At 71.3% G+C, this 54,046-nt stretch carries 45 protein-coding genes and 1 pseudogene (1 of these 46 running past the window's edge); 24 read left to right on the forward strand and 22 right to left on the reverse strand.

Annotation, left to right across the window (positions count from 1 at the left end; translation table 11 throughout):
* On the forward strand, positions 1–251 hold the 3' portion of the coding sequence (purU, locus tag ACZ7LS_RS34570; RefSeq protein ID WP_382529373.1) for a formyltetrahydrofolate deformylase. The gene continues 643 nt to the left of window position 1, outside the view; only the last 251 of its 894 coding nucleotides appear in the window; its start codon lies off the left edge, out of view; it ends in the stop codon at positions 249–251.
* A gap of 123 nt (positions 252–374) precedes the next feature.
* Here the strand turns inward: purU and ACZ7LS_RS34575 are convergent, their stop codons facing one another.
* Positions 375–1,751 (reverse strand): maleylpyruvate isomerase N-terminal domain-containing protein, encoded by a 1,377-nt coding sequence (locus ACZ7LS_RS34575; protein ID WP_385136642.1) that lies wholly within the window; start codon positions 1,749–1,751, stop codon positions 375–377.
* Positions 1,748–2,329, reverse strand: a complete 582-nt coding sequence (locus tag ACZ7LS_RS34580) for an RNA polymerase sigma factor (RefSeq protein ID WP_382529376.1) — start codon at positions 2,327–2,329, stop codon at positions 1,748–1,750. The genes ACZ7LS_RS34575 and ACZ7LS_RS34580 overlap by 4 nt, the downstream gene beginning before the upstream one ends.
* 353 nt (positions 2,330–2,682) lie before the next feature.
* Here ACZ7LS_RS34580 and ACZ7LS_RS34585 point away from each other — a divergent pair, with 353 nt between their 5' ends.
* From ACZ7LS_RS34585 to ACZ7LS_RS34595, 3 genes are all read left to right on the forward strand, one after another.
* Positions 2,683–3,057, forward strand: a complete 375-nt coding sequence (locus tag ACZ7LS_RS34585; protein ID WP_382529378.1) for an STAS domain-containing protein — start codon at positions 2,683–2,685, stop codon at positions 3,055–3,057.
* A gap of 55 nt (positions 3,058–3,112) precedes the next feature.
* Positions 3,113–3,625: an EF-hand domain-containing protein gene (locus ACZ7LS_RS34590; RefSeq protein ID WP_382529381.1), complete on the forward strand. Its 513-nt coding sequence runs from the start codon at positions 3,113–3,115 to the stop codon at positions 3,623–3,625.
* A gap of 625 nt (positions 3,626–4,250) precedes the next feature.
* On the forward strand, positions 4,251–4,724 hold the full coding sequence (locus tag ACZ7LS_RS34595) for an ATP-binding protein (RefSeq protein ID WP_240045589.1): 474 nt from the start codon (positions 4,251–4,253) through the stop codon (positions 4,722–4,724).
* Between the two features lie 265 nt (positions 4,725–4,989).
* Here the strand turns inward: ACZ7LS_RS34595 and ACZ7LS_RS34600 are convergent, their stop codons facing one another.
* Complete coding sequence (locus ACZ7LS_RS34600) at positions 4,990–6,045, reverse strand: GlxA family transcriptional regulator (RefSeq protein WP_385136639.1); 1,056 nt, start codon at positions 6,043–6,045, stop codon at positions 4,990–4,992.
* Positions 6,046–6,134: 89 nt separating this feature from the next.
* On the opposite strand from ACZ7LS_RS34600, the gene ACZ7LS_RS34605 reads away from it, so the two are divergent.
* The 3 genes from ACZ7LS_RS34605 to ACZ7LS_RS34615 all read left to right on the forward strand — a co-directional run bounded on the left by ACZ7LS_RS34605 (position 6,135) and on the right by ACZ7LS_RS34615 (position 9,575).
* Positions 6,135–7,424, forward strand: coding sequence for an MFS transporter (locus tag ACZ7LS_RS34605; RefSeq protein ID WP_385136637.1), 1,290 nt, complete (start codon positions 6,135–6,137; stop codon positions 7,422–7,424).
* Between the two features lie 171 nt (positions 7,425–7,595).
* Complete coding sequence (locus ACZ7LS_RS34610) at positions 7,596–8,942, forward strand: MFS transporter (protein ID WP_382529390.1); 1,347 nt, start codon at positions 7,596–7,598, stop codon at positions 8,940–8,942.
* Positions 8,943–9,101: 159 nt separating this feature from the next.
* Entirely contained in the window at positions 9,102–9,575 is a 474-nt protein-coding gene (locus tag ACZ7LS_RS34615) for a DUF5707 domain-containing protein (RefSeq protein WP_385136634.1), read from the forward strand.
* 49 nt (positions 9,576–9,624) lie between these two features.
* Here the strand turns inward: ACZ7LS_RS34615 and ACZ7LS_RS34620 are convergent, their stop codons facing one another.
* The 3 genes from ACZ7LS_RS34620 to ACZ7LS_RS34630 form a co-directional block, all read right to left on the reverse strand.
* Positions 9,625–10,794, reverse strand: coding sequence for a flavin-containing monooxygenase (locus ACZ7LS_RS34620; RefSeq protein ID WP_385136632.1), 1,170 nt, complete (start codon positions 10,792–10,794; stop codon positions 9,625–9,627).
* 167 nt (positions 10,795–10,961) lie between these two features.
* Positions 10,962–11,633, reverse strand: coding sequence for a pyridoxine/pyridoxamine 5'-phosphate oxidase (locus ACZ7LS_RS34625; protein ID WP_382529399.1), 672 nt, complete (start codon positions 11,631–11,633; stop codon positions 10,962–10,964).
* A 383-nt stretch (positions 11,634–12,016) separates the two neighbouring features.
* Entirely contained in the window at positions 12,017–12,664 is a 648-nt protein-coding gene (locus ACZ7LS_RS34630; protein WP_382529402.1) for a TetR family transcriptional regulator, read from the reverse strand.
* A 294-nt stretch (positions 12,665–12,958) separates the two neighbouring features.
* Between ACZ7LS_RS34630 and kbpA the strand changes: the two genes are divergently transcribed.
* The gene (kbpA, locus tag ACZ7LS_RS34635; protein ID WP_382529404.1) at positions 12,959–13,876 is read left to right on the forward strand and encodes an AfsK-binding protein KbpA; all 918 of its coding nucleotides are present in this window, start codon (positions 12,959–12,961) and stop codon (positions 13,874–13,876) included.
* A gap of 123 nt (positions 13,877–13,999) precedes the next feature.
* Positions 14,000–16,480 (forward strand): protein serine/threonine kinase AfsK, encoded by a 2,481-nt coding sequence (afsK, locus tag ACZ7LS_RS34640; protein WP_385136630.1) that lies wholly within the window; start codon positions 14,000–14,002, stop codon positions 16,478–16,480.
* A gap of 21 nt (positions 16,481–16,501) precedes the next feature.
* Here the strand turns inward: afsK and ACZ7LS_RS34645 are convergent, their stop codons facing one another.
* Entirely contained in the window at positions 16,502–17,359 is an 858-nt protein-coding gene (locus ACZ7LS_RS34645; protein ID WP_385136628.1) for a hypothetical protein, read from the reverse strand.
* A gap of 248 nt (positions 17,360–17,607) precedes the next feature.
* Between ACZ7LS_RS34645 and ACZ7LS_RS34650 the strand changes: the two genes are divergently transcribed.
* A complete protein-coding gene (locus ACZ7LS_RS34650) occupies positions 17,608–18,153 on the forward strand; it encodes a hypothetical protein (protein ID WP_382880274.1) in 546 nt (181 codons plus the stop codon).
* A 165-nt stretch (positions 18,154–18,318) separates the two neighbouring features.
* Here the strand turns inward: ACZ7LS_RS34650 and ACZ7LS_RS34655 are convergent, their stop codons facing one another.
* Positions 18,319–19,188, reverse strand: a complete 870-nt coding sequence (locus ACZ7LS_RS34655) for a ketopantoate reductase family protein (RefSeq protein ID WP_385136626.1) — start codon at positions 19,186–19,188, stop codon at positions 18,319–18,321.
* Positions 19,189–19,257: 69 nt separating this feature from the next.
* Between ACZ7LS_RS34655 and ACZ7LS_RS34660 the strand changes: the two genes are divergently transcribed.
* Positions 19,258–19,887 carry a TetR/AcrR family transcriptional regulator gene (locus ACZ7LS_RS34660; protein WP_382529416.1) on the forward strand — a complete coding sequence of 210 codons (630 nt, stop codon included), beginning with the start codon at positions 19,258–19,260 and terminating at the stop codon, positions 19,885–19,887.
* Positions 19,888–19,979: 92 nt separating this feature from the next.
* Here the strand turns inward: ACZ7LS_RS34660 and ACZ7LS_RS34665 are convergent, their stop codons facing one another.
* From ACZ7LS_RS34665 to afsR, 3 genes are all read right to left on the reverse strand, one after another.
* Positions 19,980–20,144: a hypothetical protein gene (locus ACZ7LS_RS34665; RefSeq protein ID WP_382529419.1), complete on the reverse strand. Its 165-nt coding sequence runs from the start codon at positions 20,142–20,144 to the stop codon at positions 19,980–19,982.
* Between the two features lie 139 nt (positions 20,145–20,283).
* Positions 20,284–20,436 (reverse strand): hypothetical protein, encoded by a 153-nt coding sequence (locus ACZ7LS_RS34670; RefSeq protein ID WP_382529422.1) that lies wholly within the window; start codon positions 20,434–20,436, stop codon positions 20,284–20,286.
* Positions 20,437–20,797: 361 nt separating this feature from the next.
* Positions 20,798–23,749: an SARP-family global regulator AfsR gene (afsR, locus tag ACZ7LS_RS34675; protein ID WP_382529425.1), complete on the reverse strand. Its 2,952-nt coding sequence runs from the start codon at positions 23,747–23,749 to the stop codon at positions 20,798–20,800.
* 212 nt (positions 23,750–23,961) lie between these two features.
* On the opposite strand from afsR, the gene ACZ7LS_RS34680 reads away from it, so the two are divergent.
* From ACZ7LS_RS34680 to ACZ7LS_RS34700, 5 genes are all read left to right on the forward strand, one after another.
* Entirely contained in the window at positions 23,962–25,332 is a 1,371-nt protein-coding gene (locus ACZ7LS_RS34680) for an FAD-dependent oxidoreductase (protein WP_385136623.1), read from the forward strand.
* Between the two features lie 36 nt (positions 25,333–25,368).
* Positions 25,369–25,719, forward strand: a complete 351-nt coding sequence (locus tag ACZ7LS_RS34685) for an aromatic-ring hydroxylase C-terminal domain-containing protein (RefSeq protein WP_385136622.1) — start codon at positions 25,369–25,371, stop codon at positions 25,717–25,719.
* Positions 25,720–26,033: 314 nt separating this feature from the next.
* A complete protein-coding gene (locus tag ACZ7LS_RS34690; protein WP_385136620.1) occupies positions 26,034–26,681 on the forward strand; it encodes a helix-turn-helix domain-containing protein in 648 nt (215 codons plus the stop codon).
* A 15-nt stretch (positions 26,682–26,696) separates the two neighbouring features.
* Positions 26,697–27,536 carry a helix-turn-helix domain-containing protein gene (locus tag ACZ7LS_RS34695; RefSeq protein ID WP_385136618.1) on the forward strand — a complete coding sequence of 280 codons (840 nt, stop codon included), beginning with the start codon at positions 26,697–26,699 and terminating at the stop codon, positions 27,534–27,536.
* Complete coding sequence (locus ACZ7LS_RS34700; RefSeq protein WP_382675188.1) at positions 27,520–27,735, forward strand: DUF397 domain-containing protein; 216 nt, start codon at positions 27,520–27,522, stop codon at positions 27,733–27,735. Before ACZ7LS_RS34695 ends, ACZ7LS_RS34700 begins: the two co-directional genes overlap by 17 nt.
* Positions 27,736–27,781: 46 nt before the next feature.
* Here the strand turns inward: ACZ7LS_RS34700 and ACZ7LS_RS34705 are convergent, their stop codons facing one another.
* The gene (locus ACZ7LS_RS34705) at positions 27,782–28,492 is read right to left on the reverse strand and encodes an AAA family ATPase (RefSeq protein WP_382529440.1); all 711 of its coding nucleotides are present in this window, start codon (positions 28,490–28,492) and stop codon (positions 27,782–27,784) included.
* 115 nt (positions 28,493–28,607) lie between these two features.
* Here ACZ7LS_RS34705 and ACZ7LS_RS34710 point away from each other — a divergent pair, with 115 nt between their 5' ends.
* Entirely contained in the window at positions 28,608–29,150 is a 543-nt protein-coding gene (locus ACZ7LS_RS34710; protein WP_382529442.1) for a GNAT family N-acetyltransferase, read from the forward strand.
* Positions 29,151–29,209: 59 nt separating this feature from the next.
* On the opposite strand, the gene ACZ7LS_RS34715 is transcribed toward ACZ7LS_RS34710, so the two are convergent.
* The gene (locus ACZ7LS_RS34715) at positions 29,210–29,701 is read right to left on the reverse strand and encodes a hypothetical protein (RefSeq protein ID WP_382529445.1); all 492 of its coding nucleotides are present in this window, start codon (positions 29,699–29,701) and stop codon (positions 29,210–29,212) included.
* A gap of 154 nt (positions 29,702–29,855) precedes the next feature.
* Here ACZ7LS_RS34715 and ACZ7LS_RS34720 point away from each other — a divergent pair, with 154 nt between their 5' ends.
* Positions 29,856–30,329 (forward strand): hypothetical protein, encoded by a 474-nt coding sequence (locus ACZ7LS_RS34720; protein WP_385136615.1) that lies wholly within the window; start codon positions 29,856–29,858, stop codon positions 30,327–30,329.
* A gap of 74 nt (positions 30,330–30,403) precedes the next feature.
* Here the strand turns inward: ACZ7LS_RS34720 and ACZ7LS_RS34725 are convergent, their stop codons facing one another.
* The gene (locus tag ACZ7LS_RS34725) at positions 30,404–31,996 is read right to left on the reverse strand and encodes a CehA/McbA family metallohydrolase (protein WP_385136613.1); all 1,593 of its coding nucleotides are present in this window, start codon (positions 31,994–31,996) and stop codon (positions 30,404–30,406) included.
* A gap of 391 nt (positions 31,997–32,387) precedes the next feature.
* On the opposite strand from ACZ7LS_RS34725, the pseudogene ACZ7LS_RS34730 reads away from it, so the two are divergent.
* The 4 genes and pseudogenes from ACZ7LS_RS34730 to ACZ7LS_RS34745 all read left to right on the forward strand — a co-directional run.
* A pseudogene (locus ACZ7LS_RS34730) lies at positions 32,388–34,946 on the forward strand (bifunctional FO biosynthesis protein CofGH); the annotation flags it as partial.
* 137 nt (positions 34,947–35,083) lie between these two features.
* Positions 35,084–38,449, forward strand: a complete 3,366-nt coding sequence (locus ACZ7LS_RS34735) for a tetratricopeptide repeat protein (protein WP_471066284.1) — start codon at positions 35,084–35,086, stop codon at positions 38,447–38,449.
* A 114-nt stretch (positions 38,450–38,563) separates the two neighbouring features.
* A complete protein-coding gene (locus ACZ7LS_RS34740; protein ID WP_385136609.1) occupies positions 38,564–39,808 on the forward strand; it encodes a DUF418 domain-containing protein in 1,245 nt (414 codons plus the stop codon).
* Between the two features lie 246 nt (positions 39,809–40,054).
* Entirely contained in the window at positions 40,055–41,170 is a 1,116-nt protein-coding gene (locus tag ACZ7LS_RS34745) for an ADP-ribosylglycohydrolase family protein (RefSeq protein ID WP_382529457.1), read from the forward strand.
* A gap of 37 nt (positions 41,171–41,207) precedes the next feature.
* Here ACZ7LS_RS34745 and ACZ7LS_RS34750 read toward each other — a convergent pair whose 3' ends face one another.
* From ACZ7LS_RS34750 to ACZ7LS_RS34765, 4 genes are all read right to left on the reverse strand, one after another.
* Entirely contained in the window at positions 41,208–42,830 is a 1,623-nt protein-coding gene (locus ACZ7LS_RS34750) for a sodium:solute symporter family protein (protein ID WP_382529459.1), read from the reverse strand.
* A gap of 432 nt (positions 42,831–43,262) precedes the next feature.
* Complete coding sequence (locus tag ACZ7LS_RS34755; protein WP_382529462.1) at positions 43,263–43,472, reverse strand: DUF397 domain-containing protein; 210 nt, start codon at positions 43,470–43,472, stop codon at positions 43,263–43,265.
* Between the two features lie 295 nt (positions 43,473–43,767).
* Positions 43,768–44,625: a helix-turn-helix domain-containing protein gene (locus ACZ7LS_RS34760; protein WP_129768574.1), complete on the reverse strand. Its 858-nt coding sequence runs from the start codon at positions 44,623–44,625 to the stop codon at positions 43,768–43,770.
* Positions 44,626–45,100: 475 nt separating this feature from the next.
* Positions 45,101–45,844, reverse strand: a complete 744-nt coding sequence (locus tag ACZ7LS_RS34765) for a GOLPH3/VPS74 family protein (protein WP_129768575.1) — start codon at positions 45,842–45,844, stop codon at positions 45,101–45,103.
* Between the two features lie 192 nt (positions 45,845–46,036).
* On the opposite strand from ACZ7LS_RS34765, the gene ACZ7LS_RS34770 reads away from it, so the two are divergent.
* Positions 46,037–48,322 carry a D-alanyl-D-alanine carboxypeptidase family protein gene (locus ACZ7LS_RS34770; RefSeq protein ID WP_385137379.1) on the forward strand — a complete coding sequence of 762 codons (2,286 nt, stop codon included), beginning with the start codon at positions 46,037–46,039 and terminating at the stop codon, positions 48,320–48,322.
* Between the two features lie 240 nt (positions 48,323–48,562).
* The gene (locus tag ACZ7LS_RS34775) at positions 48,563–50,416 is read left to right on the forward strand and encodes an MFS transporter (protein WP_382971372.1); all 1,854 of its coding nucleotides are present in this window, start codon (positions 48,563–48,565) and stop codon (positions 50,414–50,416) included.
* A 91-nt stretch (positions 50,417–50,507) separates the two neighbouring features.
* On the opposite strand, the gene ACZ7LS_RS34780 is transcribed toward ACZ7LS_RS34775, so the two are convergent.
* The 4 genes from ACZ7LS_RS34780 to ACZ7LS_RS34795 form a co-directional block, all read right to left on the reverse strand.
* Positions 50,508–51,590, reverse strand: coding sequence for a C40 family peptidase (locus ACZ7LS_RS34780; RefSeq protein ID WP_382529472.1), 1,083 nt, complete (start codon positions 51,588–51,590; stop codon positions 50,508–50,510).
* Between the two features lie 28 nt (positions 51,591–51,618).
* A complete protein-coding gene (locus ACZ7LS_RS34785) occupies positions 51,619–52,101 on the reverse strand; it encodes a poly-gamma-glutamate biosynthesis protein PgsC/CapC (RefSeq protein ID WP_129768578.1) in 483 nt (160 codons plus the stop codon).
* A complete protein-coding gene (gene pgsB / locus ACZ7LS_RS34790) occupies positions 52,098–53,819 on the reverse strand; it encodes a poly-gamma-glutamate synthase PgsB (protein ID WP_385137382.1) in 1,722 nt (573 codons plus the stop codon). Before pgsB ends, ACZ7LS_RS34785 begins: the two co-directional genes overlap by 4 nt.
* A gap of 6 nt (positions 53,820–53,825) precedes the next feature.
* Positions 53,826–54,046 (reverse strand): HAMP domain-containing protein (locus tag ACZ7LS_RS34795; protein ID WP_385137383.1); only part of this gene is annotated, 221 nt, incomplete at its 5' end.

A 54,046-nucleotide genomic window follows, 5' to 3' on the forward strand; every position in this document is an offset into this window, starting at 1 on the left:
CCAAGCCGTACCACCAGGCGCACGCGCGCGGTGTGAAACTGATCGGCGCGACGGCGCACTATGTGACCGCCGAGCTTGACGAGGGTCCGATCATCGAGCAGGAGGTCGAGCGGGTCGGCCACCAGGTCACGCCCGCGCAGCTGGTCGCGATCGGCCGGGACGTGGAGTGCCAGGCGCTGGCGCGCGCGGTGAAGTGGCACGCGGAGCACCGGATCCTGCTCAACGGGCACCGCACCGTCGTCTTCGGCTGACCGGCCCCGGCCGACGGGACCTGCTCTTCCACGGGACCTGGTCTTCCACGGGACCTGGCTGACGGGACCTGGTCTAGCGGCCCTGTTCGGCCGGCCCCGGTCGACAGCCCGTGTGGGGCGCTTTCAGAGACGGCTCATCGTGGCCGCCGCGAACAGCACATCCCTGATCGCCTCACGGTCACCCTCCTGACCCGCCGCCGCGTCCTCCGGCGAGACCCGTCCGGCCACCAGCTGGCAGAACTCGACGCCGTCCAGCGCGACCTGCGCCACGGCACGCTCGCGGGAGCCGACCGCCGCCGGCGAGTCCAGCGCGATGTACCAGTCACCGCCGCCCGCGCCCTCGATCTCCAGATGCAGCGACCGGCCGGGGGCGCCCGCCGTCACCAGCTCCTGGGCCGGCGCCGCGAGACCGCTCCGGCGGCGGATGGCGAGCGCGGCGGGGAGCAGCCGGGTCGCCAGATCGATCATCTCGTGCAGATGGCCGCCGCTGGGCGGCTTGTACGGGTAGTCCACCGCCTCCGCGATGTCCGCGCCGTGCACCCAGCACTCGAAGGCACGGTCGAGCAGCGCGTCGCGCAGGGGCAGGGCGAAGAAGCCGTACGACACGGAGAGTTCGGCGACGCCGCGCCCGGCGAAGGACACCGTTCTGATGAGCGTGTGGCTCTGCTCGCGCCAGGGCTCGTGGATGGTGCGGGTCGGCGGGGGCTTCGCCGCCCGCCAGAAGCTCTCCGTACGCGCGGTCGGGTGGACGGGGGCGTCGGAGCCGCCGAGCGGGTCGTCGAGCCCGAGGGAGGTGGCGATCAGGCCGTCGACGGTCATCAGATGGCCGATCACTCCCGCGACGGTCGTCCGGCGGGTGACGGTCCCCTCGTCCTCGTACCACTTGAGCCGTACGGGCGCGTGCCACTCGGCGTCACCGATGTCCCGCAGGAGCGCGTCGAGGCGAGCGGTCTCGGCATCGTACGGAGCGGCCCAGCCGGGCACCGGGACACGGGCGGGGCGGCGGCCGAGAGCGTTCTCCAGCACGCGGGAGCGCAGCAGTGGGTCGAGATCCAGGTTCCCGTCGGCGTGCAGCAGCCCCACGGCGTCGCGCAGCCGGAGCGCCTCGTCCGCGCAGGGGGCGCACTCGGTGAGGTGCGCTTCGACGAGCGCGGTCTCCTCGGCGGAGCAGGCGCTCAGCGCCCAGGCGCCGAGCAGCGACATGAGCACCTTGTGCGACAGCGGCTCGGCGGCGGGCGGCGCCTCACGCCCCTCGGGCGCCGCACGCTCCTGGAGCCCCTCATGCCCCTGGGGCACGTCGCGCGCCTCGGGTACGTCACGTGCCTCCGGTGCCGCACGCGCCTCGGGTACGTCACGTGCCTCCGGTGCCTCGCGCGCCCGCGGTCGCGCCTCCTCCGTCACATCGTCCGGCGCCGTCCTCGGACCCGGAATACGGAGGAAACCCGCCGACTCGTCGGGATCGCGGCCGTCATGGAAGCCGCCGTCCAGCGGGCCGGTCACAAGGAACGTCCGGTTCCCGGCGGCGAAGAGCCGCTTTGTGCCTGGGTGCTGGCCGTGGAGAGCAGTTGCAGCCCGAGCCGCAGCCGGCGCCGCGCCTCGTCCTCCGTGACACCCAGGTCCGCCGCGGTCTGGCGGTAGTCCCTGCGCTGGAAGTACGCCAGTTCCAGCGCGTCCCACAGGGGCGTCGGCATCGACCTGACTATGTAGTCCGCCCGCGCGGCCACCGAGACCCGGCTTATCTTCTGCTCCAGTTCCTCCGCCGAACCGTCACCGCGCGCCTCGTACGCCTCCGCTTCCGTACGCCGGAGCCGCTGCACGGCCAGCCGCTGTGTGACTTTCGCCACCCAGGAGCGTATGGAGCCCTGTTTGGGGTCGTATGTGTCCGGGTTCTCCCAGACATGGCCGAAGACTTCACGGGTGACCCGGTCGGCCGCGGCGTCGTCGTCGAGCACCCGGTGGGCCAGGCCGTGCACCAGCGACGCGTACCGGTCGTACAGCTCCCCGAGAGCCGCCGCCTCGCCCCGTGTCAGCCGCTGGTGCATCCTGCGGTCCCACCGGGGCGGTGTGTCCTTCGCCATGCGACCCCCAGCCCTGTTCCTCTGTGCGCCTGCCTGTGCCTCTGTCCGTTCCCGTGCCCCTGTCCACCATCATGTCGAAGCCCGCCGACGGCCACCATTGGCCACCGTTCCTTCGAATGTAGTGGGCGTCGCCGATAACGCACTCCCCTTTGCCCAAGTGCGCCCCCGAGGCGCTCCTGTGGGGCCGGCGCGCGGCGTCGGCGGGTGGCGCAGTGAGGTTGCACAACGTTTCACGGGGACGCGGCGGGGCAGTGGCGGGATGAGGAAGGACGACTTCCGGATCAGCCTCCGCCGGCTCTTCCGGACCGGTCCCATCCGGATCAGCCCAGGTACCCGAGGAAAGGTCCAGGCGCGTGACGCTCACGATGGAGGACTCCGAACAGGGCCCGTGGACCGTGCTGCACATCACCGGTGAACTGGACATCGTGACCTCGCCGGAGGTCCGCCAGCGGGTCCATGACGCGGTCGCAGCCGGGCGCCACGCGCTGGTGCTCGACCTCTCCCAGGTGTTCTTCTGCGACTCCAGCGGGGTCGGCGTACTGATCGCCTCGCGCAGACTGCTCCACTCCTGCCGCGGCAGACTCCATGTCATCCTGCCGGCCCGTGGCGCCGAGGCGGGTTCGCACGTCAACCGGGTTCTGGCGGCCCTCGGCGTACGCCGTCTCTTCGAGGTCTATCCAGACGTGCCCGCGGCCGTCGACGACGCGGTCCAGCCGCTTTCCGCGTAGCGGTTCCGCGCGTAACGGGACACATCGCGGCCCCCGGCCGTCGTACGCTCCGGGGATGGACAGCGCAGAGTACGAGGCCAAGATCGCCTCCCGGTTCGCAGCCTTCGACCAGGACGGCAGCGGGTACATCGACCGTGAAGACTTCAGCGGAGCGGCGGCGGCGCTGCTCGCCGAGTTCGGTACGACGGCACGCTCCGACAAGGGACAGGCGCTCTACAGCGGGGCCGAGGCGTTCTGGCAGGGCATGGCCGGGATCGCGGACGTGGACGGCGACCAGCGGGTCAGCAGGCAGGAGTTCGTCACCGGCGCGGTGAAGCGGCTGCGCGACAACCCGGAGCGGTTCGCGGAGATCGCCCGTCCGTTCCTGCGCGCCGCGATCGCCGTGGCCGACGAGGACGGCGGCGGGGTGACCCCGGCGTCGGCCGAGCGCGCGCTGAGGGTGCTCGGTGTCGAGCCGGAGGCGGCGACGCGGGTGGCGGCGGAGCTGGACGTGGACCACGACGGCAGGATCCACGAGGGAGAGATCCTGTCCGGTTTCGCGGCGTACTACGTGACGCCCGAGCCCTGATGAGCGTTCCGGGGCCGGTGCGCCGGCCCCGGTGACCCGCGGAGGTGCCCGGCGGAGGTGACTCGTCGTGGTGACGCGCGGTGGTGACGCGCGGTGATGACGAGTCGAGGTGACGTGCCACGGCGCTCGCCGCGGCGGTTCGCCGCGTTAACTCCCTTCCCGCGGACGGGAAAAGCTCTGGCCTCAGCGCTCTGATGCGTCACCGTCCGTGGCCGGAACGCGGCGTCCGGGGCCGATACCGGGTTGTGTCCTGGCGACGGGCCGTCACAGGCCGGAGTCGTGTCCGGCCTCCGGTACGCTCCGTGGGGTGCGAGAGGTTGCGAGGCGCGACGGTCGCGGTGCTGCCGGTACGGCGGCTCCGGGATCGCGAATGTGCGCCGCTCGCGCGGTACATAGGCGCTGTGCGCGCCCGTGTTCGACTCCCCGCGACGCGCGTCGCACAGTATGCACTACGCGTACTCCTTCGCGCTGGAATATGCCCGAAGCGCTTGTTGCGGTGACTGTACGTCAACCATGCTGTCTCGCAAGGAAATCACGTTCCGTGACTCTTGTGACTCTTGTGACTCTGTTGAGGACCTTGTCGAGGCGCGAGGCGATGTGTCCGCCGGTTCGGATGGTGTGAGCGGTGCAGGTGCTTCAGGTTCAGTTGGAGGTCGGGCCGGATCCCGCGGAGGTGGGGCGGGCCCGCAGATGGGCCCGGTCCAGGCTGGCCGGTTCCGGCATAGAGGACGATGAGCCGGTCGCCGAGACGCTGATCCTGCTCATCTCGGAGCTGGTCACCAACGCCGTGGTGCACACCGGCTGTCCGGCCGTGCTGCGGATGCTCTTCGGCTCCGGGGCGGCCGAGGCCGGGACCGTACGGGTGGAGGTCGCCGACGCCAGCGCCTGCCCGCCGCGTCCGCGCCACGCGGACGGCGAGGACACCAACGGCCGCGGTCTGGAACTGGTCGACGGTCTGGCCGACCGGTGGGGCTGGCAGCCGGAGGGCGCGGGCAAGCGCATCTGGTGCGAGGTCGACAGAAGCGCGCCGGGGGTAGCGCCGGAAGCATATGCCCCGGCCGTCTATGAGCCCTCGTGCGCTGTGCCGCGGCCGGCGTGACGCGCCGATCCCCCGAATCGCCGTTGACGGGGAACTCCGGCGTGATCACGCTGGGGTGAGCGATCCGCCGCGAGGGGACGCAGAGGGCGCGGGTCGCGTCCTCGGCGAGTGCGGTTCGCGGCCCGGCGCCGGTTCTCGGAGCCCGTACGCCGGGGTGAGCCGGATGGCGGACGGCGACGCGGCGCGTGCGCGCCCGCCATCCGGCTCCTGAACGGCCCCGCCTGAACGGCCCCGCCTGAACGGCCCTGCCCGAACGGCCCCGTTCTCACCGGTTCGTGCTCACCTGTCCGCTCCGGGGCCGGGCTCCCGTCCCCGTCCCCGTCCCCGTTCCCGTTCCCGCTTTCGCTCCCGCCCGGAACGTACGGCGGTAGACCGTCGGCGGAACGCCCAGCGCCGACTGGAGATGCTGGCGCATCGACTGCGCCGTGCCGAACCCCGCGTCCCGCGCCACCTGATCGACCGACAGATCCGTCGACTCCAGCAGATGCCTGGCCCGTTCGACCCGTTGCAGCACCAGCCACTGCCCCGGGCTGATCCCGGCCTCCTCGCGGAAGCGGCGCGTGAACGTCCGTACGGACATCGACTCCCGCTCCGCCATGTCGCGCAGCTGTATCGGTTCGTGGAGACGCGTGAGGGCCCAGTCGCGCGCGGTCCCGGTGGTCGCCAGCTGCGGTTCCGGGACCGGGCGTTCGATGTACTGCGCCTGGCCGCCGTCCCGGTACGGCGGGACGACCGTACGCCGCGCGACCTCGTTGGCCACCGCCGTGCCGTGATCGCGCCGGACGATATGCAGGCACAGATCGATCCCGGCGGCGACCCCGGCGGAGGTCAGTACGTCGCCGTCGTCGATGAACAGGACGTCCGCGTCCACCTTGACCTGCGGGAACAGCCGCTGGAAGTGGGCGGCGGAGGACCAGTGGGTGGTGGCGGGGCGGTCGTCCAGATATCCGGCGGCGGCCAGTACGTAGCTGCCGGTGCAGATCGAGACCATGCGCGTGCCGGGCCGCAGCCGGGCGAACGCGGCGTGGAGTTCGTCGGTGAGCCTGCCCGTGTCGAAGACCGGACCCAGTTCGTAGGACGCGGGAATGACGACCGTGTCGGCGGTGGCGAGCGTCTCGGGGCCGTTCTCGACGAGGATCGAGAAGTCGGCGTCGGTCCGTACCGGCCCCGGTTCCCGGACCGAGCAGGTCACGATCTCGTACAGCGGCTCGCGGGAGGAGTCGCGCGCACGGCCGAAGATCCGCTGTGGGATGCCCAGTTCGAAGGGGATCGCTCCGTCGAGCGCGAGGACGACGACCCGGTGCGGGCGGCGGTCCGGCATGGTGTGGCTCTCCTCTCCTCCGGTCTTCGTGGTCCGTTCCTCGGATGGACTCTGGTGGTCCAGACCATTCCTTGATATCAGTCGCGTCTGTGACAGAAAAGCGCACGGTGGCTCCGGGCATTCCCGAACCGGCCGCCCATCCGTACGAAGCCCCGGCCGGGACGGCGCCGGAAGGGGTCGTCCGTACCCTCTGGAACCGTAACTTCCGGCTCTTCTTCCTCGCCCGTACCATCGCGCGCTTCGGGGACGGCATGGTGCCCGTCGCCCTCGCCGCCGGGCTGCTCGACGCCGGATACGGCGCGTCGTCCGTCAGCTTCGCGCTCGGCGCCTGGATGGCGTGTTTCGCCGGGTTCGTGATCGTCGGGGGAGTGCTGGCCGACCGGTTCACCCCGCGCCGGATGATGGTGCTGGCGGACGGCGTACGGCTGGTGGGCACGGCGGTGCTGGCCGTCGCCTTCGCCGCGGGCGCGCCCGCGCTCTGGCTCGTCTACGCGCTCAGCGCGCTCAACGGCCTGGGCGCCGCGATCTTCCAGCCGGGGGTGGCCAGCATGCTCCCGCGGCTCGCGCCCGATGTGCAGCGGGGCAACGCGGTGCTGCGGGTCGCGGAGTCGCTGACCGCGATGGCGGGCCCCGCGATCGCGGGCGCGCTGGCCGGCTTCGGCGGGCCCGGCCTGATCTTCGGGGTCAACGCGGCCACCTTCGGGATCAGCGGGATCTGTCTCTTCCTGATCCGGATGGCGTCGGTCGCGCCCGTGGTGACCGGTGAGTCGATGCTCGCCGAACTCCTCGGCGGCTGGCGCGAGTTCCGGGCCAGGTCCTGGCTGTGGGGGGTCATCGCCGTCTGGTCGGTGTACGGCATCACGGTGCTCGGCCCGCTCACACCGCTGGAGGCGGTCGTCGTCACCGAGCGGCACAGCTCCGCGATGTTCGGTCTGATGATGACCGTCCATGGCGCGGGGAACGTGGCGGGCGGGCTGCTGGCGATGCGGCTGCGCCCGGTCAGACCCCTGTTCGCGGGCGCGCTCTCGCTGTTCGGGGTGATCGCGAACGTGCTGGTCCTGGCGTACGACGTGCCGGTGCCGCTGCTGGCCGCGGGCTTCTTCGTCGGGGGTGTGTCGCTGGCGTTCTGGCTGGTCATGTGGTCGACGACGGTCCAGACGCAGATCCCCGACGAGGCGCTCAACCGGCTGCACGCGTACGACGTGGCGGGTTCGCTGATCATGCTGGCGGTGGGGCGGGCGCTGGCCGGACCCGTCGCGGAGGCGGTGGGGGTACGGGAAGTGCTGGTGGCCGGCGCGGTGATCAATGTGGGGGTGTGTGCGGTGCTGCTGGCCGTACCGGCGATCCGGGGCCTGAAGCGGGTGGAGCGAGTGGAGTGAGCGGAGTGAGTTGGGTGAGCGGAGTGAGCAGGGTGAAGTGAGATGTCGTGGGTTGGTGCGGGGGTGGTGCGCGGGCGGCGGCAGGGCGGTGCGAGGCGGTGGCCCGATCCCAGCGAATGCTGACCGTCGGGCCACTCGTCGGCGGCCCGACGCCCCCCGATGCTGTCTGACGTGACCCAGACAACCGACCTCTCCTCGAACGGCGCCGAGGCGCCCGACCCGTCCGTGCCGCTTGAGCCCCCCGCGCCGCTCCCGCCCCGCGCCCCGGGGCGCGTCCACCGGGCGTGGTTCGTCGCCGCCGTCACGTTCGTGACGATCATCGGCGCGGCGGCGTTCACCTCGCTTCCCGGTCTGCTGATCGAGCCGCTGCACACGGAGTTCGACTGGTCGCGCGGCACGATCGGCTTCGCCGTCTCGGTCAACCTCGCGCTGTACGGACTGACCGCGCCGTTCGCCGCGGCGCTGATGGACCGCTTCGGTATCCGCCGGGTCGTCGCCGTCGCGCTCACCGTCATCTCGATCGGTTCCGTACTGACGGTATGGATGACCGCGGCCTGGCAACTGGTGCTGTACTGGGGCGTTCTGGTCGGTCTCGGCAGCGGTTCGATGGCGCTCGCCTTCGCCGCGACGGTGACCAACCGCTGGTTCGTGGCGCGGCGCGGTCTGGTCACCGGCATCCTCACCGCGGCGGGCGCCTCGGGCCAGCTGGTGTTCCTGCCGCTGCTCTCCTGGCTGGTGGAGCACCACGGCTGGCGCCCGGCCGCCGTCACCGTCTCGCTGGCCGCTCTCGCGGTGGTCCCGTTCGTCTGGCTGCTGCTGCGGGACCACCCGGCGGATGTCGGCCTGCCCGCGTACGGCGCCGAGGCGTTCATACCCAAGCCCGCGCCGGTGACGGGCGCCGCGCGGCGCGCGGTCTCGGTGCTGGTCTCGGCGGCGCGTACCGGACCGTTCTGGCTGCTCGCCGGGACCTTCGCGATCTGTGGCGCCTCGACGAACGGTCTCGTCAAGACCCACTTCGTACCGGCCGCGCATGACCACGGCATGCCGATCACGGCCGCCGCCTCGCTGCTCGCGGTGATCGGCGTCTTCGATGTGGTCGGCACGATCGCCTCCGGCTGGTTCACCGACCGCTTCGAGGCCCGCAGGCTGCTGGCGGTCTACTACGCGCTGCGCGGTGTCTCGCTGCTCTTCCTGCCCATGCTGCTGGCGCCTTCCGTCCATCCGCCGATGCTCTTCTTCATCGTCTTCTACGGCCTGGACTGGGTCGCGACCGTTCCGCCGACGATCGCCCTGTGCCGTGAGCACTACGGCGACGACAGCGCGATCGTCTTCGGCTGGGTCCTCGCCTCGCACCAGGTCGGCGCGGCGGTGATCGCCTTCGCGGGCGGTCTGGCGCGGGACGTCTTCGGCTCGTACGACGTGGTCTGGTACGCCTCGGGGGCGCTGTGCGCGGCGGCGGCGCTGATGGCGCTGGTGATCAGGCGCAGGACGGTCGTGGCCGGCTCTGTCTCCGGTTAGAGGAGCTGATCATCCCGGAGGCCGAGGATCGCGCGGATCCGCGCTCATAGGCTCGGTCACATCACGGAACGCGGTCGACCACCGGGTCTTCCCGTTCCGTGCGGTGGTCGGGCACATCGGCCGCCTATCCACGTGATGTCCGTTCCGGGGAGGATCTCCATGTCCAAGCGCATCGTCGTTCCGTCACTTGCCGGTGCCGTCGCACTCGGCGGTATCGCCATCGGTGGCATCGCATGGGCCGGTCCGTCCGGCGCCGCGTCCACCGCAGCGCCCGTCAAGCCGGCGGTGGAGAACGGCGCGGCCCGCTACGTCGCCCCGGCCGGCGGCGCCGCGGGCTCGCTCACCTTCACCGCGAAGGTGACCGACGACTCGGGAGTCCGGAGCCTCAAGGTCCTTGCCTGGCCGAAGAGTTCGGACCTCAAGCCGACGGCCGCGGAAGTGGCGACCGCCGAGAGCGCCACGTGCGAGAAGTCCTCGGCGCGGACGTCCGCGTGCACCTACACCCTGAAGGTCACCCCCAAGGAGGCCGCCGAGCTGCCCGAGGGCGTCTGGAACGTCTCCGTACTGGCGACGGCCGAGGACGGGGACACGACGTTCGTGCCCGAGGCCGCGGCCTTCAGCGTCCCGCGCTGACCCCGCCGCCGTGCCCTCCCGCGCGTGCGAGAGGGCACGGCGACAGGCTTCAACGAGAAGACGCGGTCCGGGAGGAGGCCAGGGCCTTCGCTATCTTGCGCGCGTCCCTCGCCATCTCGCGGAGGTTCCCGCTGATCGGGTTGGTGAAGCCCGTGAAGTAGAGGCCAGGCGCCCGCTCCGGTGTCCGGCCGCCGTGGGCCACCGGCCGCCCCCGCTCGTCCAGTACGTCCAGATGCCCCAGCAGGTCCTCCAGGGCCCGGCGGTAGCCGGTCGCCGCGATGACCGCGTCGGGGGCGATGCGGGAGCCGTCCGCCAGCACGACCTTGCCGGGCTCGAAGGACGCGACCGCCGCCACCGGTTCGACCCGGCCCTTGCGCACCGCCTTGATCAGACCCACGTCCTGCACCGGGATCGCGCCCTCACGCACCCGCGAGTACAGGCCCGTATCCGGGCGCGGCAGACCCTTCGCCGACAGGTCGGGCACCGCGATCCGGGCCAGCACCCGCGCCGCGCGGTCGACCAGCCGGACCGGCAGCCGGCGGACCAGCACGGCGGTCGCCTGCGCCGGCCAGCCCAGCGTGGAGCGGCGCACGATGTGCGGGACGGTACGGACCGCGAGGCGCACCCGCGCCGCGCCGCCCTCGACGAGGTCCACGGCGATCTCCGCACCCGTGTTGCCCACCCCGACGACCAGGACGTCCTTGCCCTCGTACGGCCGGGGGTTGCGGTACTCGCCCGCGTGCAGCAGCTCGCCGCCGTACGACGCACGGCCGGGCCAGGACGGCAGCCTGGGCGTGTGGTTGTAGCCGGTGGCCACGACGATGGCGCGGCCGGTCAGCTCCCGGCCGCCGGTCGCCCGCAGCAGCCAGCCGGTCCCGTCGGGGGAGCGCTCGACCCGGGTGACCTCCACCCGGGTGACGATGTCCAGGCCGTGGAACTCCGCGTACTTCTCCAGATAGCGCACCAGCCGCGCGCGGGGCACCCAGCGCCCGAAGGAACGCGGGATCCGCAGACCGGGCAGGGCCGACATCCGGCGCGTGGTGTGCAGCCGCAGCCGGTCGTAGTGGCCGCGCCAGGAGGCCGCGACGGCATCGGACTTCTCCAGTACGACGGCCTGTACGCCCTGCTCGCGCAGCGCGGCCGCGACGGCGAGCCCACCGGGGCCCGCGCCGATGACGTATACGGGAAGGCTGTTGGCGCGGTCGGAATCGTCGGGCATGAGAGCTGAGCGTAACCGGAACCTCACTTGTTGGGACTCGGTCAAGGCAAGGAAAGGGTTGCGAATCGATCACATCCCTTGTCCCGTCGGACCCGAAGCGTGGGGCGGCGCAAGGCAGTTCAACGGGGGCCGGCGGTTCGCGGGGGCTCGTTACGGCTCACTGAGGCTCACGGCCAGAGCAACTCCCGTACCCACAGCCCCCCTTCGCGCCGGTAGCGCAGCCGTACATGCTGTCTGCGCGCGTCGCCCTGGAAGAACTCCGCCTCGTCCGGCACGAGCGCGTACGCGGTCCAGGACGGCGCCTCGGCGTCAGGATCCCGCCGCGCCCGGTCCCACGCCGCCGCGCTCGCCTCCGCCAACTCCGACGCCGAACGGAGGACTTCGCTCTGCCGCCCGACCAGCGCCGACGCCAGCGCTCCCGTCGAGCGGACCCGCAGATCCGCGTAGCTCTCCTCGGTGCCCGCCGTGCGGACCCTGCCCCGCAGGCGTACGGCACGCCCCTGCGCCGCCCAGTAGAAGCCGAGCGCGGCCTCGGGGCGCGCGGCCAGCTGGCGGCCCTTGCGACTGGTCGCGTGCGAGGCGAAGTGCCAGCCGTGCGCGTCCGCGTCGTGCAGCATCAGCGTCCGGACGTCGGGTCTGCCCCGTTCGTCGACGGTCGCGAGCGTCATCGTGTGCGGCTCCGGCTGGCCGGCGGCCACCGCTTCGGTGAACCAGCGGTGGAACAGCGGCAGCGGCTCGTCGGGCACGTCCCCCGGATCGAACACGGGCAGTTCGGTGTCCCAGACGGGCTGGGCGCGCAGCAGGGCGCGGAAGGTCTCTTGCCGCCGGTCGTCGTCCATGCGGACCATTCAACTGGCTGGTGGTGGAACAGCTGACGCTTTTCGGGGGGTGTTCCCGGCGGAGGATGCCGGTGCGCCGATCGGGGCGCTGATGGAACGGCTGCTGCCGCCGGCGTGACAGAACGGGGAGGGGGCACGTCGTACGTATGTACCGTGGCCGCCGGCCCCTGCGCCGGCCCGCTTCGGCGGGTCAGGTCGGTCGCGTTGCCGCTGTTGTCGCTTGTCGCCAGTCGCGGCTGATGCCGCTGTTCGAGCTGTTCGTGCTGTTCGTGCTGTTCGTGCTGTTCGTGCTGTTCGAGCTGTTCGAGCTGCTCGTGCTGCTCGTTCGTGCTGTGCCGCGCTGTTCGGCCGTGCGTTTCGCGCCGGTGCCGCTGGGCGGGGCGCTACTTCGCGGGCTTCTTGCCGGTGATGCCCAGGTGGACCAACTGGGCGAGCGTCGGCCGCAGTTCGGCCTGTTTCACGCCCCAGCTCTGGAAGCCCTTCTGGTGCGAGGCGACCGAGGCGAGCAGCACGACCAGTGAGCCTGCCAGCGCCGCCGGGCTGATGTCCTTGTCGACCCTGCCCTTGGACTGAAGCTCCTTCACGGACTCCGTGAGGGAACCGGTCACGGAGTTCAGGATCTTCATACGGATCTTGTTGAACCGCTTGTCGCCCTCCGCCGCGCCCAGATCGACCACCCGGAGGATGGCGTCGTGTTTGCGCCAGAAGTCGAGGAAGCCGTCGACGAGTTCCTCGGACGTCTGCCAGCCGGCCTTGCCGGCCCAGGAGCGGCCGGAGACCAGCTCGGTCAACCCGGTGCCCTCCTTGGCCATTTCCTCGGCGATCTCAAGGACAGCGCCCTCGACGTCCGGGAAATACTGGTAGAAGGTCGCGGGTGACGTGCCCGCCTTGCGGGCGACGTCGATGACTTTGACGTCCCGGTACGGCGAGGAGCTGAGCATCTCGCCGAGGCAGTCGAGCAGCTTCTGCCGCGTCGCCTGCCCGCGTCGACCAGCCACGCGGCCGTCGACGGTGCGCACTTGTCCTGTCATGCAGTCAGCTTACCGAGGGGTGATCCGAGCGCGATTTGGCCGAAGCAAATGGGGAACCGGCCATCGCGTGCGGGGCGCGGCGCAGGGCTCGGCGCACGCGTCGGCGCACGCGTCGGCGGGGGCGTCGGCGGGGGCTCGGGCGTGGATCCGGGAGGCGGGCGGCGCGGGCGCGGGCTTGAATAGTGTTATCAACAGCCTGTGGACAACTTCGGTGGATAACTCGGGGTGGTGGCGGGTTCACGCTGCGATAATGAATCAATTGTTCTATTTATCCATACGGAAGGAGTCCGGGACATGGACGCATTCGCGGAAGGCACACCGTGCTGGGTGGATGTGTCGCTCCCCGATCTGGAAGCGGGCAAGCGCTTCTACGGGGAGTTGTTCGGCTGGACCTTCGGCCGGGCCAGGGGCATGGAGGACGGGCACTACACCGTGGCCTTCAGCGGCGGGAAGCGCGTCGCGGGCCTCATCGCCAAGCGGGACGGCCGGATGCCGACCGTATGGACCGTCTATTTCGCCACTCCGGACGCCGACGCGCTCAGTGAACGGATCAGGGAGACGGGCGGCCAGATGGTGCGGGAGCCGCTGGCCGTCGGACGGTTCGGTGTGATGGCGCTGGCCGCGGACCCGGCGGGCGCCGTCTTCGGGCTCTGGCAGGTGAGCGAGGACCTCGGCTTCGAGAAGACGGGCCTGCCGGGATCCTTCTGCTGGGCAGAGGTCTACACGAGGGACAAGGAAAGCGTCGATCCCTTCTATGAGAAGGTCTTCGGCTTCCGGGGGACGGACCTCCCGGGGGACGGCGTCGACTTCCGGCTGTGGTCCCCAGCCGGTTCCGCGCCGGGCTCGGACAGTGCGATCGGCGGGCGCAGCGTGATAACGGACGCGTTCCCGGCGGAGCTGCCCGGCCATTTCCTCAGCTATTTCTCGGTCGACGACTGCGACGAGACGGCGGCGGCGGTCGTCCGGCTCGGCGGCCGGATCACCGCACCTCCGTTCGACATCGACTACGGACGGATGGCGGGGCTGCTGGACAACCAAGGCGCGTACTTCGCCGTCCTGGCCGAGCCGAAGCGTGGGCCGGAGCGCCCGCGGGAGCCGGAAGCGGAGGCGGTGGCAGGGGCGGGACCAGCGGCGGGCGAGCGGGCGGCGGAGGGGGCCGAGCCGGGCGCGGGACCCGGGCCGGAGCGGGCAGCGGAGCCGGAAAGCACATGAAGTGTCCGGATCGGGGTGAGACACCCCGATCCGCCCCCGGGTTCGCAACCGCCGCCTCCGACAGGAAGAATCAGGGGGCACGGGGCCGTACCGTTGTGGCCCGTACGGGGAGGTGGCACGCAAGTGGAGCAGCTGACGCAGCACGACCCGAGGCGCATCGGCCCTTTCGAGGTGCTCGGGCGGCTCGGAGCCGGCGGCATGGGGCTGGTCTATCTCGCGCGCTCGGCGTCCGGCCGCCGGGTGGCGATCAAGACAGTGCGCACCGAGCTTGCCGAGGACCAGTTGTTCCGGGTCCGCTTCACGAGAGAGGTGGAGGCCGCACGCGCCGTCAGCGGGTTCTACACCGCGGCCGTCGTGGACGCCGATCCGCGGGCCGCCGTGCCCTGGCTGGCGACGGCGTATGTGCCCGCCCCCTCGCTGGAAGAAATAGTGAATGAGTGCGGTCCGATGCCCGCCCAGGCGGTGCGCTGGCTCGCGGCGGGGATCGCGGAGGCGCTCCAGTCCATCCATGGCGCCAACCTCGTGCACCGCGACATGAAGCCGTCGAATGTCCTGGTGGTGGAGGACGGGCCCCGGGTCATCGACTTCGGTATCGCCTCCGGGGTCTCCAACACCCGGCTGACCATGACCAATGTCGCCGTGGGCACGCCCGCGTACATGTCGCCCGAGCAGGCCCGCGACTCGCGCAGTGTGACGGGCGCCAGCGATGTCTTCTCGCTCGGCTCGACGCTCGTCTTCGCCGCCACGGGACACGCCCCCTTCCATGGCGCCAACCCTGTCGAGACGGTCTTCATGCTGCTGCGCGAGGGCCCGGACCTGGCGGGACTGCCGGAGGAGCTGCGCCCGCTCATCGAGGCGTGCATGAAGATGGACGCCTCGCAGCGGCCCTCGCCCGCCGATCTCCAGTCCCAGCTGGCCCCGCATCTCTTCGCCTCGGGCAGCGACGACAGCGGTACGGCGTCGGCGTGGCTGCCGGATCTCGCCACCGCGATGATCGAGCGGCGCCGGGCCGGCGGCCGGGGCCCCGCGCCCGCCGTACGGACCGCGGGTCCCGTCGCCCCCGTACCGCCCAGACCCGCGCACGAGCCGCCGGTGCCCGCGCAGGCGGCCCCCGACTGGGACGCCGCGTGGCGGCCCGGCGGTGCGCGGCGGGGCGGCGGCGGGAACGACAACCAGCACGCGGGCCGGTCGGAGCCGTCGCCCGCGGTGTCGCCGCCCGCCCTGCCGCACGCGCCCCGCTCCGCGCCCCAGGACGGCCCGGTCAGACTGCCCGGCTCGCCGGTGCCGATCGGCCCCGGCCCCCGGGTCGCGGACACGCGCGTCGGCGTCGGCGGCGCCGACGCGGGCCCCGCCACCGGCTGGATCCGCCCGCCCGCCGGGCTGAACGGCGCGGACGCGCCCACCGGCCACCCGCCCGCTCCGGCCGCCCCGCCGGTGCCCTCGCCGGCCCAGCCCCCCGACGGCGCTCCCGCCCACTGGCGGCCCTGGCGGTTCCGGATGTCCAACGACGTCTGGGGGACACCGGTCGTCGACGGCGATCTGCTGTACGTCACGTCCTTCGAGGTGCACGCGCTCGACGTGGCCAGCGGACGCCGCCAGTTCAAGACCCGGGACGTGGCGTGGGCGATGGCCGTCGCCGGAGGCCGGATCCACGCCTCGGACGGGCCGACGCTGTACGCGCTCGACGGCGCGGACGGCACCGAGCGCTGGCGGCTCCAGACGGACGCCTGGGTGTACTCCCTGAAGGTCGACCGGGGCACGGTCGTCACCGGCACGCGAGGCGGCGGTGTCCAGGCGTGGGAGGCGTCGAACGGCGACAAGCTGTGGGAGACCGCCGGGGCCCAGACGGACTTCGAGACGCCGGAGGCCGGGCCCGTGATCCACGGCGGCACGGTCTACGTGTGGAAGGACGCCCGGCTGCTCGCGCTGGACGCGCGCACGGGCACCGAGCTGTGGTCGTATCCGGTCGGGGACGCCGCCTCCTGCGGGGGCGTGCCCGTGCGGGTACGGCCCGCCGCCGACGGCCAGTTGTATGTCTCGGCCGGTACGCGCGTGCTCTCCATCGACCTGGTCGGCGGCCATGTGCGCTGGCACTTCGAGGCGCCCGCGGTCTTCCTCTCCCCGCCGGCCTTCGCGCCGGGACCGGCCGTGACCGGCGGCGGTGTCTATCTCGCCGACTACCTGGGCACGGTCTACGCACTGGACGCCACCACCGGCAAGGACCGCTGGCGCATCGCGACGGAGTCCCGGCAGTCGATCGAACCGGTGCTGGTCGCGGACGGCAACATCCATGTCGGCAGCGGCAGCGCGCTGTACACGCTGGACGCGGTGACGGGCACGCCCAAGTGGCGCTTCGCGGCGGGCGGCGAGGTCATCGGCGCGCCGGTCGTCGCCGACGGCCGGCTGCACTTCGGCTCGGCCGACCATGTCCTCTACACGCTCGACGCGAGCGGCGGCCAGCTGCGCTGGAAGCTGGCGACGGGCGGCGAGATCACGGGCTCGCCCGTGGCACGGCGGGGTGTGGTGTACGCGTGCAGCAAGGACCGCTGTGTGTACGCGCTGGACGCGGTGAAGGGGACGGCGACGGGGCGCGCGTCGAGATAACGGGCCGGATGGCGGGGCCGGTCAGCGGGGCCGGGGGGCGTCGGGCGGTTCTTCTGGCGGCGGACCCTCCGGCGGTGTGGAGCTGGGACTCCACGGCTCGTCGGCGATCCGGGGGAGCGACTGTGTGTCGCCGTCGTGCCGGGACCACTCCTCCGGGGGCGAGGACCGCGGCGGCTCGGGCTCGTACGCGGGCGCCTCGTATCCGTACTGCTCGCTTCCGTACTGCTCGCTTCCGTACCGCTCGCTTCCGTATCGCTCGTAACGCTGCGAGGGCTCGTACGGAGGCTGATACTGCGGCTGCGGCTGTTCGTACCGCGGCTGTTCGTACTGAGGCTGGTACCGCTCGTCGTACGGGGGCTGATACGGCGGCTGGTACTGCGGGGGCTGATACGGCTGAGGCTGGTACTGCTGCTGGTACGGGGGCTCGTAGTCGTACTGGGGCTCGCGGTTCGTCCGCCGGACGTGGCGCCGGCGGCCGCTCATCACCAGCGAGGCCAGCAACAGGACGACCCCGCCGCCGGCGGCGTACGCGACGCCGGTGCCCAGGCCCGAACCGTTGGCGCTGACGCCGAGACCGTCCGCCGACTGGCCCTGGCGCACCATCCACAGGACGGTGAGGCCGAGCACGACAAGACCCGCCAGCCCCACGAGCGTCCGCGCGCGCAGCACCACGGCGAACAGCGTGACCAGGGCGACGAAGAGGAGAGGCGGCGCCAGCGAGACGAAGACGTTGGATCCGTTGCCGGAGATGCCGTTGAACAGATCGGTGACGGGGTAGTCGCTGCCCTCCCGGCCGTCGTACCAGGGACGGAAGGGGCTGAGGACGACGGCGGCCGCTCCGATGAGGGCGAGCAGCGAGCCGAGGATGTTGCGGACCATCGCCGGCCCTCCTTCGCGGTGCGTGATCGTGCTCCGCTCGCGACGCTACGCCGCGTGTCCGGCCCCCGCCACGCGACCGCCGGGTACCCGCCACGGGGCCGAGGCACCCATGCCCCAACTGCTAGGGTGTCGCGCGCTATTGACAGGTCCACGGGCAGTGCGGCCCCTGGGCCATCGGTGAGTGAACAGCTGACTGAACAGCTGACTGAGTACCTGAACGAGTACAACGGGGGAGTGGTTCGATCGTGATGCGTCGACGTCTGAAAATCGCGGCTGTACTGGTCGTGGTGGTGCTGGCCCTGACGGGGTTCTCGTCCTCCTCGGGCGGCAAGAGCGGCAAGAGCCGCGGATCGAGCGGCGGCAGCGGCAGTGGCGGTGGGGGCGGCTGCTCCAACTCGAAGAAGAGCAACGGTTCGTACGCGGGGTCGAACGCGAACGACGACTCGGACTACGGCTCCGATGACGACTACGGCTCGTCCGGCAGCTCGTACGGCGACCCGACGCCCACGGCCACGGCGACAGACGGCTGGGAGGCGCGGGTCGTGAGCTGTGTCCGCAAGGCGAAGGGCAAGCGGAAGGCAGTCACCTACGCGAGCGTGCGGGTGACGGTGGACCCCGGTCCGACGGACTCCTACGAGGTCGACGTGAGGTTCGAGGACGCGTCCGGCTCGGTCGTCGACTTCGGCGACACGGAGGTCGAGCTTGAGGGCGGGGAGACGGCGACGGTCAAGGTCCCGATGGACAGCCCGAAGCAGGTCTCGCGCGTACGGAAGTGCGTGGCGACCGTCAGCTAGGTCCTGTCCGTGGAGCCCGGCGGAGCCGGGTTCGAGGACTGTGATGCGAGGACTGTGGGACTGGCGGTGGTGTGTGCGTGGTGAGGTTCTCGCCGTCCTGGATCGCTCAGACCCTGTCCGGTCCCAGGGCGTGTCCCAGCGGGCTCCCGCAGGGGACGGAGCTGTCTAGCGGGCTCCCGCGGGGGCACGGAGCTGTTCGGCCAGCCGCTCAAGTTCGGCCGCCGTGGCGGGCGAGCGGTCGTTGAGTCCGCTGTGCACGGCCGTCGGGCTCTTCAGGAAGCGCCGGAGCACTGCCACGAGGAGCCCTTGCGGCAGAGCCCGCAACGCGGTGAACGCGCGAGGTACCGGCGGCGTCTCCATCGCGGTGAGGTTCTGCCGCATGAGGTGGAGCATGCCGCGGACCGCGTCCGGGGCGTCGGCCAGCGCCACCGGGCCGCCCGCCGCGTGTACCGCCTGACCGAGCGGGACCTCGAACGCGGCGTGCGTCCTGAGCCAGGCGGCCATCCGCGGCTCGGCCCTGGCGTTGATCCCGGCGGTACGGAACGTCTCCACGATCCGTGCCAGCCGCGGGGTGGTACGGCCGTCGGGCTCGCCTATCGGCATCGCGACCCGGCGGGTGAGGAGATTGAGCTTGCGGTAGCGGACCACGTCGCCGTCCATCGTGCCGCCGGTCGAGGGGAAGCCGAGCAGCACCCGCTCGTGGCCGATCACCGCACCCAGTGTCTCCGGGCCGGCTGCCCAGTTGAGCAGGAACAGCACGTCACCCCGGACACCGGCGAGTGATTCGAGCACCGCGTCCACCTGGTGGGTGCGGACGAAGACGGTGATCAGGTCGTACGCGCCGTCCGGGTGCCCGACCACCGGTACCGGCACCCGTTTGACAGGACCGTTCTCCTCGGCGAGCCGCACTCCCTGCCGGCGCAGGGCGGTCAGGCGCTCGCCCCGGGCGAGGAGCGAGACGTCGTGGCCGGCCTCGTGCATGCGGGCGGCGAACAGGCTGCCGCAAACCCCGGCGCCGTACACGAGCAGCTTCATGGCAGCCCTCTTTCACACGTTTGTTTGACTCATACGTTCGTTTCATTCAAACATATGTAGAGTCCTCGTGTGGCGACCCCAGACACCCGCACCCAGATCCTCGACGCGGCCGAGCACCTCTTCGCCGAGCATGGATACCGCGGCACCTCGGTCCGCGCGATCACCAAACTCGCCGGAGCGAACCTGGCCGCCGTCGGCTACCACTTCGGCTCGAAGGCGGAGCTGATGGCCGCGGTCGCCCGCCGCGTGAGCGAGCCCGTCAACGCTGCCCAGTGCGCCGGGCTCGACACATTGCTCGCCAGGACCCCCGACCCCTCGGTCGGCGAACTGGTGGAGGCGTTCGCGGGGCCGCTGTTCGACGAGATGCCGGCCGGCGACGAGGGCGGCGCCCGGACGTCCCGGCTGATCGTGACGATCCTCAGCGACCCGGCCGAGGAGGCACGCAGCTGGACCGGCCCGGCCGAGGACTCGGTCCGTGAGCGCTACCTCGCGGCCTTCGCGCGCGTACTGCCCGGCCTCTCCCCGGAGGAGCTGTGGTTCCGGATACGGGGGATCCTCGCCGTGACGGTCGTCGACCGCCTTGAGGTCCACCAGCCGCCCTCCCCTGGCTGCGCGTCCCCGGTGGCGGGCGAGGCGGCCCGGCGATGGGCGATCACGTTCCTGACGGCGGCGATGAGTGCGCCGCCGACCCGGACCTGACGACCCGGGACAGACGCTGACGGCGCGTGTCGGATCGTGAGAGAGGCGGGCCGGGCGCATCGCCCGGCCCGCCTCTTCGTGTGTGGTCCGCCTCAGGTGGCGTGCGAGTCCTGAGGGGTGACGACGACGGGAGTGTCGCCATGGTCCTCAGGGGCGGCCATGGAGTGGCTGCCGGCCGCGAGAGCCGGCGCCGCCGAACCCGCGGCCGCCGCGGCTGCCAGAGCCGCCGTGACCAATATGCGCTTGACGAGTGTCATCTCAAATCCTTTGTGGCGGGGACTCTTGAAGCGTATGCGCGCCGGCCGCGCACGCCAGTGGTGATATCCGGACATGCCACGACCGCGACGGCCCCCCCTCCGCGCCGCCGCGGTCGTCACCCCCGTCGAAGAGGTCTGGTCAGGCAGGTTCACCAGTGGCGTGGACGTCGCCCTGCGTGGTGGCCTCGCCGCCTGTGGCGTGGACGTCCTTGACGGTGTTCTCGCCGCCGGTGGACGTCGCGTGGACGTCCTTCGGCTTCAGTACCGTCTCGTCCGTCTTCTTGTCACCCATGATCGATATCTCCCCTGTTGTGCACCATGTGCGTGATGGGCTGGGAGATGCCCGGCCGACAGCTCCCCCGGAAACCGTCGGCCGGGCATCTCAGGGACCGTTCACCGTAGTGCGCCGGTCCGTGTCGTTCCGTCTGCCCCCCGATACGACGGCTCGACGTGCACCAGAGTGGCGCGTGGCGATAAACGAACGATGAACGCCCCACTGGGGCGGGAGATCACGCCAGCAGGCACGCCGGAGCCTATGGCCCGGGTCATGCCGGAGCCCACGCCCCGGGTCATGCCGGAGCCCGCGCCCCGGGTCATGGCAGGGGTCCTGCCCCGGGTCGCGCCGGGGTCACGCCGCGGCGTGACCCCGGCGGTCATGCCGCGGCGGCCGGTGACAACAGCGCGCGCACCTCCGCCGCTTCGGCCGAACCGAGGTCCTCGTACAGGGACAGCGCCTCGCGCCAGCAGACCTGCGCCCTGCCCGTCTGCCCGATGCCGTGCAGCGCGCGGCCCAGGACCGTCAGCACGTTCCCACGCCGCCACTCCCCGCCGATGCCCCGCAGGACCGTCAGCGCCATCTCGGCGTTGGACGCGGCCCGCGCCGGTCTGTGCCCCTCCAGATCGGCCTCGGCCAGCCGGCAGAGCGTCATGCCCTCCCACAGCCGCTGCCGGCTGTCCCGGAAGACGCTCAGCGCCTCGTGGAGCCGCTGGGTGGCGTCGTCGAGCTGCCCGGCCTGGGTGAGCGCGAGCCCCAGCGCGTAGCGGCCGTTCGCGCCGCGCAGGGAGTGCCCCAGACCGTCGTATATGTCTATGCCCTGCTGGGCCAGGGCGACGGCGCTGGACGTACGTCCTGTCGCCAGCCGGATACGGGAGAGATTGCACAGGGCGCTCGCCTCACCGGCGCGGTCCCGCACGGCCCGGAACCGCTCAAGGGAGCGCGTCAGATTGGTCTCGCCCTCGGCGTGCTGGCCCTGGAAGAGCGCGATGATCCCCCGGATGTTCGGCGCCCAGCAGCTGGGCAGCGGGTCCTGTGCCGCCTCCGCGAGCCGGTGCGCCTGTCCGGCCTCCTCGTCCGCCTCCTCGAAGCGGCCCACCATCTGGTGGACGTTGGCCAGAATCACCAGCGCGCGCGCCTCGGCCCGCTGATCGCCCGCCGCGTGGGCGGCCTTCCGCAGGACGGCGGCGGCTTCCTCGTACTGCTTGGAGTTGGCGCCGGACTCGGCCAGGTCGACGCTGGCCCAGAGGAGATCGACCGCGCGGCGCAGCGTCAGCGCGCCCGAGCACTGGCGTACGGCCGCCAGCAGGCAGTTGGCCTCCGCGTACAGCCAGTCCTGCGCGTCGTGCCGGTCGGTGAAGGACAGGCCCGCGTACGACGTCGGCTCCAGGTGGTCCACCAGGCGGTCCCCGGGGCGCTCCAGGGCGTACACGCTCGCGGCCGTCGCCAGATAGAAGTCCAGCAGCCGCGACAGCGCCGCCTCCCGCTCCGAGGGCGGCTGTTCGTCGCGTTCGGCGCAGGCGCGCGCGTAGAGACGTACCAGGTCGTGGTAGCGGTAGCGGCCCGGCGCCGCGGATTCCAGCAGCGAGGTGTCGACCAGCGACTCCAGCAGGTCCTCGGCGTCGTGCAGCGGCAGGTCCAGTACGGCCGCCGCCGCGGCAAGCGACAGGTCGGGGCCGTCGGCCAGGCCGAGCAGGCGGAAGGCGCGGGCCTGGGCCGGGTCCAGGGCGCCGTAGCCCAGTTCGAAGGTCGCCTTCACCGCGAGGTCGCCCGCCTGGAGTTCGTCCAGCCTGCGCCGCTCGTCGGCGAGCTTCGCCGCCAGGACCGAGACCGTCCAGGTGCGGCGGGCCGCCAGGCGGGACGCCGCGATCCGGATGGCCAGCGGAAGGAAACCGCACGCCGCGACGACATCCAGCGCCGCCTTGCGCTCGGTGGTGACCCGCTCCTCGCCGACGATCCGGGTGAAGAGCTGAAGCGCCTCCTCCGGTGACATCACATCGAGATCGACCAGATGCGCGCCCGCCAGATCGACCATCCTGACCCGGCTGGTGACCAGCGCCGCGCAGCCCTCCGTACCCGGCAGCAGCGGGCGGACCTGCGCGGCGTCCCGGGCGTTGTCCAGCAGGACCAGGATGCGCCGGCCGTCGAGCGTCGAGCGGTAGAGCGCGGAGCGTTCGTCGAGCGAGTCGGGGATCAGGGCGTCGGGGGTGCCGAGCGCCCGCAGGAACGAGCCCAGTACGTTCTCCGGCTCCGCGGCCCGCGTGCCCGCGCCCTGGAGGTCCACGTACAGCTGGCCGTCGGGGAAGGACGTCCGGGCCGTGTGCGCGACATGCACCGCCAGGGTGGTCTTGCCGACGCCGCCGATGCCCGCGAGCGCGGAGACCGCCATCACGGACCCCTCGATCGTGGACAGCCGCTTGCCCAGCTCCTGTACGAAGGAGACGCGGCCGGTGAAATCGGGCACCGTCGCCGGGAGTTGCGCGGGGCGCATGAAGGTGTGCGGCGGCGCGTGGTCCTCGACGGGACCGGCCAGTTCGGTGTCCGCCTGGAGGATGCGCTGCTGGAGCTGGGCGAGTTCGGGGCGCGGGTCGACGCCCAGCTCCTCGGCGAGCAGCCGGCGGGTGTCCGCGTAGACGGCGAGCGCCTCCGCCTGCCGGCCGCTGCGGTAGAGCGCCAGCATGAGCAGCTCGCGCAGCCGCTCGCGCAGCGGATGCGCGGCGGTCAGCACGGTCAGCTCGGAGACCGCCTCGGCGTGGCAGCCGACCTCCAGGTCCAGATCGAGCCGGGTCTCGGTGAGCTGGAGCCGCCACTCCTCCAGCCGGGCCCGCTGTGTCTCGGCGTACGGGCCGGGTACGGACGCCAGCGCCTCGCCGTCCCACAGCCCCAGCGACTTGTTGAGCAGCGCGCGGGCCTGGTTGCGGTCCCCGGCGGCGCGGGCCTTCTCCGCGTCCGTGGCCAGTTCCTGAGCCAGGTTCAGGTCCAGCTGGCTGGGCCGGATCCGCAGGGCGTAGCCACCGGCCTCGGTGACCAGCACGCCGGGGGAGAGCCCCTTGCGCAGGCGCGAGGCGTAGGTCCGTACGGCGGCCAGCGCCTGCGAGGGCGGCTCGTCGCCCCAGAGCGCGTCGATGAGCTCACCGGCCGTGGCGGTACGTCCGTCACGCAGTAACAGAGCCGCGAGCAGGGCGCGTTGCTGCGGTGACCCGGGCGGCACCGGCTCGCCGCCGCGCCAGGCGCGTACCGGTCCGAGCACGCTGAAGCGCAGCTCGCCGGAGTCTCCCGGCACGGCCGGAGCCCGCTGCTCCGGTACGCGCGGCCCGCCGTCACGTTCCATAGCTCCCCCTGCCCCTGCCACTGCCGGTATCGCCCTCGACAGTCTGCCTTGTCGGCGGCTGCGCGTCAGCAGTGAGTAGCGGTCTGCACAAGCCCTCGACAGGATCGGGACCGTCGTTGGCGCACGTGATACGGAGCGCCGGACGCCAGTTGACCAATACGTATTGGTATGACGGTGACCGTGCTGGTAAGGACGACGAGGAGGCAGCGGCCATGACCGATGTGATCGTGGTGGGGGCCGGTCCGACCGGATTGCTGCTCGCGGGGGATCTGGCGGTCGCCGGACACGCCGTGACCCTGGTCGAACGCCGTACGGAAGCCGTCGGAAATCTCACGCGCGCTCTCGCCGTCCACGCCCGCACGCTGGAGCAGCTGGACGCGCGCGGACTCGCCGACGAACTGGTGGCGCGCGGACATCCGGTACGGGAACTGCGGCTGCTCACGCGGACGGCGATCGATCTGACCCGGCTGCGCAGCCGCTTCCCGTACGTCCTGGTCGTCGGGCAGTACGAGGTGGAGCGACTGCTCGAACGGCGCGCACGCGAGGCGGGTGTCACGTTCCTGTACGACACCGAGGTGACGGGCGTACGGCAGAGCGGCGACGGGGCCGGGGTGGAGGTGAGGGCGGGCGGCTGGCGGGCCGAGCCGGGGGCGAGGGCGGAGGCCGGGGCGGAGCCGGGGGGCGGGGCCGAGCCGGGGGGCGGGGCCGAGTCCGGGGCGGAGGCCGGGGCCGAGTCCGGGGCGGAGGCCGGGGCCGAGCGCGGGTCCGGATCGGCGCCCGAAGGCGGCCCCGGGCTCGGAGGCGGAGCGGGACCCGGACGGGGATCCGGACCGGGAGGCGGCCCCGGGCTCGGAGGCGGCCCCGGACTCGGAGGCGGACCCGGACCCGGAGGCGGAGCCGGACTCGGACGTGGATCCGGACCCGGACCCGGGTCGCGTACGCTCCGCGCCTCCTATGTCGTCGGCACGGACGGCGCCTCCAGTACCGTCCGCCGCTCCCTCGGACTGCCCTTCCCCGGCTCCGCCGTCATCCGCTCGATGGTGCTGGCCGACGTCCGGCTGACCGAGACACCGCCCGCGCCGCTGACCGCCAACGCCGAGGGCGACCACCTGGCGCTGATCGGCTCGTTCGGCGACGGCTGGTACCGCGTCATGGGCTGGAGCCGCGCCCGGCAGCTCCCCGACAGCGCACCCGCCGATCTCGACGAGGTGCGGGAAGCCGCCCGGCGGGCGCTCGGCTCCGACTACGGCATGCACGACGCCCGCTGGATCTCCCGCTTCCACAGCGACGAACGGCAGGTGCCGCACTACCGCGTGGGGCGGGTCTTCCTCGCGGGCGACGCCGCGCACGTCCATTCCCCGGCCGGCGGCATGGGCATGAACACGGGTCTTCAGGACGCCGCGAACCTCAGCTGGAAGCTGTCGGTCGTGCTCGGGGGACGGGCGGGCGACGCGCTCCTCGACACGTACGAGACGGAGCGGCACCCGGTCGGCGCCACGGTGGTGCGTGCCAGTGGGGTCATCATCCGGTTCGCGCTGACCCGGTCCGTCCCGCTGCGTGCCCTGCGGTCGGCCGGCTCCTAACTGCTCGCCCGCGCACACCCGTTGACGGACCGTGTGATGCGTGTGGTCACCGGCATCGGCATCGCGTACCCCTCCCCGCGCGGCGCCCACCCCCTGGCCGGCAGGCGCGCCCCGGATCTGGCGCTGTCGTCGGGACGGCTGTACGAGGCGCTGCGCGCGGGCCGGTTCGTGGTGGTGGGGCCGCGCGGGGACGAATGCGTACGGTCGGTGGTGCCGGGCGACGGTCCGGTGCTGTACGCCGAGTCCGCGCGCAGCGCCACGCGTACCCTGCTCATCCGGCCCGACGGCTACATCGCCTGGGCGGCCGACCGCCCGGACCCCTCGGGTCTGCGCCGCGCCCTCGCGGAATGGGCGGGATGGACAGGACAACGGGCCGGGCGGCCGTAAGTCACGGCGGGATCCTCGCGTCCCCACCGGATCGAGGTTTCCACGACCCGGTGGACGAGGACCCGGTGGACGAGGACCCGGCGGCACGGGACGTAAAAAAGCTCTCAAGAACCCGGGTAAGAACCCCTCCCGACCACACCCTCTTCCCCCCGGCGGTCCTCGTCACTCGCACGGGTGAAGATGGCAACATCTGGTCATGGGTGGCGTGTTGGTGTGGTTACGCTCAGCGACGCAACCCAAAACCAATTCGGCCCCCGGCCGGGACTGGCATCCCGATCGAGGGCCTGACCACCCAGGAAGAAGACCACTTCCCGATGGCTTCGCAGCAGCTTAACGCGCCCTCGCGCGCCCAGTCCGGCATTCCGGCGACCGTTCCCCCGTCCGGGGTCGCCCACCAACGGCACCGGCACACCGAGAAGTTCACCGTGATCGGCAACCACCTCGCCCAGCACGAGGGAATGTCGCTGGTCGCGTTAGGTCTCGGCGTGTACATCCAGTCTCTGCCCGACGGGGTGAATGTCGGCATCAAAAGCCTCGCCGCGCGGTTCGAGGAGGGCGAGGTGACGATCGCCAAGGGGCTGCGGCAGCTGGAGGCGTACGGCTACCTGAGCCGTACGAGGGAACGCACCCCGCAAGGACGCTGGGTGACGAGGACGGTCGCGTACGACATGCCGTCGGCCCTGATCCAGCAGCCGACTGCACCGAAGCCGAAGCCCGCGCCGACCACGGCCCCGGCCCCGGCTCCCGCCACCATGTCCGCCCCGGCCAACACCCGTTCCCCGGCCCGGACTCCGTCACCCGCCCCGCCGCTTCCCGGGCCCGACCCCCCGCCACTCCCCGCCGCACTGGCCCCACCACGCGTCGTCCCCCTCCAGAACTGCGACCGCTGCGACCATGTTTTCCGCGCGCCGGAACCAGGCACCTGCCCCGGCTGCCGAGCAGCCTCACGGCCCGCCAGCTGAAAGGAAGTTCGGCCTATGGAGCTGAACAACGACGAAGACGGCAAGGCCACCCCGCGCACGCTGCTGGGCCGGAGGCTGCGACGGATGCGCGGCGACTCGGGGCTGTCACTGCGTGCCCTCGCCGAGCAGGTGGGTTATCCGCACTCCTATCTCGGCAGGGTCGAGCTGGGGGACCAACTCCCCTCGGAAGCCCTGGCCCTCGTGCTGGACACGCACTTCGGTACGAGCGGCCTGTTCGTGGATCTGCTTGAGCTCGCACAGGACACGTCGATTCCCGACTACGGTCGCGCGGTCGTCAGCAGCGAGGAACAGGCAACGCGTATCCAGGTGTTCAACAGCAGCCTCATTCCTGGTCTGCTGCAAACAGAGGACTACGCCTACGCGCTCATTCGGGAAACGCGTTCCCAGGACTCAGAGGAGCAGTTGAATGAACTCGTCGAGAGGCGTATGCGACGCAGGCGCGTTCTTGTCAAGGGTAATCCGCCACTTTTCTGGGCGATTATGGATGAGGCGGCACTCAAGCGTCCAATGGGGGGCGCAAAGTGCATGACCGAGCAAATTTCCTCCGTGCTGGAGGTGGCGCGGATGCCTCATGTCGCGGTTCAGGTGCTCCCGTTCGCTCAGGGTGAGCATCCCATGCTGGGCGGGGGCCTGAGCCTCCAGACGTTCCAGAACGGGGCTACGATCGCGTACGTAGAGAGCTTCGTGTCCGGGGGGTCGGTAGAGTCGCCCAAGAAGATCCTCAGGCTCACGCAAATGTTCGACACGGCTCGCTCGAAGGCGCTACCCGAGAAGGAATCTCTCGCTCTGATGCGCACATACCTGGGAGAGTATGAGAATGCAGAAGATTCCTGACGCGTCCGCCCTCAGCGCGTGGCGCAAAAGCAGCTACAGCAACGGAGACGGCGCCGAATGCGTGGAGGTCGCTGACGGCCTCATTGGCATCGTCCCCGTCCGTGACAGCAAGAACCCTCGCGGCGCGGCGTTGGCTTTCTCCGCTGGTGACTGGTCGTCGTTCGTATGCGCCGTCAAGCGCGGCGAGTTCCCCGCCTGAGTCAGGCGCGACCGACAGGCGCGACCGACAGGGGCGCCGCCTACGACTACGGCTCGACGATGTGCCGCAGATAGGCGTTCGGGTCGGCGAGGTAGCGGCGCCAGTGGTCCACGAGACCGAGCTCCCGCCAGGCGACCTTCCGCATGCCGTGCGCGCCGACCTCGATGATGTCCGCGCCCGGCAGGGCGGTCAGCAGCGGGGAGTGCGTGGCGCAGATGACCTGGCCGCCCTCCTTCGCCAGCCGGTCGATGTGGCCGATCAGTTCGAGGCACGAGGAGAACGAGAGCGCCGCCTCCGGCTCGTCCATGACATACAGCCCGGTGTGGAGGAACTTCCCGCGGAACGCGGCGAGAAAGCCTTCACCATGGCTGACCGAATCCGGCGCGAACCCCTCCCTGTCCAGGGCGTCCATCGCGGTCTCGGCCCGCAGGAAGAAGCCCTTGCGGGCCGACCAGCTGGCCGCCATGCGGCGCCCGCGCGCGCCCGCGTCGAACTTCATCCGCTCGCCGAGCGCCGACTTGCCGCGCGGGGACGCGTAGCGCCAGTCGTGGGAGCCGCCGTAGGAGTCCAGACCGAACCCCTCCGCCAGCGCCTCGACCAATGTCGATTTCCCCGAACCGTTCTCACCGACCAGAAAGGTCACGGGCGCGGTGAAGCGCAGCCCCTCGTCGAGCAGCTGCCGGACGCAGGGCACCGACCAGGGCCAGGCGTTCTTGTCGTACGAGGAGAGATGGGCATACGCGCGTTCGACAATCACCCGAACAGTGTCGCCCATGACGCGGAAGACGTATGGCTCCCCAGGGCCGTCACATCAGCTGGAACGCCCCCTTATTCGGTTGCCTCCGGTCGGCCCGGTTGGATAAGAAGCTCGCATGCTAAGGGGCAGCAAGGTCGGGCTCAGGGCCCGTCACGAGGACGACATTCCGATCCTGGAGGCCGAGCTCCACGCCGATGTCGCCGGCCACGCGCGGGCAGATGGTCGGCCGTGGCGGCCGATCACGCCCGGCTCGAAGAACTCGAAGTTCGCGGTGGACGACGAGGAGCAGCGGCACATCCCGTTCTCCGTGGTGGAGCTGGACGGCGGCACGCTGGTCGGCATCGCGGTGCTGTGGGACATCGACAACCACAACCGGTCCGCGCACATCGGGCTGGGGCTGCTGCCGTCCTCCCGGGGCAAGGGCTACGGCACCGACGTGGTCGCCGTGCTCTGCCACTACGGCTTCGTCGTGCGCGGCCTGCGGCGGCTGCAGATCGAAACGCTGTCGGACAACACCGCGATGCTGCGCTCCGCCGAACGCAACGGCTTCGTCCGCGAGGGCGTGCTGCGCTCCGCGGCCTGGGTGATGGGCGAGTTCCTGGACGAGGTGTTGCTCGGCCTCCTCGTCGAGGACTGGAAGCCGGCCCCGAAGGTCTAGCCTGCCGCCCCGAGCCCGAGCACTCCTGGCCTTCGCCGACGTGACCCGGGCTCGCACGGCTATCGCGCCGGACACGCGTACTCCGGGCGCACCCGGTGCGGACTGCACGCCACCAGATTGAGGGAGAGGAATCGGCCACCAGTCAGCCACCAGCCCCCCACGGCATCCTCGCCGGCCGCCAGGCGTCGTACGAACGCGTCGCGGTCGGCCGTCGGAGCGTAGGTGCCCGTAAAAGTCTCGGCATGCTGTGCCAATTGCTCGGCGTACCAGTCCGCTGCGCTATCCGGCTCGTCGAACGTCGCCTCGATCCGGGCCGCGGATTTGAGTAGCCAGTCCGCGCTTTCGAGGGGCATCACCTGGGCGGACGGGAATTCCGGGTGTCCCGCATGCGGCGCGACCGCGCCATCGTCACCGCACGACTGGCCCACGCCCAACTCGGTCAAGGCGACATCGAACTCGCCATCGACACAGCACAGTCCATCCCCGCAGGCGCCTTCACCCGTCACCCGCGCGTCACCAGATTGCTCGGCGACTTCGGCGTCAGGCTTCACGCCGCCGCGCCGTCCAGTTCGTTCTCCAAGGCGTGGGACGAGTACGCCCATGACACCCGGAGGAACAACGAATGACACGCGGTGGCATCGAACCGCGCCACGCGCGCGAAATTCGATACCCGGCCGCACACCGCTCACCTGTAGGGGGCACACCATGCGCGTGGGCATCACCGGACATCGCGGCCTGTCCAAGGAGATCGAGCAGCAAGTAAAGGTCATGCTCGCCGAACAGATCGCCACGCTCGACGCACACGACCTCGTCGGGATCAGCTGTATCGCCGACGGCCCGGACACATGGTGGGCCCAAGCCGTCCTCGACGCCGGCGGGCGCATCGAGGTCGTCATCCCGGCAGCGCGGTACCGCCAGGACCTGCCTGACTGGCATCACGCTGATTACGACGCGCTGTTCTCCAGCGCCTCTGACACCCACCACACGGGAAGGACCGAATCCACCTCGGAGGCACACCAGGCGGGAAGCGAGATCCTCGTCGGCCTCTCGGACGTCATCCTCGCCGTTTGGGACGGCCTTCCCGCCCGGGGATACGGCGGCACCGCCGATGTCGTGGCGTACGCGGCACGCGTGGGTGTACCCGTCACCGTCCTGTGGCCCGACGGCGCCACCCGATAAGGCCCTGCTCCCCACGGGCCCGGCCGACACCTGCTCGTGGTGGGTGTCGGCCGGGCTTCCCGTTTGGGCTGTCGTCACTCCCCGAGGAAGACCGGGTTCGTGAACGCCGCGAGTGCGCCGGGGAAGCCCGGTGTCGTCGGGGCGTGGCGGATCTCCGCGCGTACGTAGGTGGCGTAGGCGGGGGTGGTGCGCCATTCCACCGTGCCCGTGCCGGAGGTCGGGAGCGTGGCCGTGTGCAGGGTGCCCTGGTCGGTGACGAAGTGGGCGGTGCGGCCCGGGGCGCCGGTGACCTCCAGGCGTACCGTCACCGGTTCGTCCGCGCCGACGCGCAGGCGGTCGCCGATGCCCGCGTGCCTGCCCCGGCCGCCCGCCGCGCCGAAGGTCAGGGAGACCGACGAGGACTCGGCGACATAGCTGTGGCCCGCGCGGATCCCGGCGAGGATCGCGTCGCGGGTGAGGTCCTCGGCCAGGACGACGGTCTGCGGGGTGCCGATGGGGTCGGGGTCGCGGTGGGCGTCGCTGCTGCCCATCGCCGGGGTCCAGGGCCGCCCGGAACGCGCCGCGGAGACCAGGGTGTTGTCCCAGTCCGCGAGGGAGACCTCGTCGTCGACCGTGTACGGGCCGTTCCACACCTCCACCGCGTCGGCGTCGGCGAAGCCGAACTTCCAGTTGCAGCCGATGCAGGTGGCGTGCGGGTGGGCGGGGACGACCAGGCCGCCGGCCCGGCGGACCTCGCGGGCGTAGTGGCCGAAGCGGTTGTCGCGGGCGCGGTAGCGCCAGTCGATGAACGTACCGCCGTCCATGCCCAGCGCCACGACGTGCCCGTTGCGGGTGGTGATCTCCTCGCCGGTGAGGATCAGCAGGTCGTCACCCCACAGGCCGTCCCAGACGCTGTGCGCGGAATGCGTGTTGTGCTCGCTGGTGTTGATGAAGTCGAGGCCCGCCTTCCTGGCGAGCGCGGCGATCTCGGCGGGCGTCCGCTTGCCGTCGGAGTGGACGGAGTGGATGTGGCAGTCACCGCGGTACCACGCCCGGCCGCGCCCCTTGGCGCGCCGCGGCGGGTAGACGGGCCTGGGGGTCCTGCCCGGCGCGCCGAACCGCAGCGTGATCGTCACCTCGTACGCCAGGCCCTGCGGGGCGACGGTGTACGGGCCGAGCGCGATGTGCCAGGTGCCCGCGTTCACCGGGCCAGGGAGGTAGCCGGGGGTGGCCTCGTCGGCGCGCAGGAAGAACTCGGTGCGGGCGCCGCCGGACCAGCCGCGGAAGCCCTCGCCGCCGAGTCGCGTGCCGCGCTCGTCGAAGATGCCGATGTCGAGGGCGTTGCCCTGGGTGCCGGCCGGCATGGTGGGGCGCGCGTAGGAGTAGGCGACATGTATCTCGCGGACGCCGCGCGGTACTTCGACGGGCAGGTGGACGAAGTCGGGGGAGCCGGGCGGCAGCGTGCCGCGGACGGTTCTGGTCTGGTCGCCGGACCCGGACCCGGCGCCGGCCGCGCCGGCCGCCGTGCCGGAGGGTACGGAAGGGGTCGCGCTCGCGAAGCTCACGGTACTCAACGTAAGCGCGGCGGCGGCTCCCGTCACCAGAAGACCTCGCCGGGCGATCCCGGCGTCGTGGGGGGTGTCGTGGGTGTCGTGGGTGTCGTGGGTCTCTGCGTGGTCCTTGCACATGCCGGCGGCTCCCGAGGTGCCAAGAGGGACAAGTGGTCACAGACGCGACCACCGATTCGTGCGTTCGAACTCTGGTACCGAGCCGTGAACCAGGAAGCAAGGGAAGGGAGTCGGCAGATGGCTGAAATGAGTCAGGGACCTGGACGCGAACGGGGCGACCATGTCGGAAGTCCCGCGTCGTCGCAGGCCACGGCACCGAACGTATTCTCGGAGGATGATGACGCGCGTGCCTGAGGAATCCGGAACAGGACGACCGACGACCCCCCGGCCCGCCGGAGAGCGGACCGCCCCACCGGCCCCACCGGCCCCATCGGCACCACCCGTACCCCCGGCCGAATCGGCGACGCCGGCCCGGCCGGTACCAGCGGCGCGGCCCGGAGGAACGGCGGCCCCCACCGCCAACGCCATGCGGCGTGCGCTCAAACGGGCGCGGGACGGGGTCGCGCTGGATGTCGCGGAGGCCGCCGTGCTCCTCCAGGCGCGCGGCGACGACCTCACCGACCTCGCCGCGTCCGCCGCGCGCGTGCGGGACGCCGGGCTGGCGGCGGCCGGGCGGCCCGGCGTCATCACGTACTCCCGCAAGGTCTTCATCCCGCTCACGCGGCTGTGCCGGGACAAGTGCCACTACTGCACCTTCGTCACCGTCCCCGGCAAGCTGCGCCGCGCCGGGCACGGCATGTTCCTCTCCCCGGACGAGGTCCTGGAGATCGCGCGCCAGGGCGCCGCGCTCGGCTGCAAGGAAGCGCTGTTCACGCTCGGCGACAGGCCCGAGGACCGGTGGCCCGAGGCCAGGGAGTGGCTGGAGGCGGAGGGGTACGACGACACCCTCGCGTACGTCCGCGCCATGGCGATCCGCGTCCTGGAGGAGACCGGGCTGCTGCCCCATCTCAACCCGGGCGTCCTCTCCTGGACCGATCTCCAGCGGCTCAAGCCCGTCGCGCCCAGCATGGGCATGATGCTGGAGACCACGGCCACCCGGCTGTGGTCCGAGCCCGGCGGCCCGCACCACGGCTCGCCCGACAAGGAGCCCGCCGTACGGCTGCGGGTGCTGGAGGACGCGGGCCGCTCCAACGTCCCGTTCACCACCGGCGTGCTGATCGGGATCGGGGAATCGTACGAGGAGCGCGCCGACGCCCTCTTCGAGCTCCGGCGCGTCCAGCGGGCATACCACGGCATCCAGGAAGTCATCGTCCAGAACTTCCGCGCCAAGCCCGACACCGCGATGCGCGGGATGCCGGACGCCGAGCTGGCGGAGCTGGCCGCGGCCGTCGCCGTGACCCGGCACGTCCTCGGCCCCGCCGCCCGTATCCAGGCCCCGCCCAATCTGGTCGACGCGGAGTACGCGCTGCTCATCGGCGCGGGCATCGACGACTGGGGCGGCGTCTCGCCCCTCACCCCCGACCATGTCAACCCGGAACGCCCCTGGCCGCACATCGACGAACTGGCCGCGCGTACCGCCGAGTCCGGCTTCGAGCTGCGCGAACGGCTCACCATCTACCCGGAGTTCATCGCGCGCGGCGAGCCCTGGCTGGACCCGCGGCTGATGCCGCACGTAGCGGCGCTGGCCGACCCCGAGACCGGCCTCGCCCGCGAGGACACGCGCCCGGCCGGGCTGCCCTGGCAGGAACCCGACGAGGGTTTCACCGCCACCGGCCGTACGGATCTGCACCGCACGATCGACACCGAGGGCCGCACCACCGACCGGCGCGACGACTTCGACGAGGTGTACGGCGACTGGGAGGCGCTGCGCGAGGCCGCGGCCCCCGGCATGGTGCCCTCCCGTATCGACACGGACGTACGGTCGGCCCTCGCCCAGGCCGCCGACGACCCGGTGAAGCTCACGGACGACCAGGCGCTCGCACTCCTCCACGCGGACGGCCCGGCGCTCGACGCGCTGACCCGGATCGCCGACGAGCTGCGCGCGGACGTGGTCGGCGACGACGTCACCTATATCGTCACGCGCAACATCAACTTCACCAATGTCTGCTACACCGGCTGCCGCTTCTGCGCCTTCGCGCAGCGCCGCACGGACGCGGACGCGTACACCCTCTCCCTCGACCAGGTCGCGGACCGCGCCCAGCAGGCGTGGGAGGTCGGGGCCACCGAGGTCTGCATGCAGGGCGGGATCCACCCGGACCTCCCCGGCACGGCGTACTTCGACATCGCGCGCGCCGTGAAGGAACGCGTCCCCGGCATGCACGTCCACGCCTTCTCCCCGATGGAGGTCGTCAACGGCGCCGCGCGCACCGGTCTGTCGATCCGCGAGTGGCTGACGGCGGCGAAGGAGGCCGGACTCGACTCGATCCCGGGCACGGCGGCGGAGATCCTCGACGACGAGGTGCGCTGGATCCTCACCAAGGGGAAGCTGCCGACGGCGACGTGGATCGAGGTCGTCAGGACCGCCCATGAGCTGGGCATCCGGTCCAGTTCCACGATGATGTACGGCCATGTCGACCAGCCGCGCCACTGGCTGGGCCACTTCCGTACGCTCGCCCGGATCCAGCAGGAGACGGGCGGCTTCACGGAGTTCGTGACGCTCCCCTTCATCCACACCAACGCCCCGGTCTATCTGGCCGGCATCGCCCGCCCCGGCCCGACGGACCGCGAGAACCGCGCGGTCATGGCGATGGCCAGGCTCCTTCTGCACCCGCACATCACCAATATCCAGACGAGCTGGGTGAAGCTGGGCACGGAGGGCGCGGCGGAGATGCTCCGCTCCGGCGCGAACGACCTGGGCGGCACGCTGATGGAGGAGACCATCTCCCGGATGGCCGGGTCCAGTTACGGTTCGTACCGCTCGGTCAAGGACCTCGTCGCCATCGCGGACGCGGCGGGCCGCCCGGCGAAGCCGCGTACGACGCTGTACGGCGAGGTCCCGGAGGAGCGTGTCCGGACGGCGGCCGCGTCGGACGGACATCTGCCGCAGCTGCTGCCGCTGCTGGCAGACTGAGCGGGCCGGGAGCGTGTCTTCAAAGGAGCGCCGTTCGTCCGAAGAGCGTCGCCGGGCAGGCGGGACTTTGAAGACACGCCCTGGAACGGAACGGACACGGGGGAGTACGTAACGTGGCGCACGCGCATCAGCCGTCGATGGCCGAACTGATCGCGCGCCGCCGCAGATTCGTCGGCCGTAGCGCCGAACTGACCGCCTATCGCGACAACTTCGGCTGCCCGCCCGAGGACGAGCGGCACCGCTACCTCTTCCACATCCACGGCAACGCGGGCGTCGGCAAGACCTCTCTCGTACGGGAGATGGAGCGGACCGCCCGGGAGTGCGGCGCGCTCACGGCGTACGTGGACGAGTCCGTCAGCAGCGTTCCCGAGGCGCTGGCCGCGATCGCCGGACAGCTCGGCCGGCAGGGGCATCCGCTGAAGCAACTGGACCGGCAGCTCGCCACGTACCGGCAGCGGCGGCACGAGGCCGAGTCGGCGGCCCTGGCAGGCGCCGGTGCGGGGGGCGCCGGCGCGGGGGGCGTCGGTGCGGTCGGCGGGGAGATCCCCGCCGGGGCCGCCGGAGCCGCCGGAGCCGCCGGGACCATCGGGGCCGCCGGGACCATCGGGGCCGCCCCGTCCGCCGCGTCCACCGCCGCCGTCACCGCCGGGGTGATCGGGCTCCGTATGGTCCCGGTCGTCGGGGCGTTCGCGGACGTGGTCGACACCCAGCAGCTCGCGGCGGGAGCCGACCGCCTGCGCGCCACCCTGAGCGCACGCTTCCGCGACCAGGAGGATGTCCAGCTCGTCCTGAGACCGGACCAGGTGCTCACCCCCGTACTGGTCACCGAACTGACCGAGATCACCCGCTCCGTCCCCTGGATCGCGCTCTTCTTCGACACATACGAACGCACCGCGCCCTTCCTGGACAGCTGGCTGCGCGACCTGATGACGACCAGCACCTACGGCCGGTTCCCCGGCGCGGTCGTCGTCACGGTCGCGGGCCAGCGCCCCTTCGGCGCCGCGCGCTGGGGCGAGTTCGCGGACTTCGTGACGGATCTGCCGCTCGCGCCCTTCACGGAAGGCGAGGCACGCACACTCCTCGCGGCGAAACGGGTCACGGACGAGTCCGTCGTGGAGGAAGTGCTCAGGCTCTCGGGCGGCCTGCCCGTCCTCGTCTCCACCCTCGCGGAGAACCAGCCCGCGGACCCGGACGACGTGGGCGACCCCAGCGCGACCGCCGTCGAACGCTTCCTCAAGTGGGAGCAGGACCCGGTACGCCGGGCCGCCGCCCTCGCCTGCGCCCTGCCGCGCCGGCTGGACGAGGACGTCTTCCGCGCGGTCGTGGCCGAGGACGCGGCGGGGCTCTACGACTGGCTGCGGACACTGCCCTTCGCCACCCTCAAGGACGCCGGCGTCTCGTACCACGGCGTGGTGCGCGCCCCCATGCTGCGCCTCCAGCGCACCCGCTCCCCGCGCGGCTGGCGCGAGCGGCACACCGCGCTCGCCGCGTGCTTCGCCCGCTGGCGCGCCGAGGCGGAGGACGGCCTGCGGGCCGACGAGGTGTGGGAGAGCGCCGAGTGGCGCGCGCTGCGCTTCGAGGAGACGTACCACACGCTGTGCGCGGGCCCGCGCGGCGCGCTCCCCGGGGCGCTGCGGGACGTGGTCGAAGGCTGCCGCGAGTCCCCGGCGGCGGCCCGCCGCGCCGCGCGGGTACTGGCCGAGGCCGGTACGGACACCGACGACGAGGCGGCCCGGGAGTGGGGACGGCGGCTGCTGGCCGCCCTCGACGACGAGGAGGAAGGCGTACGGGTGGCCCTCGGCCTGCTGCTCGACCGGCCCGGTCTGGACACCCGGGGCCGCGCGGCGGCGCACACCGTACGCGGACGGGAACTGCGCGAGGCGGGCGGACACGCACAGGCGCTGGCGGAGTACGACAGGGCGCTCGCGCTCGACCCGGACGAGCCCCGCGCGTACTACGGCCGCGGCCTCACCCATCATCTGAACGGCGCCGACGAGGCCGCCCTGGCCGATCTGCGCCGGGCCGACGAACTGGCTCCGGACACGACCTGGATCCTGGCGGAGTACGGGGAGTTGCTGCGGGCCGTCGGCAGGGACGAAGAGGCCGTCGGTCTGCTGGACCGTGTCCTGCTCCTCGACCCGACCGCCGAGTACGCCCTGGCTTCCCGGGGCGTCGCCCGGCACGCGCTGGGGCAGCGCGCCGCCGCCCTGGCCGATCTCGGCCGCGCCCTGGAACTGGACTCCGAGTATCTGTGGGCGCTGGTGCGCAGAGCCCGCTTGCTGCGCGAGATGGGGGAACCCGACCGGTCCCTCGCGGATCTGGACCGTGCGGTCGAACTGGCGCCGGACAACGCCTGGGTCGCCTCCGAGCGCGGTGAAGCGCACCGGCTCGCGGGCCGGAACGAGGACGCGGAACGGGAGTTGACCCGCGCCCTGGAGCTCAGCGCCGATTACGCCTCGGCCCTGGCGAGCCGGGGGTATGTCCGCCATCTGCTGGGGCGGGATGCCGAGGCGCGCGCCGATCTGGACCGTGCGATCGCACTGAATCCCGAGTACGCCTGGGCACTGGTCCACCGTGCCTTGCTGCGGCGGAAACTGGACGACGCCGCAGGCGCGTTGGCCGATCTGGACCGCGCCGTCGACGCCGGCCCGGACCTCGTGTGGATCCGGCGGGAGCGGGGCGAGGCCCGGCTGAACGCCGGACAGTACGAGGAAGCGGTCGCCGATTTCACCGAGGCGCTGAACCAGCGGCCCGACGACGTGTGGGCGCTCGTCCTGCGTGGCAGCGCCCACCACTCCCGCGGCCGTTACGCCCACGCCTTCGCGGATCTGGACAGGGCTCTGGAGCTCGATCCGAACGGCTCGTGGGCCTATTACTGGCGGGGCAGGACGGCACAGGCCGTAGGCCGCCCGGAGGAGGCGTACGCCGATCTCGCGCGGTGCCTCGGCCTGGCCCCGGGCGCCGATCACGCCCGGCGCCGCGCGGCGGCCCTGAGCCTGCTCCTGGGCAGGCCCGAGGAAGCCCTACGGTGGCTGGACGAGCTGACCACCGCCGGCCACGACGACCTGAACGACCGCTGCGACGCGCTGCGCCGTACCGGACAGTGGGCCGAGGCGCTGGCGGTGGCCGAGCGGTACAGCGTCGAGGAGCCGGTGTACGGCACACTCCGGCGGGCCATGACGGTGACCGTGGCCGAGGGCGCGGACGCCGGGATCCCGGTGTGGCGGGAGCTGGAGCGCGTGCTGTCGGAGGCCGAGGACGTCGCGGTCGAGATGCCCGCGTACGGCGCCGTGCTGAGCGCGGCCGTACAGGGCGACTGGGAGGTGCTGGACGCCTCGCTCACCGCCCTGTTCGCCCTGGACCACGAGTGGGACGATCTCGCGGACATGGCCTGCGACCTCGAAGAGCTGCTGGGCGCCCCCGGCGTCGACACCGCCCGGCTTGGCCCCCGGCTCGCCCGCGTCGTCGCCGCGCGCGACGCGTTCGCCGCCCGCTGGGCGTGAGGCGGGGGACCACCGGAGAACGACCGCAGGATTGCGCGGGACAGACCGAAGAGAACCGGCCGCGTACTTTGGTCGGATGCCGTACCCGGCCCGCCCTCCGTAGCGTCGTACGCTATGACACCACCGTCTCCGACCGAGCCCGCCGGCTCGGGCACGTCCGCGACCGCGCGGCTCGCCGATGTCGACGCGCTGCGCGGCTTCGCGCTCTTCGGCATCCTGATGGTCAACATCCCGTTCTTCGCCAGTGGTTACACCCTGCTCGACCTGCCCGATCCGGCCCGGCTCGCCTGGCACGACGAGGTCACCGAGAACGTCGTCACGTTCTTCTTCGAGTCGAAGTTCTACCTCCTCTTCGCCTTTCTCTTCGGCTACAGCTTCACCCTCCAGATCGACTCCGCCGCCGCGCGCGGGCTCGGCTTCCGCCCCCGCTTCCTGCGCCGGCTCGGGGCGCTGTTCCTGATAGGTGTCGCCAACGCGGTCCTGCTGTTCTACGGCGACATCCTGGTCACGTACGCCGTGCTCGGCCTGCTGCTCTTCCTGGTGCGCGGCATCTCGCCGCGCCGCGCGCTGTGGGTGGCCGGGATCATCACCGGCACGATCGCGCTGCTGTTCCTGACCGTGGCCGTTCTCGTGGCCGTCATCGACGGTGCCTCCGCGACCGCCACCGCCTCGGAACAGGCCAGGATGCTCGCCGACGGACGGGCCGGCACGGAGGCGATGCGCGGCGGCGCCGGGTCGGTCATCGGCGAGCGGATATCCTCGCTGGGGACCGCGTTCCCGCTGATCTTCTTCTTCCAGGGGCCGCTGGCGTTCTCCGCCTTCCTGGTGGGGCTGGCCGCGGGCAAGCGGCGCGTACTCGCCGACCCCGCGCGGCACGCCGGGAAGCTGCGGCTCATCCAGCTCATCGGCTTCCCGGTGGGGCTCGCGGGCTCGCTGTTCTACACCTTCGGCGGCCACGACAACCTCTTCGCCAACGCCGCCCACCTCATCACCGCGCCCTTCCTCACCGCCGCGTATGTCGCCACGCTCCTGCGCGTGTTCAGGACCGCGCGCGGCGCGCGGCTGGCCGAGGCACTCGCCAGGCCGGGACGGATGGCGCTGACCAACTATCTGAGCCAGTCGCTGCTGTGCGGTCTGATCTTCACGGGGATCGGCCTCGGACTCATCGGCCGCGTGCCGTACGCGCCGGTCGCCGCCATCGCGGTGGTGATCTTCTCCGTACAAGTGGTGTGGAGCGCCTGGTGGATGCGGCGGTTCCGGATGGGCCCGGTCGAGTGGCTGCTACGGGCCGCCACCCAGTGGGAGCGGCCCGCCATGCGGCGGCGCGAGAGCCCCGGCCGCACCCCGGCGTCCGTATGACACCGGCGTGATACGGGCGTGATGCCGGCCTCCGGGAGGGACAGGGCGGCGGGCACCACGTAACCATCACGAAACCTTCGCGGTGGGGCCCGGCCGCCCAAAACCGACCTGCCGGGCGACCGCCGCCCATACCGCCCCACCCTTCCCCGTCATCCCGAAGCGCGCTCTCAACCCGCTGTTCCCGGTCGATTACAGTGCTGCGCAGTTGGTGCGGGCCGCTCGGAGGCACAGGGGAGGGAGGGGCGCGTGAGCACACCGTCCGGAGCCATCTGGGGCCGTGCCGAACAGCAGGATTTCCGCAGCCGGGTGCGGGGCTGTCTGCTCGGCGGTGCCATCGGGGACGCGCTCGGTGCCGGGGTCTCCGCGCTCACGCTCGACGAGATCAGGGCCGCCCACGGGGACGGCGCCGTGAACGACTTCGTGCCCGCCTTCGGCCGCCGCGGCGCGGTGAGCGCCGCCACGCAGCTGACCCTGTTCACCGTCGACGGGCTGATCCGCGCCCAGGTCCGCAGGGACACCGGCGCCTGGCATCCGCCCACCGATGTGCACCGCGCGCATCTGCGGTGGGCGGCGACCCAGCGGGACTGGGGGCCGGATCTGCGCCGCAAGGACGCCGGCTGGCTCGCCCAGGAGGAATGGCTGTACGCGCGCCGCGACCCGACCATCTCCTGTCTCACCGGGCTGGGCGACACCGTCATGGGCACGCTCGACAAGCCCAAGAACACCATCGCGCGCGACTCGGGCGCCCTCGTACGGTCCGCGCCGTTCGGGCTGCTCGTGGGCTGGGAGCCGCAGTTGGTGTGCCAGCTCGCCGTGGAGTGCGCGGTCCAGACGCACGGCTCCCCGGGCGCGTATCTGTCGGCGGGGGCCTTCGCGGTGATCGTGCACGCGCTGGCGCGCGGCGAGACGCTGGACGCGGGCGTGCGGCGCGCCCTCACCCAGCTCACCCCGCGCCCCGGACACCAGCCCGTCTCGGACGCCCTGCGACAGGCGCTCGGCGCCGTACGGCAGGGGATTCCGGGCCCGGAGCGGATCGCCGCGCTCGGCGAGGGACGTACCGCCGAATCCGCGCTCGCCGTCGCGGTCTACTGCGCGCTGGTCGCCGAGGACATCCGCCAGGGGCTGCGCCTGGCCGTCAACCACGACGGCCCCTCGGCGGCGACGGGCACGCTCTGCGGCGCGCTGCTCGGCGCGCTCCACGGGGAGACGGCCCTGCCGCCCGCCTGGCTGGCGGAGCTGGAGGGCCGGCCCACCCTGCTGGAGATCGCCGACGACTTCGCGATGGAGATGACCCAGGGCCCGGCGCTGCACAGCCCGGGTGCCACGGCCGCGGGCTGGCTGATCCGGTATCCGCGCGGCTGAGGCGGCCCGCGCCGGATGCCCGGCGCGGGCCGCCTTCTCAGCCGTCCGAGCGCTTCTTGTCGGTCGTCGTCTCCGACGTCCCCGTGGATTCCGTGGTCTTCGCGTCGCCCGGCCCCGCGGGCGCGGGCACCCGCAGCGAGGCCGCGGTCAGCCCCGAACCGTCGCCGTCGCCCTCCCCGTTGATCCGGGCCAGCAGCACTTCGGTCTCGGGCGACTCCTCCGGCTTCAGGAAACCGATCGTGATGTAGAGCACCAGCGAGACCGCGAGCGGGATGGAGACCTGGTACTGGAGGGGCACACCGCCCTCGACGCTCCAGTTGATGGGGTAGTTGACCAGCCAGAAGGCCACCAGTCCCAGCGCCCAGCTGACCAGCGCCGCGGTCGGCCCCGACCTGCGGAACGGCTTGAGCAGACCGAGCATGAACGGGATCGCGATCGGACCCATCAGCCCGGCCACCCACTTGATCACGACGGTGATGATGTCCTTGAACGTCGGCGAGTTGACCTGCGTGGCGATCGCCATCGACAGCGCCAGGAACGCGATCGTCGACAGCCGCGCGGCCATCAGCCCCGCCCGCTCCGACCAGTTGCGCGCCGCCTTCGAGACGACGGGCGCGATGTCGCGTGTGAAGACCGCCGCGATGGCGTTGGCGTCCGAGGAGCACATGGCCATGGTGTGCGAGAAGAAGCCGACGATGACCAGGCCCAGCAGACCGTGCGGCAGCAGCTGTTCGGTCATCAGGGCGTACGAGTCGGACGCGTCCGGCTTCTGCGCGTCGACGAGCAGCGGCGCGCACCACATCGGGAAGAAGAGGACCAGCGGCCAGACGAGCCAGAGGATGGCGGAGAGCCGGGCCGAGCGGGTCGCCTCACGGGCGTTGGCCGTCGCCATGTAGCGCTGGGCCTGGTTCCACATGCCGCCGTTGTACTCGAACATCTTGATGAAGAGGAAGGCGAGCAGGAACGTCACGGTGTACGGCCCGGCGGTCGGGTTGGCGTGTCCCTCGGGGAGCTTGTCCCAGACCGTCCACAGCGCGCTGAAGCCGCCGAGCTTGCCCATGACGGCGACGAGCATCGCGATCCCGGCGAAGAGCTGGATGATGAACTGCCCCAGCTCCGTGAGGGCATCGGCCCACAGACCGCCGACGGTGCAGTAGATACCGGTGATGACACCGGTGATGAGGATGCCCTGGTTCAGCGACATCCCGGTGAAGATGGAGAGCAGGGTGGCGATGGCCGCCCACTTGGCGCCCACGTCCACGATCTTCAGCAGCAGCCCCGACCAGGCGAGCGCCTGCTGAGTCTTCAGGTCGTAGCGGTTCTTGAGGTATTCGAGCGGCGACGCGACATGGAGCCGGGAGCGCAGCCGGTTGAGCCGGGGCGCGAAGAGCTTGGCTCCGATCCCGATGCCGATCGCGATCGGCAGGGACCAGGTCACGAACGAGGTGACGCCGTAGACATAGGCGATGCCCGCGTACCCCGTGAACATCACCGCGCTGTAGCCGGACATGTGGTGCGAGATACCGGAAAGCCACCAGGGCATCTTGCCGCCGGCGGTGAAGAAGTCGCTGACGTTGTCCACGCGCTTGTGCGACCAGAGCCCGATCGCGACCATCACACCGAAGTATGCGATGAGCACGATCCAGTCGAGGCTGTTCATGTGCCCCCTCCAGGGGTCCGCCTTGTGAACGTCGAGTGCTCTTCGTCAGTTCGTCCGGTCGGCGCTTCCCCGTGCGGGAGCGGGGACTTCGGGGATTGAACCGCCTGGCGCGGCGGCCGGTCAAGGCCTTCTCGGTCATAGATGTGAACTCAAGTCAGAAAGCCGAACGATTTTACTCGTTCTTGACCTGCGGGGGCGTTGTCGTGGCCGTGACGGCGCCCACACGATGAGCGAGCACTTCGTCAGGCTTCGGTCACACAACGAAATGACCGCAGGGGATGCGGGTCCCATGCGGCCGGGAGAGGGGGTGGGGAACGGAAGGGAAAGGGAAGGGGATACCGGACGCCGGGCACGGCCGAGCCCCCTCGGCCAGGACGGCGGACCGGTCGAGAGGGCTCTGTCAGTGCTGCGGGTGCAGGGTGCCGAATGACCTCAGCCGAGGTCGAAAGCGCCCTTGTTCATTTCCTGTACGAAGGCATTCCATGAAGTGGGGACGAAGGAGATCGAGGGCCCTTCGGGGGCCTTCGAATCCCGGACGGCAATGGTCTGGACGACGGGGGACTTGACCTCAACGCACGCGCCGTTTCCGCCGGAGTACGAGGACTTGATCCACGTGTCCGTAGCGCCCTGAAGAATTGCCATGTTCGCTCCGGTTCCGCAATGGGGGTGAAATAGCGCCAACTTCCTGCTGGCATGATCGACGCTACTAGCCCCACTCCAAGGGCGGGACGGGCGTTCACTCGTCCTGATGGCTTATCCCCGGGGGGTCTTCCGCATCCGGGTAGCGGAGGTGTACCTTCCCCTCCCTCTGGCCGGAAAAGTCGGCGTACTCGACATTCCGTGCAAATGCCTTGGTGGCGGGCCTCACCGGAGCGGCCGACCGGCCGCCGGCGTTCGTCATCGGGAACCGGCAGCCGGTATACGGCTCGAAGGCCCGCTAGCGGGCGTATTCCTTGGCGATATCCGCGATGAACTGCCGGGTCTGATCGGCATTCAGCGCCTGCGCCCGCAGATGTTCGTACATCACGCTGTAGCGCTGTACGTCATTCGCCTTCTCCAGATAAAGGTCGCTCGTCACGCCCTCGATGTAGACCACGCTGGAGTCCGAGGCGTCCGGGAATTCGAGAATCGCGTAATGCCCGGTGATCCCGGGATGGGCGCCCATGTCGAAGGGCAGCACCTGCACGGTCACATGCGGCAGCTGTGACTGCTCGACGAGGTGCTCCAACTGCTCGCGCATCAGCTGCCGGTCGCCGACGCGCCGGCGCAGCGCCGCCTCGTCCACCACCGCCCACAGCCGCAGCGGGTCGTCGGGCGTGTTGATGCGGTCCTGCCGCCGCAGCCGGACCCCGACGCGCTTCTCCACGTCGAGCACGGGGGATTCGGGCAGCGCGCCGTTGATGAGCGCCTCCGCGTACGGCCGGGTCTGGAGCAGCCCCGGGACGACCTGGGGCTCGTACACGCGCAGGGACGCCGCGTCCGTCTCCAGACCGATGTAGACGCTGTACGGGATGTCGCCGAAGGCGTGCCACCAGCCCTGCTGGCGGGAGTCCTTGGCCATTTGCATCAGCGAGTCCACGATGCGCTGGTCCTCGACCTCGTACACCCCGCAGAGGTCACGGACATCGCGCTGGCTGATGGAACGGCGGCCGTTCTCCAGACGGCTGATCTTCGACTGGGAGACCAGCAGGCGCTCCGCCACCTCCTCCGCCGTCATGCCCTTCAGCTCGCGAAGCCGGCGCAACTCCTGGCCCAATCTGCGTCGCCTGACGGTGGGATTGACGTTGGACGCCACGGAAACTGCACCTCCGGCTGCGTAGCTGTACGTATCTACTGCTCAGCAGACTGCCACCAAATGCCGTGACTGCGCTGGAAAATGGCCACAGAGGCCATGGGGCCCGGTCTGCGCGGTTCCCCGCGCGCCGGTGCGAGCGCCCCCGCGCCGGGGCGGACTCCTGTCCGCCCGGCCGCCCTGCCGGGGCCCCGGTCCGCCCCGATCCCCCCGCCGGGCCGCCTACAGGCCGTCAGGGGCCCGCCATGGCCCGTCAGAGGGTCGTCGGCGAGCCGTCAGCGAGCCGTCAGAGAGCCATCAGGAGGCCGGACGCGCGACGCGCGGGGCAGTCAGACTGGTGTGGTCTGACTGCCCCGCGCGTTGTGTGCGGCTCCCGAACCGGTTCTGGGGACGTCGGTGCGGCGGACTGCTGTGTGACGGTTCCTGCGGTTCCCGCGCGTCGTGCGGGGGTTCGGGGTCATGCGGGTGTGCGGGTCGTTCAGTGCGCCGGGACGCGGGCCATGCCGCCGTGGTGCGGCTGCATCGGCACGGCTCCTGGCGGCCGTCCGCCGCCCGGGGCGCTGGGGGCGCCCTGGGCCGGATTACGGCGTGGCTGTGCGCCCACGCCGTTCTGGACGTCCATCACGGCGTGCGCCACGAGCCCGCCCATCGGGTCATGCCGAATCAGGTCCCGGAGCCGGGAGCGCGACGAGCGCCCCTCGTTACCGGGGTACAAGTGCTTGCCGAGTCCGACCGCGTGGGCCAGCGCGGCGAGCGCCGCGGTCCGCGGGTCCGGCGGTACGCCGGTGCGGATCGCACTGTCCAGCCGGGTCCTGATCTCCCGGCTGATCGCCGTCTCCGTCGCCTGGTAGCGAGTCGTCGGCAGCACTCCGCACATCTGGCCCGCCACGGCATGCACCATGCCGCATCGCTCCAGATGCGAGAGATAGGTCTGGCGCAGCCCCAGTCGGGGCCCGCCAATCCAGTGGACGGCCCGGACCGGGCTGCCGCGTCTGCGCAGCAGCTCCAGTGCGGAGTCCAGAGTCGGATCTCCGGTCGGCCGTGGCATCACCACGGCGATACGATCCCCGTCAGGGGCTATCCGTCCTGCCAGAGCCAGCTCTACTAGCTGTGCTCCGGCCAGGCCGAGGTCGAGCGACTGCGGCTGCGCTGTGGTACCCGTGGCCGGGTCCAGAGCGAGCAACAGAAGCTCCTCCGGAATTGTTCTGCGGCTCCTGCCCATCCATGCCTCCCCGCGTGGATGAATGACAGGGTGACCCCTCTCACATTGGTCTGTCGAGAGTGCCTGGGTGCTTTGTGCGGGAACCGTTATGTATGTCGTTCTCGTCTAGCACGTTGACCGAGGTCTCAGAGCAGGACACTGATAGATGCTTCGGACAGTGCGGTACGTCGGATGAGACATGAAGGAGACACGGTGGCGGGCGAGTCCCCCGGCAAGTCGGATCAGCGGAAGTCATCGGGGGAGACGGCTCCGGGAGAGCGGGACCCGCGGCTCGCGGTCTTCCGCGAACCGGCGACAGTGGCGGCGGACACGGCGGGGCGGGCGGAGCGCGATGACTCCGGCTCGGCGGTGTCGACGAAGGTCGCGATCGCAAATCGCACAGAGGAGTCCACGGAGCCCGAGGCGGCCGAGGGCGCGCGGGAATCGGACGGTGGACGCATAACTCCCCCCTCCGGGCCGCGGAAGGCCGAGCCCGCGAAGGCGGAGAGCGAGGACGAGGGGGAGGGCGACGGCGCCAGCGCCCCGAAGGGCGGCGACCCGGAGAAGTCCGTGTCCACCGATATGGACGCCGATACGGACGCGGACGCGGACGCCGAACCGGATGCCGGCACTACCGCGGCGAAGGCCGACAAGACCGACAAGGCTGACGAATCCAGCAAATCCGGTGAATCCGGTGAATCCGACAAGGATCCCAAGGGGGGCAAGGTCCCCTCCTGGGCCACCACCGCCGAGGACGACGTCAAGGCGGACGCCAAGCCCGACTCCAAGCCCCACTCCAAGGACGGCGCCAAGAAGGCCCAGGGGACCGGCTCCAAGGACGCCGGCACCGGCTCAGGCACCGACGACACCCCCGCCGCCGACGCGGAGCCCGTCGACCAGCCCACGGCCGTCTTCAGGGCGCTGCCCCGGCCCGCCGTCGATCAGCCCACCACCACGCTCAAGGTGCCCGGGAAGCGCGAGGAGAAGTCGAAGGCGGGGGAAAGGGCCGCGGAGAAGGCCGAGGCCGCCGGGAAGCCCGCCGGGAAGGCCGAGTCGGCCGCCGAGCGGACCAGTACGTTCGTACCGCTGCGCCGGGACGACACGCCGCCCGCCGCCGCTGCTCCGCCCCGGGCGTCGTACCCGTCGCCGTCCTCGACCGCGCCCACCGTGCTTCCCGAGGCGGCCGAGCGGACCCGGCAGCAGCCGATGCCGCCGATGCCGCCGCTCGATCTGCTGGCCGAGCTGACCAACAAGCCGGCCCCGCCCGAGACTCCGGTCCGCACAGCCGTCCGGCGGGTCAAGATCTACACGCCGTTCGCCCTGCTCCTCCTGGTCGTCCTGGCGGTCGTGCAGGCCGTACGGCCGCTCCCGGCGCCCACGCTGGCGCTCTCCGCCGACCCCACGTTCACCTTCGAGGGCGGCAAGCTCGACATGCCGTGGCCCGATGAGGGGCAGGGCGGCGTCGAGGTCGAGGGCGTCGGCATGATCGGCATGTACGGGCAGCAGAAGCCCGCTCCGATCGCGAGCGTGGCGAAGGTGATGACCGCGTACGTGATCCTCAGGGACCACCCGATCACGGGCGAGCAGGTGGGCCCGAAGATCGAGGTCGACAAGAAGGCGGGCGAAGAGGCCAACCGCCCCGACGAGTCGACCGCGCCCATAAAGGAAGGGCAGCAGTACACCCAGAAGCAGATGCTCCAGCTGCTGATGATCCCGTCGGGCAACAACGCGGCCCGGCTGCTGGCCCGTTGGGACGCGAAGTCCGAGCCGGCGTTCGTCGAGAAGATGAACGCCGCCGCCGAGGACCTCGGCATGACGAACACGACGTACACGGACCCGAGCGGTCTTGAGTCCTCCACCGTGTCCACCGCCGCCGACCAGATGAAGCTGGGCAAGGCGGTCATGCAGAACGATGTCTTCCGCGAGATCGTGAATCTGCCCCAGGTCAAGATCCCGGGCATCGACAACCTGATCATCAACAACAACTCGATCCTGCTCGAACCCGGCGTGAGCGGGATCAAGACCGGCTCGTCCACCCCGGCCGGCGGCAATCTGCTGTGGTCCGCCAACACGATCGTCGACGGCCAGAACCGCCGGATCATCGGCACGGTCATGGGCGCCCAGCAGGGCGTCAAGCTCTGGGACAAGCTGGAGCTGTCGATCCAGAACAGCCTCAAGCTGATCAAGGCCGCCCAGGACGGCGTCACCTCCGCCACGGTCGTCAAGAAGGGCGATGTCGTCGGGTACGTGGACGACGGCCTCGGCGGCCGGACCCCGGTGGTCTCCACCAAGGACCTGAAGGCCGTCGGCTGGGCGGGGCTCCAGGTGAAGCTCCACCTCGGCGAGGGCAAGGAGACGGTGCCGCACTCGGCCGCCTCCGGCACGGTCGTCGGGGAGGTCACCGTCGGCACCGGCGCGGGCAAGGTCTCCGCGCCCGTGGCGCTCCAGGGTGACCTGGCGGAACCGGGCTTCGGCGCGAAGCTCACCCGCATCGGCTGACCCGCCGGCCACACGCCTCAAGGCCCCTCGTGGGGCATGGCGGCCGGGGAAGGCGCCGGAAATGGCGTCCTCCCCGGCCGCCGTCACGTGTTAGCGTCCCGAAACGGACTATCTGCATGAGGCACCCGCTCGGTCGGCCGTCCGGGCAACCGCCGGACGCGGGGACGGCGTCTCGCAGAATGTCGGGGGTCGGCACACCGGGTGGGACAACGGTGAGACGGAAAGACGTGGAGAGCCGCAGTGACCACCACTGAGCCGACGCACGCCGACGGCGCCACCCCGCCCGGCGGCGTCACCTCTGCCGACCGGCGGGACACCGCCGGGCCGCGAATACGACTGCCCGCGCAGCGCGGCGGCGGTGAGCCGCCCGAAGGCCCCCCGCGGTGGGCGGCTCCCCGGCGGTGGGTGGCCCGGCATCCCGTTCTTTCCACCACAGCCGTCGCCGCCGTCACGCACGTGGTGTGGTTCCTCTTCTTCGCCAACAGCGGCGGCGACATCGCCGCGCAGGACGCCTGGGCCGAGTTCGTCGGCCGGCACCCGGACTCCGCGTACAACCTCGCCTGGTACGGCGGGATGCACCCGGTCTCGTACAGCGTGGTCTCGCCCTATCTGATGTCCGTCCTCGGCGTCCGTACGACGATGATGATCGCCGGGACCGTCTCCGCCGCCCTCACCTCACTGATCCTCGTGCGGGTGCGGGCCGTCCGTAACCCGGTGGCCTGCTCGCTCGCCGGGGTCTTCGCGTTCCTCTGCAACGCCCTGTCGGGGCGGGTGACCTTCGGCCTCGGCGTGATGTTCGCGCTCGGCGCGGTCGCGGCGGTGTTCTGCTGGCCCCACCGCTGGCGGACCAGGCGCTGGGCCAAGGCGATCGCCGCCGCCCCGCTCGCCGGTCTCGCGACCGCGGCGAGCCCGGTGGCCGGGCTGTTCCTCGGAGTCGTCGCGGCGGCGCTGTTCCTCAACAAGCGGCGCCCCGGGGCGTATGCGCTCGGTCTTGCGCCGGCCGCCGTGGTGGCGCTCTCCTCCTGGCTGTTCCCGTTCTCCGGTACGCAGCCGATGTCGGTGGGGACGGCCTCGCTGCCCTTCCTCTTCGCGGTGCTCGTGTTCGTACTCGTGCCCAGGGCGTGGCGTACGGTCCGGGCCGCCGCGGCGGTCTACGGCGTCGGGGTGCTGCTGACGTATGTGATCGATTCGCAGATCGGGTCCAACGTGTCCCGGTTCGCGATGGTCATCGCGGGCGTGGTGCTGCTCGCGGCCCTGCCGTACACGGCCCCCCGGTCACGCCGCTGGTACGCGCTGGTGGTCGCCTTCGCCGGGCTCAACGTCTGGATAGGGTTCAAGGGCGTCGACGACATGGTGCGTACGGCGCCCACCGCGTCCTGGACGCGTGAACTGGCGCCGCTGGTCAATCAGTTGCAGCGGACCGGCGCCGAGAAGGGCCGGGTCGAGGTCGTCCCCGCCAGGAGCCACCGCGAGGCCTCCGCGCTCGCCCCGTACGTCAATCTCGCCCGCGGCTGGAACCGCCAGGCGGACATGGAGCGCAACCCGCTCTTCTACGACGACACCCTGACCGCCGAGAGCTACCGCGGCTGGCTGGACCGCTGGGCCGTGCACTACGTGGTGCTGCCCAAGGGCAAGCCCGACTCCGGCGCGGGCCTTGAGGCCGAACTCGTCCAGAAGGGGCTGCCCTATCTGAAGCACGTCTGGGGCGACTCCAACTGGCAGCTCTTCGCCGTCAAGGACCCGATGCCGCTGGCCGATCCGCCGGCCACGGTGGACCGGGCGGGCGCGGGCGAGCTGACGATCCATGTGAAGTCGGCGGGCCGGGTGCTGATCCGGATCCCGTACTCGCCGTGGCTCGGCCTCGTCGACGCGGAGGGCACGAGCGTGCCGCCCCCGGAGGAGACCCCGGCGTCCAAGGCGGACAAGGACGGGCCCAAGGTCTACACGAACCCCAACGGATGCCTGCTGAAGGCCGAGACGAACGTGGAGGGCGACGAGTGGACGGAACTGCTGGCGCCGCGCCCCGGCGTCTACCGGCTGGCCGCGCCGTACCAGCTGCCGCGCGGAACCACCTGCCCGGAGGAGCTGCGCTGAGCCCGGCTACGGCCTGGAGCCCGCGTACGACCTGCCGGGGGTCCGTCCGTCCCGTCAAGGCCTCACGGCCGGACGGACCCCGCGCCCGTCCTCAGAGGCGCTTGGCGCTGCGCAGCGTCGCCGCGTAGTACCCGTTGCCGTCCAGGCGTGACGTACCGCCCTTGTCGCCGATCGTCGGGCCGTTGACCTCTTCGCGGCTGGACACGAAGATCTGGTGCCCGTCCGTGTCATTGCCCATGTACATCCCGACGTGGTCGAGACGGTTCTTGGTCCGCGCGTCGAGCTTGAAGAAGACCAGGTCGCCGGGTTGGAGCACGCTGATGGACTTCGGCCGTTCGTAGCGCGGCTCGGGCCCCGACAGCTTGATGACGTCGACGCCCGCGTCGGAGCGCGCCATGCCGTTGGCGGTGCGCGGCAGTCCGTCGCCGGCGACGTCGGAGACCATCAGCGGATAGCGGCCCCGGTAGCCGAACACGGTCCGGATGAAGCCCGAGCAGTCGATCGCGCGGTACCGCGCGGACTGCGGCTGCTTGGTGGTGCCGTCACGGAAGGTGTACGGGATGCCGAGGTAGTCGTAGAAGTCGGACTGTTCGAGGCGGTAGTCGTTGCCCTCGCTGCCCTCCGGGTTGACCGGCCCGAAGGCGGCGTCGCCCGCGTACGGGACGCCCTCGTCGTCCTTCTTGATGGGCGCGCCCTCGACGTACTGGAAGGCGAACGCGAAGAGGTCGTCCTCCTCGCTGCCGTAGTACTCCTTGAACCAGTCCTTGAACCACTTCTCCTTCTCGGCGCCCTTCTTCCACGTCTCCGGCATCAGCCGTACCCAGTTCTCGGTGACCACCCGGGACTTGGTGTTCGTCGGCTCGTCGAAGGTACGGCTGGGGCCGGTGAGGGTCGCCGTACGCGCGTCGTCGGTGAAGGTGGCGAGGATGTCGCCGTCCCCGCTGCGCAGCACCGAGCGTTCCGGGTTCTTCAGCCGCTCCCAGGTCTGCTCGCCTGCCGTGCTCCCGTTCCCGGACGTCAGCGCCGGGATGTCGGTGATGGCCTGGACTGCGGGCGCCTTGGCCTGCTCGTCCTTGCGGAGTTCGACGGTGAGATAGGCGCTGCCTGCCAGCAGCGCGAGGACCGTCGCGGCATGCAGGACCGGGCGGCCCCGCTTCTTGGACTTGGCACTCATGACGATTCGGCTCCCGTGGGTGGGCTGGTCAGGCTGACGGCAGGGCGCCGAGCAGGATGCCGGCGGTGAGGACTACATAGGCCGTGAGCGTGACCGTGCCGGTGGCGAGGATGGTCGCGCCCTTGGGCTGGCGTACGAGCTGGTAGGCGATCAGACCCGGGACGATGAAGCCGAGCGTCTGGTTCGCGTACAGGAGAGGGAATTCGAGCGAGAGCACGATCATCACGGTGCCCTGGAGGAGCACACCGATCATGACGACCGCGGAGAACAGGCGCTTTCCGTAGAGGATCACGAAGCGCTGGACGAGCAGCGTGGTCACGTACGTCAGGACGGTCACGCCGACGACCATGGCGGCGCGCTGGAGGTCCTCGACGAGGGTCAGCGCCAGCCAGCCCGGCGTGATCATGCCGCCGGGGGAGAGATTGGTCGTGAGATAGCAGATCAGGGAGAACATCAGGCCCAGACCGATGCCGATCGCGGCGATCTCGGGGGTGAGGACTGCGGGGATCAACGGGGTTCTCCTGGGTTCTGCGGCGCCACGGAGTGCGAGGGGTTCGGGGAGGGCGGGAGCTGCGGGTGCTGCGGCTGCTCGGGGTGGTGCGGCTGCTGGTGGGGCTGCTGGTGGGGCGCGGGGTGCGCGGAGTCGTGCCGCGCGGGATCGCCGGAGCCGTACGGGTCCTGCTGCTGGGCCTGTGCCTGCTCCGGCATCTGGACCGGTTCGAACAGGCCGCGCTGGCGCGGTGGTCCGGCGGCGGGACGCTGCTGGTAGCGCTGCTCGTACGCCTCCGGGTAGGGCTGGAACGGGTCGAGGCGCGGCGCGTAGCGGGCCAGCGCCACCGTCTCGTCGTGACGCGGGTGCTGCTGCTGGGGCTGCTGCGGGGTGGTCCCGGGGGCGGCGTCGGCGGAGACGACCGGAATGGCGACGGTGTCCGACGCCTGGCCCTGACCCTGGCCCTGTGCCCGCCCCTGCGCCTGTGCCGGGATCTGGGGCTCCGCCGTCCGTACGGGAGCGGGCGGGTCGGTGGGCCCGTCCTCCGGGTCCGGTGTCTCGTCCGGCGGCAGCTCCGCGAGGTGTTCGAGCAGCAGCTCGCCCTGGCCGTGGATGTTGCCGATCGCGACCAGTGAGGAGTCGGGCCCGAGCATGCCGAGCAGCTCGCGCATGAACTCCTCGGGGTCGCGCTTGTCGCCGCCCAGGTCGACCGCGCGCGAGCGCCATTCGGCCGGGATCGCGTCGATGGCGCTCTTGGCCGGGTGGCCGATGACGAAGACCTTCTCCGGCTGGAGCTCGGGGATGATCTCGCCCATCTGGCCGTTGCGCTCGACGCGATCGGGACGGCAGTTGATGACCACGTGGAGCGGACGGTTGATCGCGCCCAGGTCGAGCAGCTGGTTGATGTTCATCAGCGTCGACTCGGGGTCGTTCGCCGCGAAGACGTTCGCGAACCGCAGCCGCTTGGCGTCCGGCGTGAGGTAGCGCTCCACGGAGAGGACACCCGGGTCCGGCGGCGCGTCGTACATCCCCTGGAGCGCGGTCTCGCGCTCCACGCCCAGCAGTTCGGCGACCTTCAGCGCGATGGCCACGTTCTCCTTGAACGTGAACCAGCTGAAGCCGCGCAGCTCCTCGTCGGAGACCGTCTCGGGGTCCGCGTAGATCAGCCGGCAGTTCCGGGCGTCGGCCTCCTCCTGGAGGATCGCGAACCGGTCCTTCTCCGCGGTGACACAGATGCCGTCCTCCGGCATGGAGCGGGAGAGCGAGCGCGCCACGTCGTCGAGCGTCGGGCCCATCTCGGCGAGGTGGTCCTCACGTACGTTGCACAGCACGCCGATCGTGGACCGGATCAGCTTCGACTGGTTGATCTCCTGGAGCGCCGGCATGACGGCCATGCACTCGATCACCAGGGTGTCCGGGTTGTACGCGGCGGCCCGGCGCACGATTCCGATCTGCTCCACCACGTTGGCGATGCCGAACTTGCGGTAGACGGGCTCCTCGGTCGCGTCCGGGTGGATGAACCGGGCCGCCGTACCGGTGGTCTTGGCGACCGTCACCAGATCGCCACCGCGCAGCGCGCCCGCGCACAGCCGGGTGATGGAGGACTTGCCGCGGATGCCGTTGACCAGCACCCGGGTGGGGATGCGGTTCAGGTTGGTGAAGTGCCGTCGCTGTTCGACGAGTCCGGCGACCAACAGGATCGCGCTGCACACGAGCAGCACGAAATAGAGGAAGAGCACGGTCGGTCAGATCCTTTCGGCGAGGGCCGGCGGCGCGCCTTCGCGCCTGCGCTGCTCCTGAAGCTGCTGGCGCAGCAGTTCCAGGGAGCGTGCGATGGCCCCGACCTCGTCGTGGTGGCGCGGGTAGAGGACGGTGCGGCGGTCGCCGTCGGCGAGCGTCTCGGCCTGCTTGGCCAGTTCGCGCAGCGGGCGTACGACCACGATGTGCAGCCAGCCCAGGCAGGCGG

The organism is Streptomyces sp. NPDC039430, assembly GCF_055639435.1.

Coding starts and splice junctions, on each gene's coding strand:
- ACZ7LS_RS34580 (WP_382529376.1), bottom strand. CDS start 2,329: ATGGCGAAGGACACACCGCCCCGGTGGGACCGCAGGATGCACCAGCGG.
- ACZ7LS_RS34685 (WP_385136622.1), top strand. CDS start 25,369: ATGCGTGTGGTCACCGGCATCGGCATCGCGTACCCCTCCCCGCGCGGC.
- ACZ7LS_RS34780 (WP_382529472.1), bottom strand. CDS start 51,590: ATGAGTGCCAAGTCCAAGAAGCGGGGCCGCCCGGTCCTGCATGCCGCG.
- ACZ7LS_RS34620 (WP_385136632.1), bottom strand. CDS start 10,794: ATGCCCGACGATTCCGACCGCGCCAACAGCCTTCCCGTATACGTCATC.
- ACZ7LS_RS34665 (WP_382529419.1), bottom strand. CDS start 20,144: ATGACACTCGTCAAGCGCATATTGGTCACGGCGGCTCTGGCAGCCGCG.
- ACZ7LS_RS34655 (WP_385136626.1), bottom strand. CDS start 19,188: ATGAAGCTGCTCGTGTACGGCGCCGGGGTTTGCGGCAGCCTGTTCGCC.
- ACZ7LS_RS34750 (WP_382529459.1), bottom strand. CDS start 42,830: ATGAACAGCCTCGACTGGATCGTGCTCATCGCATACTTCGGTGTGATG.
- ACZ7LS_RS34735 (WP_471066284.1), top strand. CDS start 35,084: ATGGCCGAACTGATCGCGCGCCGCCGCAGATTCGTCGGCCGTAGCGCC.
- afsR (WP_382529425.1), bottom strand. CDS start 23,749: ATGGAACGTGACGGCGGGCCGCGCGTACCGGAGCAGCGGGCTCCGGCC.
- ACZ7LS_RS34615 (WP_385136634.1), top strand. CDS start 9,102: ATGTCCAAGCGCATCGTCGTTCCGTCACTTGCCGGTGCCGTCGCACTC.
- ACZ7LS_RS34590 (WP_382529381.1), top strand. CDS start 3,113: ATGGACAGCGCAGAGTACGAGGCCAAGATCGCCTCCCGGTTCGCAGCC.
- ACZ7LS_RS34630 (WP_382529402.1), bottom strand. CDS start 12,664: ATGACAGGACAAGTGCGCACCGTCGACGGCCGCGTGGCTGGTCGACGC.
- ACZ7LS_RS34695 (WP_385136618.1), top strand. CDS start 26,697: ATGGAGCTGAACAACGACGAAGACGGCAAGGCCACCCCGCGCACGCTG.
- ACZ7LS_RS34680 (WP_385136623.1), top strand. CDS start 23,962: ATGACCGATGTGATCGTGGTGGGGGCCGGTCCGACCGGATTGCTGCTC.
- ACZ7LS_RS34740 (WP_385136609.1), top strand. CDS start 38,564: ATGACACCACCGTCTCCGACCGAGCCCGCCGGCTCGGGCACGTCCGCG.
- kbpA (WP_382529404.1), top strand. CDS start 12,959: ATGGACGCATTCGCGGAAGGCACACCGTGCTGGGTGGATGTGTCGCTC.
- ACZ7LS_RS34765 (WP_129768575.1), bottom strand. CDS start 45,844: ATGGGCAGGAGCCGCAGAACAATTCCGGAGGAGCTTCTGTTGCTCGCT.
- ACZ7LS_RS34710 (WP_382529442.1), top strand. CDS start 28,608: ATGCTAAGGGGCAGCAAGGTCGGGCTCAGGGCCCGTCACGAGGACGAC.
- ACZ7LS_RS34725 (WP_385136613.1), bottom strand. CDS start 31,996: ATGTGCAAGGACCACGCAGAGACCCACGACACCCACGACACCCACGAC.
- ACZ7LS_RS34700 (WP_382675188.1), top strand. CDS start 27,520: ATGCAGAAGATTCCTGACGCGTCCGCCCTCAGCGCGTGGCGCAAAAGC.
- ACZ7LS_RS34720 (WP_385136615.1), top strand. CDS start 29,856: ATGCGCGTGGGCATCACCGGACATCGCGGCCTGTCCAAGGAGATCGAG.
- ACZ7LS_RS34600 (WP_385136639.1), bottom strand. CDS start 6,045: ATGCCGGACCGCCGCCCGCACCGGGTCGTCGTCCTCGCGCTCGACGGA.
- ACZ7LS_RS34755 (WP_382529462.1), bottom strand. CDS start 43,472: ATGGCAATTCTTCAGGGCGCTACGGACACGTGGATCAAGTCCTCGTAC.
- ACZ7LS_RS34670 (WP_382529422.1), bottom strand. CDS start 20,436: ATGGGTGACAAGAAGACGGACGAGACGGTACTGAAGCCGAAGGACGTC.
- ACZ7LS_RS34645 (WP_385136628.1), bottom strand. CDS start 17,359: ATGGTCCGCAACATCCTCGGCTCGCTGCTCGCCCTCATCGGAGCGGCC.
- ACZ7LS_RS34625 (WP_382529399.1), bottom strand. CDS start 11,633: ATGGACGACGACCGGCGGCAAGAGACCTTCCGCGCCCTGCTGCGCGCC.
- ACZ7LS_RS34650 (WP_382880274.1), top strand. CDS start 17,608: ATGCGTCGACGTCTGAAAATCGCGGCTGTACTGGTCGTGGTGGTGCTG.
- ACZ7LS_RS34690 (WP_385136620.1), top strand. CDS start 26,034: ATGGCTTCGCAGCAGCTTAACGCGCCCTCGCGCGCCCAGTCCGGCATT.